The sequence below is a fragment of the Pseudomonas indica NBRC 103045 genome, from assembly GCF_002091635.1.
Taxonomy (GTDB): Bacteria; Pseudomonadota; Gammaproteobacteria; order Pseudomonadales; family Pseudomonadaceae; genus Pseudomonas_M; species Pseudomonas_M indica.
The window spans coordinates 168,639-222,467 of sequence record NZ_BDAC01000006.1; the positions used below are offsets into that span (position 1 = coordinate 168,639).

At 65.9% G+C, this 53,829-nt stretch carries 54 protein-coding genes, 1 pseudogene and 1 riboswitch (1 of these 56 cut by a window edge); of the genes and pseudogenes, 27 read left to right on the forward strand and 28 right to left on the reverse strand.

Translation table 11 applies throughout. The annotated features are described in order from the left end of the window. The first annotated feature begins 87 nt into the window (after nt 1-87). Complete coding sequence (locus PIN01S_RS09825; RefSeq protein ID WP_084335471.1) at nt 88-672, forward strand: YajG family lipoprotein; 585 nt, start codon at nt 88-90, stop codon at nt 670-672. A 64-nt stretch (nt 673-736) separates the two neighbouring features. Here PIN01S_RS09825 and PIN01S_RS09830 read toward each other — a convergent pair whose 3' ends face one another. After that, complete coding sequence (locus PIN01S_RS09830) at nt 737-943, reverse strand: hypothetical protein (protein ID WP_084335472.1); 207 nt, start codon at nt 941-943, stop codon at nt 737-739. Nucleotides 944-1,336: 393 nt separating this feature from the next. Here PIN01S_RS09830 and PIN01S_RS09835 point away from each other — a divergent pair, with 393 nt between their 5' ends. Beyond that, complete coding sequence (locus tag PIN01S_RS09835) at nt 1,337-1,624, forward strand: hypothetical protein (RefSeq protein WP_084335473.1); 288 nt, start codon at nt 1,337-1,339, stop codon at nt 1,622-1,624. 18 nt (nt 1,625-1,642) lie between these two features. Here PIN01S_RS09835 and PIN01S_RS09840 read toward each other — a convergent pair whose 3' ends face one another. After that, nucleotides 1,643-2,809 carry a 1-acyl-sn-glycerol-3-phosphate acyltransferase gene (locus tag PIN01S_RS09840; protein ID WP_169715813.1) on the reverse strand — a complete coding sequence of 389 codons (1,167 nt, stop codon included), beginning with the start codon at nt 2,807-2,809 and terminating at the stop codon, nt 1,643-1,645. A gap of 236 nt (nt 2,810-3,045) precedes the next feature. Here PIN01S_RS09840 and PIN01S_RS09845 point away from each other — a divergent pair, with 236 nt between their 5' ends. The 3 genes from PIN01S_RS09845 to PIN01S_RS09855 are packed head-to-tail and all read left to right on the forward strand — an operon-like array spanning nt 3,046 to nt 4,156. Beyond that, nucleotides 3,046-3,228, forward strand: coding sequence for a CPXCG motif-containing cysteine-rich protein (locus tag PIN01S_RS09845; RefSeq protein ID WP_084335475.1), 183 nt, complete (start codon nt 3,046-3,048; stop codon nt 3,226-3,228). Further along, entirely contained in the window at nt 3,228-3,488 is a 261-nt protein-coding gene (locus tag PIN01S_RS09850; protein WP_084335476.1) for a putative signal transducing protein, read from the forward strand. Before PIN01S_RS09845 ends, PIN01S_RS09850 begins: the two co-directional genes overlap by 1 nt. A gap of 50 nt (nt 3,489-3,538) precedes the next feature. Further along, nucleotides 3,539-4,156, forward strand: a complete 618-nt coding sequence (locus PIN01S_RS09855; protein ID WP_084335477.1) for an SOS response-associated peptidase — start codon at nt 3,539-3,541, stop codon at nt 4,154-4,156. A gap of 203 nt (nt 4,157-4,359) precedes the next feature. Here the strand turns inward: PIN01S_RS09855 and PIN01S_RS27575 are convergent, their stop codons facing one another. Together PIN01S_RS27575 and PIN01S_RS27580 are read right to left on the reverse strand one after the other, a co-directional pair. Then, nucleotides 4,360-5,202: a methyl-accepting chemotaxis protein gene (locus PIN01S_RS27575; protein ID WP_425287679.1), complete on the reverse strand. Its 843-nt coding sequence runs from the start codon at nt 5,200-5,202 to the stop codon at nt 4,360-4,362. Nucleotides 5,203-5,217: 15 nt separating this feature from the next. Continuing rightward, a pseudogene (locus tag PIN01S_RS27580) lies at nt 5,218-6,498 on the reverse strand (methyl-accepting chemotaxis protein); the annotation flags it as partial. A 247-nt stretch (nt 6,499-6,745) separates the two neighbouring features. Here PIN01S_RS27580 and PIN01S_RS09865 point away from each other — a divergent pair. After that, nucleotides 6,746-7,564 (forward strand): M48 family metallopeptidase, encoded by an 819-nt coding sequence (locus PIN01S_RS09865; RefSeq protein WP_084335479.1) that lies wholly within the window; start codon nt 6,746-6,748, stop codon nt 7,562-7,564. A 109-nt stretch (nt 7,565-7,673) separates the two neighbouring features. Next, nucleotides 7,674-8,657: an NAD-dependent epimerase/dehydratase family protein gene (locus PIN01S_RS09870; protein ID WP_084335480.1), complete on the forward strand. Its 984-nt coding sequence runs from the start codon at nt 7,674-7,676 to the stop codon at nt 8,655-8,657. A gap of 5 nt (nt 8,658-8,662) precedes the next feature. On the opposite strand, the gene PIN01S_RS09875 is transcribed toward PIN01S_RS09870, so the two are convergent. The 4 genes from PIN01S_RS09875 to PIN01S_RS09890 form a co-directional block, all read right to left on the reverse strand. Further along, on the reverse strand, nt 8,663-9,106 hold the full coding sequence (locus PIN01S_RS09875) for a ketosteroid isomerase-related protein (protein ID WP_084335481.1): 444 nt from the start codon (nt 9,104-9,106) through the stop codon (nt 8,663-8,665). Nucleotides 9,107-9,439: 333 nt separating this feature from the next. Continuing rightward, nucleotides 9,440-10,021 (reverse strand): TMEM165/GDT1 family protein, encoded by a 582-nt coding sequence (locus PIN01S_RS09880; RefSeq protein ID WP_169715814.1) that lies wholly within the window; start codon nt 10,019-10,021, stop codon nt 9,440-9,442. Nucleotides 10,022-10,097: 76 nt separating this feature from the next. Beyond that, nucleotides 10,098-10,242, reverse strand: a riboswitch (yybP-ykoY riboswitch). Nucleotides 10,243-10,298: 56 nt separating this feature from the next. Beyond that, nucleotides 10,299-11,297: a methyltransferase gene (locus PIN01S_RS09885; protein WP_084335482.1), complete on the reverse strand. Its 999-nt coding sequence runs from the start codon at nt 11,295-11,297 to the stop codon at nt 10,299-10,301. A 31-nt stretch (nt 11,298-11,328) separates the two neighbouring features. Continuing rightward, nucleotides 11,329-12,294, reverse strand: coding sequence for a 2-hydroxyacid dehydrogenase (locus PIN01S_RS09890; RefSeq protein ID WP_084335483.1), 966 nt, complete (start codon nt 12,292-12,294; stop codon nt 11,329-11,331). A 76-nt stretch (nt 12,295-12,370) separates the two neighbouring features. Between PIN01S_RS09890 and PIN01S_RS09895 the strand changes: the two genes are divergently transcribed. Next, nucleotides 12,371-13,000: a LysE family translocator gene (locus PIN01S_RS09895; protein ID WP_084335484.1), complete on the forward strand. Its 630-nt coding sequence runs from the start codon at nt 12,371-12,373 to the stop codon at nt 12,998-13,000. Nucleotides 13,001-13,020: 20 nt separating this feature from the next. Here the strand turns inward: PIN01S_RS09895 and PIN01S_RS09900 are convergent, their stop codons facing one another. The 3 genes from PIN01S_RS09900 to PIN01S_RS09910 form a co-directional block, all read right to left on the reverse strand. After that, nucleotides 13,021-13,473, reverse strand: coding sequence for a PAS domain-containing protein (locus PIN01S_RS09900; RefSeq protein WP_084335485.1), 453 nt, complete (start codon nt 13,471-13,473; stop codon nt 13,021-13,023). A 2-nt stretch (nt 13,474-13,475) separates the two neighbouring features. Then, nucleotides 13,476-14,444 carry a response regulator gene (locus PIN01S_RS09905; RefSeq protein ID WP_244505970.1) on the reverse strand — a complete coding sequence of 323 codons (969 nt, stop codon included), beginning with the start codon at nt 14,442-14,444 and terminating at the stop codon, nt 13,476-13,478. 329 nt (nt 14,445-14,773) lie between these two features. Then, complete coding sequence (locus tag PIN01S_RS09910; protein ID WP_084335486.1) at nt 14,774-16,006, reverse strand: TIGR03862 family flavoprotein; 1,233 nt, start codon at nt 16,004-16,006, stop codon at nt 14,774-14,776. 403 nt (nt 16,007-16,409) lie between these two features. On the opposite strand from PIN01S_RS09910, the gene PIN01S_RS09915 reads away from it, so the two are divergent. Both PIN01S_RS09915 and PIN01S_RS09920 read left to right on the forward strand, forming a co-directional pair. Continuing rightward, nucleotides 16,410-17,501 carry an SMP-30/gluconolactonase/LRE family protein gene (locus PIN01S_RS09915; protein WP_084335487.1) on the forward strand — a complete coding sequence of 364 codons (1,092 nt, stop codon included), beginning with the start codon at nt 16,410-16,412 and terminating at the stop codon, nt 17,499-17,501. A 332-nt stretch (nt 17,502-17,833) separates the two neighbouring features. Beyond that, nucleotides 17,834-18,952 carry a pectate lyase family protein gene (locus tag PIN01S_RS09920; RefSeq protein ID WP_244505973.1) on the forward strand — a complete coding sequence of 373 codons (1,119 nt, stop codon included), beginning with the start codon at nt 17,834-17,836 and terminating at the stop codon, nt 18,950-18,952. Nucleotides 18,953-19,000: 48 nt separating this feature from the next. Here PIN01S_RS09920 and PIN01S_RS27325 read toward each other — a convergent pair whose 3' ends face one another. Both PIN01S_RS27325 and PIN01S_RS09925 read right to left on the reverse strand, forming a co-directional pair. After that, the gene (locus PIN01S_RS27325) at nt 19,001-19,141 is read right to left on the reverse strand and encodes a PSPA7_2676 family Cys-rich small protein (protein ID WP_139198558.1); all 141 of its coding nucleotides are present in this window, start codon (nt 19,139-19,141) and stop codon (nt 19,001-19,003) included. A 212-nt stretch (nt 19,142-19,353) separates the two neighbouring features. Further along, nucleotides 19,354-20,271: a histone deacetylase family protein gene (locus tag PIN01S_RS09925; protein ID WP_084335489.1), complete on the reverse strand. Its 918-nt coding sequence runs from the start codon at nt 20,269-20,271 to the stop codon at nt 19,354-19,356. A gap of 65 nt (nt 20,272-20,336) precedes the next feature. On the opposite strand from PIN01S_RS09925, the gene PIN01S_RS09930 reads away from it, so the two are divergent. Genes PIN01S_RS09930 through PIN01S_RS09945 form a run of 4 tightly spaced genes read left to right on the forward strand, consistent with a single transcriptional unit; the run spans nt 20,337 to nt 23,986 of the window. Next, a complete protein-coding gene (locus PIN01S_RS09930) occupies nt 20,337-20,903 on the forward strand; it encodes a GNAT family N-acetyltransferase (protein ID WP_084335490.1) in 567 nt (188 codons plus the stop codon). Next, nucleotides 20,900-22,510: a SagB/ThcOx family dehydrogenase gene (locus tag PIN01S_RS09935; protein WP_084335491.1), complete on the forward strand. Its 1,611-nt coding sequence runs from the start codon at nt 20,900-20,902 to the stop codon at nt 22,508-22,510. The genes PIN01S_RS09930 and PIN01S_RS09935 overlap by 4 nt, the downstream gene beginning before the upstream one ends. 10 nt (nt 22,511-22,520) lie before the next feature. Further along, nucleotides 22,521-23,393: an acyl-CoA thioesterase II gene (gene tesB, locus PIN01S_RS09940; protein WP_084335492.1), complete on the forward strand. Its 873-nt coding sequence runs from the start codon at nt 22,521-22,523 to the stop codon at nt 23,391-23,393. Continuing rightward, nucleotides 23,390-23,986 carry an HAD family hydrolase gene (locus tag PIN01S_RS09945; RefSeq protein ID WP_084335493.1) on the forward strand — a complete coding sequence of 199 codons (597 nt, stop codon included), beginning with the start codon at nt 23,390-23,392 and terminating at the stop codon, nt 23,984-23,986. The genes tesB and PIN01S_RS09945 overlap by 4 nt, the downstream gene beginning before the upstream one ends. Before the next feature lie 295 nt (nt 23,987-24,281). Here PIN01S_RS09945 and PIN01S_RS09950 read toward each other — a convergent pair whose 3' ends face one another. The 4 genes from PIN01S_RS09950 to PIN01S_RS09965 all read right to left on the reverse strand — a co-directional run bounded on the left by PIN01S_RS09950 (nt 24,282) and on the right by PIN01S_RS09965 (nt 26,884). Beyond that, complete coding sequence (locus PIN01S_RS09950; RefSeq protein ID WP_084335494.1) at nt 24,282-24,623, reverse strand: endonuclease domain-containing protein; 342 nt, start codon at nt 24,621-24,623, stop codon at nt 24,282-24,284. A gap of 71 nt (nt 24,624-24,694) precedes the next feature. Next, nucleotides 24,695-25,555, reverse strand: coding sequence for a KPN_02809 family neutral zinc metallopeptidase (gene ypfJ / locus PIN01S_RS09955; protein ID WP_084335495.1), 861 nt, complete (start codon nt 25,553-25,555; stop codon nt 24,695-24,697). A 25-nt stretch (nt 25,556-25,580) separates the two neighbouring features. Continuing rightward, entirely contained in the window at nt 25,581-26,453 is an 873-nt protein-coding gene (locus PIN01S_RS09960; RefSeq protein ID WP_244505974.1) for a PhzF family phenazine biosynthesis protein, read from the reverse strand. Nucleotides 26,454-26,455: 2 nt separating this feature from the next. Beyond that, complete coding sequence (locus PIN01S_RS09965) at nt 26,456-26,884, reverse strand: DUF411 domain-containing protein (protein WP_084335497.1); 429 nt, start codon at nt 26,882-26,884, stop codon at nt 26,456-26,458. A 193-nt stretch (nt 26,885-27,077) separates the two neighbouring features. Here PIN01S_RS09965 and PIN01S_RS09970 point away from each other — a divergent pair, with 193 nt between their 5' ends. Further along, entirely contained in the window at nt 27,078-27,662 is a 585-nt protein-coding gene (locus PIN01S_RS09970; protein ID WP_084335498.1) for a DUF4345 domain-containing protein, read from the forward strand. Nucleotides 27,663-27,684: 22 nt separating this feature from the next. On the opposite strand, the gene trmA is transcribed toward PIN01S_RS09970, so the two are convergent. Both trmA and PIN01S_RS09980 read right to left on the reverse strand, forming a co-directional pair. Continuing rightward, nucleotides 27,685-28,779, reverse strand: coding sequence for a tRNA (uridine(54)-C5)-methyltransferase TrmA (trmA, locus tag PIN01S_RS09975; RefSeq protein ID WP_084335499.1), 1,095 nt, complete (start codon nt 28,777-28,779; stop codon nt 27,685-27,687). A 52-nt stretch (nt 28,780-28,831) separates the two neighbouring features. Continuing rightward, complete coding sequence (locus tag PIN01S_RS09980; protein WP_084335560.1) at nt 28,832-30,127, reverse strand: NCS2 family permease; 1,296 nt, start codon at nt 30,125-30,127, stop codon at nt 28,832-28,834. 168 nt (nt 30,128-30,295) lie between these two features. Between PIN01S_RS09980 and PIN01S_RS09985 the strand changes: the two genes are divergently transcribed. From PIN01S_RS09985 to PIN01S_RS10000, 4 genes are all read left to right on the forward strand, one after another. Then, on the forward strand, nt 30,296-30,847 hold the full coding sequence (locus PIN01S_RS09985) for a DJ-1 family glyoxalase III (RefSeq protein WP_084335500.1): 552 nt from the start codon (nt 30,296-30,298) through the stop codon (nt 30,845-30,847). A gap of 172 nt (nt 30,848-31,019) precedes the next feature. Further along, nucleotides 31,020-31,538, forward strand: coding sequence for a (2Fe-2S)-binding protein (locus tag PIN01S_RS09990; RefSeq protein ID WP_084335501.1), 519 nt, complete (start codon nt 31,020-31,022; stop codon nt 31,536-31,538). Further along, nucleotides 31,535-32,521 carry an FAD binding domain-containing protein gene (locus tag PIN01S_RS09995; protein ID WP_084335502.1) on the forward strand — a complete coding sequence of 329 codons (987 nt, stop codon included), beginning with the start codon at nt 31,535-31,537 and terminating at the stop codon, nt 32,519-32,521. The genes PIN01S_RS09990 and PIN01S_RS09995 overlap by 4 nt, the downstream gene beginning before the upstream one ends. After that, nucleotides 32,518-34,725: a xanthine dehydrogenase family protein molybdopterin-binding subunit gene (locus tag PIN01S_RS10000; RefSeq protein ID WP_084335503.1), complete on the forward strand. Its 2,208-nt coding sequence runs from the start codon at nt 32,518-32,520 to the stop codon at nt 34,723-34,725. Before PIN01S_RS09995 ends, PIN01S_RS10000 begins: the two co-directional genes overlap by 4 nt. 7 nt (nt 34,726-34,732) lie before the next feature. On the opposite strand, the gene PIN01S_RS10005 is transcribed toward PIN01S_RS10000, so the two are convergent. Beyond that, entirely contained in the window at nt 34,733-35,971 is a 1,239-nt protein-coding gene (locus PIN01S_RS10005; RefSeq protein ID WP_084335504.1) for an MFS transporter, read from the reverse strand. Between the two features lie 346 nt (nt 35,972-36,317). Here PIN01S_RS10005 and PIN01S_RS10010 point away from each other — a divergent pair, with 346 nt between their 5' ends. Beyond that, on the forward strand, nt 36,318-36,893 hold the full coding sequence (locus tag PIN01S_RS10010) for a nucleotidyltransferase family protein (protein ID WP_084335505.1): 576 nt from the start codon (nt 36,318-36,320) through the stop codon (nt 36,891-36,893). Here the strand turns inward: PIN01S_RS10010 and PIN01S_RS10015 are convergent, their stop codons facing one another. Then, nucleotides 36,894-38,024: a methyltransferase gene (locus tag PIN01S_RS10015; RefSeq protein WP_084335506.1), complete on the reverse strand. Its 1,131-nt coding sequence runs from the start codon at nt 38,022-38,024 to the stop codon at nt 36,894-36,896. 330 nt (nt 38,025-38,354) lie between these two features. On the opposite strand from PIN01S_RS10015, the gene PIN01S_RS10020 reads away from it, so the two are divergent. Together PIN01S_RS10020 and PIN01S_RS10025 are read left to right on the forward strand one after the other, a co-directional pair. Further along, entirely contained in the window at nt 38,355-39,344 is a 990-nt protein-coding gene (locus tag PIN01S_RS10020; protein WP_084335507.1) for a TRAP transporter substrate-binding protein, read from the forward strand. 120 nt (nt 39,345-39,464) lie between these two features. Beyond that, the gene (locus tag PIN01S_RS10025) at nt 39,465-40,241 is read left to right on the forward strand and encodes a ferredoxin--NADP reductase (protein WP_084335561.1); all 777 of its coding nucleotides are present in this window, start codon (nt 39,465-39,467) and stop codon (nt 40,239-40,241) included. Nucleotides 40,242-40,259: 18 nt separating this feature from the next. On the opposite strand, the gene mscL is transcribed toward PIN01S_RS10025, so the two are convergent. Further along, nucleotides 40,260-40,676, reverse strand: coding sequence for a large-conductance mechanosensitive channel protein MscL (gene mscL / locus PIN01S_RS10030; RefSeq protein ID WP_084335508.1), 417 nt, complete (start codon nt 40,674-40,676; stop codon nt 40,260-40,262). A gap of 323 nt (nt 40,677-40,999) precedes the next feature. Between mscL and PIN01S_RS10035 the strand changes: the two genes are divergently transcribed. The 3 genes from PIN01S_RS10035 to radA all read left to right on the forward strand — a co-directional run bounded on the left by PIN01S_RS10035 (nt 41,000) and on the right by radA (nt 43,012). Next, nucleotides 41,000-41,245, forward strand: a complete 246-nt coding sequence (locus PIN01S_RS10035; protein WP_084335509.1) for an HP1242/YdcH family protein — start codon at nt 41,000-41,002, stop codon at nt 41,243-41,245. Between the two features lie 78 nt (nt 41,246-41,323). Further along, nucleotides 41,324-41,596, forward strand: coding sequence for an HP1242/YdcH family protein (locus PIN01S_RS10040; RefSeq protein WP_084335510.1), 273 nt, complete (start codon nt 41,324-41,326; stop codon nt 41,594-41,596). Between the two features lie 57 nt (nt 41,597-41,653). Further along, nucleotides 41,654-43,012 carry a DNA repair protein RadA gene (radA, locus tag PIN01S_RS10045; protein WP_084335511.1) on the forward strand — a complete coding sequence of 453 codons (1,359 nt, stop codon included), beginning with the start codon at nt 41,654-41,656 and terminating at the stop codon, nt 43,010-43,012. A 112-nt stretch (nt 43,013-43,124) separates the two neighbouring features. Here radA and PIN01S_RS10050 read toward each other — a convergent pair whose 3' ends face one another. Both PIN01S_RS10050 and PIN01S_RS10055 read right to left on the reverse strand, forming a co-directional pair. Then, entirely contained in the window at nt 43,125-43,493 is a 369-nt protein-coding gene (locus PIN01S_RS10050) for a PilZ domain-containing protein (RefSeq protein ID WP_084335512.1), read from the reverse strand. 250 nt (nt 43,494-43,743) lie between these two features. After that, the gene (locus tag PIN01S_RS10055; protein ID WP_084335513.1) at nt 43,744-44,205 is read right to left on the reverse strand and encodes a methyltransferase family protein; all 462 of its coding nucleotides are present in this window, start codon (nt 44,203-44,205) and stop codon (nt 43,744-43,746) included. 283 nt (nt 44,206-44,488) lie between these two features. On the opposite strand from PIN01S_RS10055, the gene PIN01S_RS10060 reads away from it, so the two are divergent. Beyond that, nucleotides 44,489-44,995, forward strand: a complete 507-nt coding sequence (locus PIN01S_RS10060; RefSeq protein WP_084335514.1) for a DUF3015 domain-containing protein — start codon at nt 44,489-44,491, stop codon at nt 44,993-44,995. 68 nt (nt 44,996-45,063) lie between these two features. On the opposite strand, the gene glyA is transcribed toward PIN01S_RS10060, so the two are convergent. Beyond that, nucleotides 45,064-46,320 carry a serine hydroxymethyltransferase gene (gene glyA / locus PIN01S_RS10065; protein WP_084335515.1) on the reverse strand — a complete coding sequence of 419 codons (1,257 nt, stop codon included), beginning with the start codon at nt 46,318-46,320 and terminating at the stop codon, nt 45,064-45,066. Between the two features lie 149 nt (nt 46,321-46,469). Next, nucleotides 46,470-50,735 (reverse strand): bifunctional diguanylate cyclase/phosphodiesterase, encoded by a 4,266-nt coding sequence (locus tag PIN01S_RS10070; RefSeq protein WP_084335516.1) that lies wholly within the window; start codon nt 50,733-50,735, stop codon nt 46,470-46,472. A gap of 188 nt (nt 50,736-50,923) precedes the next feature. Here PIN01S_RS10070 and ettA point away from each other — a divergent pair, with 188 nt between their 5' ends. Further along, on the forward strand, nt 50,924-52,588 hold the full coding sequence (gene ettA / locus PIN01S_RS10075) for an energy-dependent translational throttle protein EttA (protein WP_084335517.1): 1,665 nt from the start codon (nt 50,924-50,926) through the stop codon (nt 52,586-52,588). Between the two features lie 56 nt (nt 52,589-52,644). On the opposite strand, the gene PIN01S_RS10080 is transcribed toward ettA, so the two are convergent. Beyond that, the gene (locus PIN01S_RS10080; protein WP_090257194.1) at nt 52,645-53,610 is read right to left on the reverse strand and encodes an SRPBCC family protein; all 966 of its coding nucleotides are present in this window, start codon (nt 53,608-53,610) and stop codon (nt 52,645-52,647) included. A gap of 139 nt (nt 53,611-53,749) precedes the next feature. Further along, nucleotides 53,750-53,829, reverse strand: the 3' end of a protein-coding gene (pbpG, locus tag PIN01S_RS10085; RefSeq protein WP_084335519.1) for a D-alanyl-D-alanine endopeptidase. The gene runs 847 nt beyond the window's last position; the window shows 80 of its 927 coding nt (coding positions 848-927); its start codon lies beyond the right edge, outside the window; it ends in the stop codon at nt 53,750-53,752.

Consider the following 53,829-nt stretch of genomic DNA (forward strand, 5'->3'; position numbering starts at 1 on the left):
AAAGGAGAAGCCAGCGCGGAGCGCTGTTAGCGCAGAGCGGCCGTCGCTATACTGCCGGCCATTCGTCCGAAAACTGGAGATTTGAGCATGCTGCATCGTCTGTTGCTCGGCCTGATCGCCGCTGCCAGCCTGGCCCTCGTCGGTTGTGCCCACAGCCCGCAACAACTCAACCCGCAACCGAAACTCACGTCCGCATTGACGCCGGTCGGCCAGGGCCAGCCGGTGGTGGTGCGGGTGGTGGACGGTCGCCCATCGCCGACTCTCGGCACCCGCGGCGGCCTGTATCCGGAAACCAGCGTCATCAACGTGCCCGCGCAGAACATCCTGCCCCAGTTGCAGGCCCAGGCCGAGGCGGCCGTCCGTCTGCTCGGCTTCACGCCGTCGCCGAACGCCTACAACGCGCCGCAACTGACCGTGACCCTGGCCGAGTTGAAGTACCAGTCGCCGAAAGAAGGCTTGTACGTCACCGAGGCGAAGATCGGCGCCACCTTCCGTGCCGATGTGCAGAACAGCACCCGTCGTTACAGCGGCCGTTACGGCGCCTCCCTGGACCAGCGCTTCGGCATGGCGCCGAACCAGGAGACCAACACTAAGCTGGTCAGCGATGTGCTCAGCGATGCGCTGACCCGTCTGTTCAAGGACCCGACCATCGGCCAGATCCTGGCGCAGTAACCGCCCGGAAATGGAAAAGCCCGGCAATGCCGGGCTTTTTTCTGCGCGTCATCCTTGCGCGTCGTTAGGCCGCTTCGGCGTAAAGCTCCGGCAGGCTGAAGCCGGTGTGCTGGTCGATGTCCGGCAGGTCGTAATGCTCATGACCGCCGAGTGCGCAATAGACCAGCCAATGATGGTCATGCACGTTGAAAGACAGGCCGTCGATCAGCTCTTCCACTTCATCCAGTGAGTCGATCAGGTAATCGCGGTCGAGGGGTTGTGCGTGCAACATGACGGTTCCTCCGTGGACAGTGTGAATACGCTCCCCGCAAGCCAGAAGCGGCGGTTGGCGTACGGGGGAGGATTCAAACCTTAGGCCAGGGATATGACGATTGTCAGACAGTTTCGAGATAGACGGCTGCGTTCGTCGGAAACGAAACGTATAAGGCCCCGGTTTCAGTACACTTCGCCGCTGTATTTCGGGCTGTCCGGGCTCTTTCCGATGGCATGAAAGGCGACGGACGGCCTTTTTCGAGGCGAAAAACCGCAGGGCTGGCCGGCCAATCCGGCGGCCGCGCCGCGATGAGCGGCCGATTTTCCGCAGCGCACGCCTGAGAGGACCGGATTTTTCCTCTTAATGGTGCGCAGGCCGGGCGCCTGCGCCAATCCGATGCGGAGCTTACCGATGTCGTTGCAGGCGTTGTGGTCGCTGGTCGTCGCCTATCCCCAACAATCGATCAATACCCTGGCATTGCTGTTCGGCCTGGCCGGCGGCTGGCTGCTGATCGCTACCCGGCTGCGCGAGCAGCGCGCAATGGCGCGGCTGGTGGCTGAAAGCGAACTGGAAACGGTGGAGGGGGACGCACCAGCGATGGATGAGCCGACCCGCCGGCTCAACCAGTTCTTCAATCGTTTCGGCTATGCCTGCCTGTCGCTGGCGTTGGCCGTGTCCTGGTTCAGCACCCGCGTCTGAACCAGGCGAGGCCGCTGCTCAGAGCGGCAGACCGGCCTTGACCCGATACTGATTGCGCACCGGATTGGCGTACTGCAGCACCAGATAGGGTTGCTGCACGCCGGGGCAGGCGGCGAGACGTTTTTCCCACTCGGCGCGGGCACGCTCCAGTTCGGCGGTGGGGAACAGCTCCGCGGCGGCCGGGACGTTCAGTGCCGGGTCGCGCTCGCTCCACATTTCATATGCCAGGTAGTGCACCGGGAACAGTCGGTACGAGCCGAGGATTTGCCGGTCCATCTCCGCCGCCAACAGCTTGGCGTCCTCGAAGCCGCCGCTCACCGGAGCGCCGAAGGCGACGTGGACGCGTCCCTTGTAGCCGGTGATGCCCAGGGCGATGCTGGCGTCGTCCTCGCCCGGTGCCTTCTCGTAGCGGCCGGTGGTGGCGCGGATGTACAGCTCGCGGGCCTTGGCCTGGTCGCAGGGGTCGTATTCGTAGCTGATCGAGACCGGTGTCAGCTTCAGCTCGCCGATGACCTGCCCGAAGGGCTCGTCCTTGCGGCTCATGTGGAACATCTTGAGGATTGCCGAATCGGTGCGGTCGTCCCCGTCCTTGGCGCGGCCTTCGGCCTGGGCGATCCAGATCGACTGGCCATCCACCCGGATCGAGTGATTGATGTAGGCGGAGAGCAACTGGTAGGCCGCGAGCTTCTCCCGTCGTCCGCTCAGCGAGCGGTGCACGATGAAGCTCTTGTTCAGGCGCATCAGGTCGCTGACGAAGGGGCGCTGCAGCAGGTTGTCGCCGATGGCGATGCGCGGGGTCGGCAGGCCGGCGTGGTAGACGGCGTAGTTGACGAAGGCCGGGTCCATCACGATGTCGCGGTGGTTGGCGAGGAACAGGTAGGCGTTGCCGGGCTGGAGCTGGTCGAGGCCGGAATAGGTGACTCCGTCGGTGGCGCGCTCGATGGTGCGGTCGACGTAGGGTTCGATCTTGTCCTGCAGGGCGCTGACCGAGTCGATGCCGGCGAACTCCTGGCGCAGCCGATGGGCTATAAGAGGTTTGAGGGCCCAGCCGAACGCACCGGCCATGCGCGGAAAGCGGAAGCGCATGAGTACGTCGAGAAAAGTCTTGTCGGCGAACAGGCGCGTCAGAACGGCGGGCACTTCGGCGTCGGCGTAGGGTCGGATGGCTTCGAATTCGCCCATCATGCTCTCTTGTTGTTGGAACGGCTGCGGAAGGTTAGCAGGTCGTTGAAAAACGTTGGCGAGGCAGCTGAGACAAGGCAAAAATGGCCGAAAAAGCGCAGTTTACATACGGTAAATGAGCATTTTGAGGCCGTTTTTAACGCAGTATCAGCAACGCAGGTAGTTTTTCAACGGCTTGCCAGGGGCGGAGGCCCACACATAGACCGGCAATTATACCTACAAGTCACATGGAGACCGCGATGCTGGAAACCCAGCAGTACCAGTGCCCTTATTGCGGAGAGCTGGCCGAGGTCGTGCTCGATCTGTCCGGTGGCGACCAGACGTATATCGAGGATTGCCCGGTCTGCTGCCGGCCCATCCTGTTCGACCTGCGCAGCGACGGCGTGGACTGGAGCCTGGACGTGCGGCGGGAGGACGACTGATGCAGCGCATCTACGAGCCGGCGGACCTGCTGGAAGCCGAATTGCTGCAAGGCATGCTCGCCAGCGAGGGCATCGAGGCGCACCTGGCGGGCCGCCACCTGCTCGGTGCGGTGGGCGAACTGCCGGTCAGCGGCCTGTTCGGGCTGCTGGTGGAAGACTCCGACGCCGAGCGCGCGCGCCAACTCATCGCCGCGTACAATGCGGCCCTGCCGTTGCCCGGCGAGGAGCCGGAGCACGTTCCGGGCGTGCTGCTCTGCTGAGAGCACCGCGTTGCGCTGCCTGCCTCAATCCCTTCGCGAGTCCGAATCCCATGTGTGGTCGTTATGCCCTGTTTCGCTGGTCGCCATCGTTGGCGGCGTTGCCCGGTTTCCCGTCGGATCAGCAGCCGCACTGGAATCTGGCACCGGGCGCCCAGGTGCTGATGCTGCGCGAGGTGGAGGGCGAGCGGCAGGCGGCCCTGGCGCGCTGGGGGCTGACGCCGGCCTGGTTGACCGACCTGTCGCGCACCCCGGCGCAGGCGCGGGCGGAGACCCTGGCCGACCAGCCGATGTTTCGCGAGCCGTTCCGTCAACGGCGCTGCCTGCTGCCGGCCAACGGTTTCTACGAATGGCGCGGTAGTGTCCGCAAGCGCCCGTACTGGTTGACGGGGGATGCATCGGTCCTGCATTTCGCCGCGATCTGGGAAATCTATCCGGTGGGGGGGCACAACTACCTGAGCGTCGCCCTGGTGACCCAGGCGGCGGCCAACCAGCGGCGCCCGTTGATCCTCGACGAGCAGGCGCAGCAGGACTGGCTGGCGGCAGACACGCCGCTGCCGCGTGCCTTGGAGCTGTTGGCTTCTCCCCAGCCGACTCTGCGTGAGCGGGTGCTGGCCAATCTGGTCAACGACCCGAAGCTCGATGCGCCGGAGTGCCTGACGCCGGCGTGAGGCGGGGTGGACGTTGGGCGCCCCTGCAAAGCCAGCCGATCCCTTGTAGGAGCGAGCTCTGCTCGCGAAATGCAGCCACGCCAAAAGCTTCGCCAGCAGAGCCGGCTCCTACGAAAAGCGGGTAGTACGCGGCCTTTCTGCGGGAGCTGAGGTTCGGAGCGAGTGCTCCTCACGAATCGCCCCTCACTCCTCACGCTTTCCCCTCACACCTTGAACTGATTGATCAACCGGCGCTGCTGCTCGGCCAGTTTGGTCAGTTCGGCGCTGGCCTGGCTGGATTCGTCGGCGCCGCCGGCGACTTCCTGGGCCACCTGGCCGATGGTGGTGACGTTGCGATTGATGTCCTCGGCGACCGCGCTTTGCTCTTCGGCGGCGCTGGCGATCTGGGTGTTCATGTCGTTGATCACCGAAACCGCCTCGGTGATCGATGCCAGTGCCTGCGCTGCCTCGGCGGCCTGTTGCACGCTGTCGTCGGTGCGCGCCTGGCTGTTCTCCATCACGCTGACCACGTCGCGGGTGCCGTTCTGCAACTGCTGGATCATGGTCTGGATTTCTTCGGTGGCCTGTTGGGTCTTCTGCGCCAGGTTGCGCACCTCGTCGGCGACCACGGCGAAGCCGCGTCCCTGTTCGCCGGCCCGCGCCGCCTCGATGGCGGCGTTGAGGGCGAGCAGGTTGGTCTGCTCGGCGATGCTGCGGATGGTCACCAGGATGGCGTTGATATTCTCGCTGTCCTTGGCCAGGCTCTGCACCACGCCGACGGCGCGGCCAATCTCGTTGGCCAGGGCGGTGATCGCCTCGGAGGTGCTCTGCACGATGCGCTTGCCCTCGTTGGCCGCCTGGTCGGCATGGTTGGCCGCTTCCGCCGCGTGAGTGGCGTTGCGCGCCACATCCTGGGCGGTGGCGGTCATTTCGTGCACGGCGGTGGCGACCAGTTCTATCTCGGCCAGTTGCTTCTGCACACCCTGGTTGGTGCGGATGGCGATGTCGGCGGTGTACTCCGAGGAGTCGCTGACTTTCTGCACCGAGGTGACGACCTGGCCGATCATCGTCTGCAGCTTGGCGAGGAAGGTATTGAAGCCTTTGGCGATCTGCCCGAGTTCGTCGGCGCGATCGACCTCCAGGCGACGGGTCAGGTCGCCTTCGCCCTGGGCGATGTCGTCCAGCATGACCACCATCTGCCGCAGTGGCCGGGCGATCCCGTAGCCGACGAACCAGATCGCCAGGAGGCCGATCACGGCGATCAGCAGGCCTACCAGGGCCATGCCCAGAACATTGGCGTCGTGCTGGGCGCTCAGCTCGCCCTGCAACTGGTTCAGCTCGCTCATCACCGCTTCCAGCGGCAGTTGCAGCATGAGGGTCCAGCGGGCGCCGGTGTCGGCGATCTCGAAGGGCAGGAACAGCTCGATGTGGCCGTGATCCTCGTCGATATCGTAGAGCGGCTGACCGGGGCTCAGGTGCTTCAGGTTGCCCAGTTCGTTGGCGTCGAGCACCTTGGAGACCGGTTCGCCGAGCAATTTGGTGTCGCGGGTGTAGGCGACCAGGCGGTCGTTGGACGCGATCAGCGCCATCTCGCCCGCTCCGTCATAGAGCTGGCGATCCGCCTGGTTGAGCAGGTCCTGGATGAAGTCGAGGGCGAGATCGGCACCGGCGATGCCGCGGAATTCGCCATCGACCAGGATCGGTGTGGTGAAGGAGGCCAGCATGACCATCTTGCCGCCAACCTCGTAGGGAGCCGGGTCGATCACGCAGGACTTCTTGCGCTCTTTCGGACACAGGTAGTACTCGCCTTCGCGCACGCCGGTGGGCAGCAGGGTCTGGCTTTCCATGTAGCCGATGGCATCCACCCCCAGGCTGCCGTCGGCGTTGCGGAACCACCAGGGCAGGAAACGGCCGCTGCCGTCGTAGCCGTTTTCCTTGACTCCCGCATGACTGGCGTCGTCGTTGTCGAAGGCATTGGGCTCCCAGCCAATGTAGCTGCCGAGCAGTTTGGGATTGCCCGCGGTGGTCTCCCTGACCAGGTTGGACAGCTCTTCCCGGCTCATGCTCAGCAGTGGGTTGCCGGTGGCGTCGCGCTTGCCGAGCATGGCATTGACCCGCGCCAGCCCGGCGGTGACCAGCAGCGGCATTTCCAGCTCGCGCTGGATCTGGCTGGCCTGTGCCTGGGTCAGGGTGACCAGTCGCTCGTTGATCAATTTCTCCAGCAGGCTGCGGGTCCGCTCTTCCACCAGCACCTGGGTCCGCGCCCCAGAGAGCAGCGAATACAGCACCAGCGCCGCCACGACAGCGAGGACGCTGACACCAGCCAGCGCCGCGATGGAAAACTGGATCGACTTGAATTTCATGGAAGCTCCAGGCAAAGAGGTCGCCCATCCTTGGGTATCGGCGGGTTATGGGGAAAACTTAGAACCGTTTCACATTTGCTGCCCGGGACGGACTGTCGCCTTTGCCTCTTCCACGATGGAAAAGCGCAACGGGAAGAGGGCGACGCTTGTCTCAATAACGCGGTCGGCCCGGTATTCCACAAGGCGCGTTGTTGCCCGCCGACAGGGCTCGGCCTAGCATACGGGCCTCATTTGATGGAGAACCGAAATGGCCAATTTGTTTCGTATCGCCGGCCTGACGACGGCCTTGCTGCTGGCAGGATGCCAAGCCGTGAACACCACCAGCGGCACCGCGGTAGGTGTCGAACGCAAGCAATACATGTTCAGCATGCTGTCGACCCAAGAGGTCAACCAGATGTACGCCCAGTCCTATCAGCAGACGCTGAGCGAAGCGTCGAGTAAGGGCGTACTGGACCAGAGCAGCGCCAATGCGAAGCGCCTGAACGGCATCGCCCAGCGGCTGATCGCCAAGGCGCCGCTGTTCCGCCCGGATGCCGCGCAGTGGCAGTGGCAAGTCGCGCTGATCAAGAGCCCCGAGCTGAACGCCAGTTGCGGCCCCGGCGGCAAGATCATCTTCTACAGCGGCCTGATCGAGAAACTGCAGCTGACCGACGACGAGATCGCTGCGGTCATGGGCCACGAGATCGCCCACGCCCTGCGCGAGCACAGCCGTGAAGCGATGTCCAAGGCCTACGGCATCGAGATGGCCAAGCAGGGCGCTGGTGCGCTGCTCGGCCTCGGCCAGGACAGCCTGGCGCTGGCCGACACCGTGGTGCAATACAGCCTGACCCTGCCGAACAGCCGCGGCAACGAGAACGAGGCGGACCTGATCGGCCTCGAGCTGGCCGCCCGCGCCGGCTACAACCCGAATGCCGCGATCAGCCTCTGGCAGAAGATGGCCAAGGCCAGCAACGGCGCGCCGCCGGAGTTCATGAGCACCCACCCGTCGTCCAGTTCGCGGATCGCCTCCCTGCAGGCGGCGATTCCCAAGGTGATGCCGCTCTACGAGCAGGCCAAGGGACGCTGATCGTGTGACGCCCGGTGTGCCGCTGTGGAATGGACAGCGGCACGCCAGGCTGCTTGACTGCCCCGTCGAACCCTCGACGCGGCCTTTTCATCTGGCGCAAGGAGCTCCTGTGAAAATCGCCGTTATCGGAGCCACCGGCCTGCTCGGCCACCATGTGTCGCGCGCGGTGCGCGATGCCGGCCACGAGCTGGTGGTGGTGCATCGTTCCGCCTCGCGCATCGAGCGCCTCGAATACCTCGAGCCGGAATGCCGGTCCGCCGAACTGCTCGATCACCCGGCCCTGAGCCGGGCCCTGGAAGGGCTCGACGGGGCGATCTTCTGTGCCGGCCAGTACCCGCGCCGGCCGCGTCGCTGGCAGGAGGAGGTGGCCAGCGCGCTCGACCAGACCAACCATTTCTACGCCGCCTGCCTCAGTGCGCAGGTGCCGCGCATTCTCTACGTCGGCGCCTCCATAGCCTTGCCGCGTCATCCCGAAGGACTACCCGGACATGAGGGGCTGTTCTACGAAGGCATGCCGCGCTGGCGCAACCCTTACCTGCTGTGCAAGTGGGCGCTCGACGAGCAGGCCCGTGAGCAGGCGCGCAACGGACTGCCGGTGGTGATCGGCATTCCCGGCATGACCCTCGGTGAGTTCGATATCGGCCCGAGTACCGGGCGCCTCATCACCGCCATCGGCGACGGCACCATGCGCTACTACGTACCGGGCCGGCGCAACCTGATCGATGCCGCCGATGCCGGTCGCGGCCTGCTGCTGGCGCTGGAAAAGGGACGGGTCGGCGAGCGCTACCTGCTCACGGGGCAAAACATCGAGGTGGGTGAGTTGACCGCGCGGATCGCGGCGAAGCTGGGCGTGCCGGCGCCGCAACCGATGCCCCTGGCCTTGGCCAAGGGCATCGCCGCGCTGGGGCGGCTGCGCTACCGGCTGACCGGGCGCGAGCCGCAGTTGAACGACACCACCATCGCGGTCATGGCCGGCGGGCAGTTTCTCGACGGCAGCAAGGCCCGCGAGGAGCTTGGTTTCGAAGCACGCATCCCGCTCGATGTGACCCTCGACCGGGCGATTGGTTGGTTTCGCGAGAACGGCTACCTCTGAGTCTTTTAGGGCAGGGCGATCTCGGCGAACCGCCTGTTCTCCAGGCCAAGCTGCGAGCGGAAGCTTTCCATGTCGAACATGGTGCAGATTTCCTGGATTTCGTTGGCCGGGGTCAGCGTCCAGAACGCCATGGCGGAAATGCTCAGCACCTTGTCGCTCGGCGGGTAGCCCAGGGCGGGCTTCTCGATGGTGCCGATCAGGGTGCTCCAGGTGACCACCTTGTAGCCCTCGGCGATGCATTCCTCGACCACGACTTCCAGGTCCGGCATGGCGCTGCGGATGTCCTGGATCATCTTCGCGTAGTCATTGCTGCCCAGTGGGTTGCCGATGAAGGCGCTCTTGTAGAGGAAGTCCTTGCTGTGCAACTGCTCGGCCAGGGCCAGGCGGCCCTTGTTCCAGGACAGATCGATATGGTGAAGGACGAGCTTCTTCCTGTCTTCCAGTGACATCGCCTACTACTCCTTTCTGGCGCGCAAAGTGCGCAACGTCTTGCGCACTTTAGCAGCCGGCCGGGGAGCGGCATTGGCCGAAATGCCAGTATGTCTGTCAGAGCTATTACGATCTCGCAAGCTAGAGCCATGCAAGGCCTCGGCGGCCCCACGAAAACAGGTCGGGCCGCGTAGGCGAGGAAGCGGCTGGGGTCGCATTCGACTTTACGAGCTGAGCAGTCCGACCGGGCTGGCGATCCAGCCTACGCGGCCCGACCTGCGCGGCCCGACCTACGCGGCCCGACCTGTTTTCAACGCAGCAGGGCCGACGCGTAGCAGATCGTAGACAGGCTCTCAGATCAGCCCGCCCAGCGAAAGCGCCTGATAGCCCGCATAGAGGGCCAGGGCGGCGAAGGCAGCGGCGGCCAGGCGACGGATCAGTGTCAGCGGCAGGCGCTCGGCGGCGAAGTTGCCGGCCAGCACCACCGGCACGTTGGCGATCAGCATGCCCAGCGTGGTGCCGAGGACCACCAGGATGAAATGCGGGTATTGGGCGGCCAGCATCACCGTGGCGACCTGGGTCTTGTCACCCATCTCGGCAAGGAAAAAGGCGATCAGGGTGGTGAGGAAGGGGCCGTAGCGTTTCAGGCTGGAGTCCTCGTCGTCGTCCAGCTTGTCCGGGATCAGCGTCCAGATCGCCACCGCGGCGAAGCAGCCGGCGAGAATCGCGCTGAGTACGGCGGCGGAGAAGAAGCTCGCGACCCAGGCGCCCACCGCGCCGGCGGCGAAATGATTGGCCAGGGTAGCGGCGACGATCCCCCAGATGATGGGCCAGGGACGGCGGAAACGCGCGGCGAGCAGGAGAGCGAGCAGTTGCGTCTTGTCGCCGATTTCGGCCAGGGCAACGATCAAGGTGGGGACGAACAGGGATTCCATCAGGCTTCCTAAGGGGCGGGTCGACTTTTCTCTATGACACGTACTACCTGCCCGCCCCGGGTCAGGTGAACGTGTCATAGGTCTTGTCAAACCGCCGGCCCGACTGCGCGGACCTTGGGTCGCAGCCGCCATGGTCTGTGGACCAAGTATGTTGACGGCTGCCGGGCGGGCGCATTCACGGTCGATGCGCCCGCGGGAGACTACTCCCCTAGGACGGGGCGCATTGTGCCGAAGCGCTGCCCGCCGGGCAAGCCGAAAATCGTCCGGATGGTCGGGTTCAGCGCCGCGCGGCCCGGTAGATACGGAAGCCGTCGCCTTCGGCGAGGGTTCGGCAGGGGCCCAGGTGCTGCTCGATCAGCGGCGGGTACTTGAGGAAGCTGTTCGCCACCAGGCGCAGCTCGCCACCGGGGGCAAGATGCCGGACCGCCTGGCGCAGCAGGTGTTCGGTGGCCTGGTAGTCGGTGTGCACGCCCTGGTGGAACGGCGGATTGCTGAGGATCGCGGCCAGGCCCGAAGGCGCGGCGTCGATGCCGTCGCCAGCGATCACTTCGGCATCCAGGCCATTGGCGGAGAGGGTCAGGCTGCTGCTGGCGACGGCGAAGGCATCCACATCCAGCAGGGTCACGGGGTTATCTGGATAATGCCGTTTCAGCACCGCCCCCAGCACGCCGGCGCCGCAGCCGAAGTCCAGCAGCGGGCCGCTCGGCAAGCCGTCCAGGTGTTCGAGCAGCAACGCGGTGCCGCGATCCAGGCGGCCGTGGCTGAACACGCCGGGCAGGCTGACCACGCTCAGCGGACCGTCGGCCAGGGACAGCTCGTAGCGTTGGGCGAGGCCATGCAGGTCGGGCGTGTCCGGTGCTCGCTCGACGGTGACTTGCCAGAGCTGGCAATGCCGCGCGCTGTCGAGTTTGCGAGGGGTGCCATAGTCCGCCAGCCGCTTGGACGCCCGCTCGATGCCACCGCGCTTTTCGCCGACCAGGAACAGCTCGCGACCGGCGAGGCGCGCGGCCAGGCTGTCCAGCAGGTAGTCGGCCAGTTCGCGGGACTTCGGCAGGAACAGCAGGGCGCGTTCGAACGCGCCTTCCGGTGGCGTCACGCCGAAGTGGCTGCGTCCGGCGAAACGTGCGGTCAGCGCCGCCTGTTCCCCGGCGTGCCAACTCCAGCCGTGGGCGGCGGGCAGGTGGCCGAGCAGGTCGTCGGCCGGCAGACCGGCCAGCAGCAGATCGCCGCCGAAATACTCGGGCTGGCGCAGCAGTACTTCGCTTCGCGGGTCCATGGGCTCTCCTGACCTGAAAAAACGCCGAAGCTTAGCCGACCAGGCGCCGTGGCGCACCGGCGAAATAGGCCGTGGCGTTCTCCGCCAGTTGGCCGACGATGCGCTGCCGCGCCTCGCGGCTGCCCCAGGCGCTGTGCGGGGTGACGATCAGCCGGGGGATATCCCCGGCGAGCAGGGGGTTGCCGTCCCTCGGTGGTTCCTGAGTCAGCACGTCGGTAGCGGCGCCGCCCAGGTGGCCGCGGCGCAGGGTGTCGGCCAGTGCCTGCTCGTCGACCAGACCGCCACGGGCGGTATTGATCAGAAATGCGTTGGGCTTCATCAGCGCCAGTTCGGCGGCGCCGATCAGGCCGCGGGTCTGCTCGGTCAGCGGGCAGTGCAGGGTCAGGGCATCGACTTGGGGCAGCAGTTCGTCCAGCGGTAGGCGGTCTTCCCGGGGCGGCCGGCCGGGCAACTGGCCGAGCAGCACGCGCATGCCGAAGGCTTCGGCCAGCCGGGCCACCGCGCCGCCGAGTTCGCCGTGACCGAGCAGACCGAGGGTCTTGCCCTCCAATTCGACGATGGGGAAGTCGAGCAGGCAGAACTGCGCGGCCTGCTGCCAGCGGCCGGCACGCACGGCTGCCTGGTAATCGGGCAGGCGGGTCGCCAGGGCGAGGAGCAGCATCAGCGTGTGCTGGGCAACCGAGGGCGTGCCATAGCCCTGGCAGTTGCTGACCGTAATGCCGCGCTCGCGGGCAGCGATGAGATCGATATTGTTGGTGCCGGTGGCGGCGACCAGGATCAGTTTCAGCTCCGGGCAGACGGCCAGGGTCTCGGCATTCAGCGGCACCTTGTTGCTGATGGCCACCTGGGCGCCTTGCAGGCGCTCGACGACTTCGTCGGGCGTGCTGCCCGAATGCAGCACCAGTTCGTCGAAGGCCAGGCGGAGCGGGGCGAGGTCGAGATCGCCGAGATCGAGGGAGGCGTGATCGAGGAAAACGGCGCGGCGGCTGTCGTTCATCAGCTGTACCTTTGTTCGCGGTAAAGGGAAGGCGTAAGGTAGCGAGCCTAACAGACCGCCTCTGGAGAACTCTTCTATGTACTGGACGGAATTTCTCACCGTCGCGTTGATCCATCTTCTCGCGGTGGCCAGCCCTGGGCCGGACTTCGCCATTGTCGTGCGCGAGAGCGTCGCCCATGGCCGCCGCGCCGGTGTCTGGACCGCCCTGGGTGTCGGTGCCGGCATCTTCGTCCATGTCGCCTATTCGCTGCTGGGGATCGGGCTGATCGTTTCCCAGTCCATCGTGCTGTTCAACGCCTTGAAATGGGTTGCCGCGGCCTATCTGCTGTACATTGGCATCAAGGCCTTGCGCGCCCGTCCGGCTGATCCCGCTGCCGCCGAGCTGCAAGCGGACGAGGCGACCCGTTCGTCCCGTGGCGCCTTCGTCACCGGTTTCGTGACCAACGGCTTGAATCCCAAGGCCACGCTGTTCTTCCTCTCGCTGTTCACCGTGGTGATCGATCCGCACACGCCGCTGGCGATCCAGGGTGGCTACGGCGTCTACCTGGCCGGCGCGACGGCGCTCTGGTTCTGCATGGTCGCCTGGCTGTTCAGCCAGCAGCGGGTGCGCGCCGGTTTCGCCCGCCTGGGGCACTGGTTCGACCGGATGATGGGCGCGGTACTGGTCGGCCTGGGAATCAAGCTGGCGTTCACCCAGCTTCGTTGAGTCACCGGCCCAAGCCGCGTTCACTGGCCGCCGCGTGCGGCCAGTTGCTTCTTCAGGATCGCCACGGCGGTGACGTCGTAGATCACCACGCACAGATGCTCGACTTCCCCCTTGGCACCTACCAGAGGGAGGAATGTGACGTTCTGGTACATGAAGTCTTCGTGGCCGGTGATCGGCTGGTAGTTCTTGAAATGCAGCAGGTAGGGGCGCTGTTCCCACAGGCTGAAGGCGCGGGTACCGAGTTGCAGCACGCTGTCCGCCTTGCGCCGGAACCAGGCCTCATCCACTTCGCCGAACAGCTCGAACAGCGTCTTGCCGTAGACCTGGCTCGGGCCCATGCCCGAGTGGTTCTCCATGAAGCTGTTCCACACTTCGACCCGGTACTGGCGATCCAGCACGATCACGCCGACGTCCAGGCACTGGACGATGTCGAGCAGCCAGTGGACTTCATCGATGTCGATCTGCGCAGCCATGGTCAGCCCATCAGGTAGTTGATCTTGTCGGTGAGGCGCGCCAGCGAATCCTCGGTGAACAGCAGCAGCAGGTCGAAGTGGACGTCATGGCCCTCCAGGCTGTAGCTGATTTCCACCGCCAGGGTCTTCTTCCAGCGCGTGCGGTTGAGGTGGATAAGCCGCTCGATGGAGGCGTGCTGGCCGAGTAGTTGCGGGTGGCCTTGGGAAAAGCGCACGTCGATCTGCTCGGCGATGCCGGTCAGGCAGGCGCCGATCAGCAGGCTTGCCAGGTCCAATAGCATTTCCGAGGTGTCGCGTTCGCCTTTCGGCTGCACGCCGATCAGGCGCGCCATGTCGGCCACTTCGGAGTCGTGGAAGAGCAGCAGCGCCTCGCCGGCGATGGCATCGCCGATGAAGCCCTGGCACACCGCGCTGAGCCGTTCGCCGCGCTGGGCATCGGTCAGGGCCATGTGCAGTTCGCTGACCTCGAAGATGTTCACGTTGGGGATCGGCAGTTGCACGAATACCCCGAGCACCCGTGCCAACAGGGCGGCGGCGCGGCCCATGGCGATGTTGCTGACCTCGCGCAGGGTATCGCGGAAATTTACCGTCAGTACCGGCTCCGCTCGGGGCGGTGTCTGCGGGCCTTTTGCGGTGGAGGGGACGAGCAGGCCGAGGCCGGCCAGGGTACGGCGCAGGTCATCCGGGTCGGCGGGTTTTTTCAGGAAGGCCAGGGCGCCGAGATCGCTTACCCGGCGAACGGCTTCTTCCTGTACGTCGCCGGAGACCACCACGACCTTGGCCTTCAGCCCTTCGTCGCGCAGGTGGGCGAGCACTTCGTAGCCGTCCATCACCGGCATGGTCAGGTCGAGCAGCACCACCTGGCCGAGTCCCTGGCGGATCGCCTGCAACGCTTCCTCGCCCTGGGTGGCCTGGGTGATGGACACCGGCCAGTCCGCCGGCAGGGCGCGGATCAGCTGCTTGCGCGCCATTGCGGAGTCATCGCAGACCAGGAGGGGAATCACGGTCGAAGGCATCCCATGGCTGGACAGAGGACGCCGGCGCGTGCCGGCTCTGTGCAAGCATAGACCGTCGGCCTGGAAGGGCCGTTCAAAGGGGGAGCTGTAGGGGCGAATTCATTCGCCCGGCGGAGCATTGTCGTACGCCTGTAGATCCTATGCTCCTGCACAAGCCTGAATGCTGTTCCGTAGGAGCCAGCTCTGCTGGCGAAGCTTTTGTGCGGCCCTCTATCGCGAGCAGAGCTCGCTCCTACAAAGGGCTGTGTCTGTAGGGGCGAATTCATTCGCCCCTACAGGCTTGTTCAGCGTCTTTCACGCAGCCAGTCGAGCATGCCCAGGCCGGCTGCGCGGCCGCTGGCGAAGCAGGCGGTGAGCAGGTAGCCGCCGGTAGGGGCTTCCCAGTCCAGCATTTCGCCTGCGCAGAACACGCCGGGCAGGGCTCTCAGCATCAAATTCGAGTCGAGTGCCTCGAAGGGCACGCCGCCGGCGCTGCTGATGGCTTCGTCCAGCGGGCGCGGGTGCTCCAGGCGCAAGGGCAGCGCCTTGATCGCGGCGGCGAGGCGGGTGTTGTCGGCGAAGGTCTCGGCGGGCGTCAGTTCGCGCAACAGACCGGCCTTCACGCCGTCGATGCCGAGCTGGCTGTGCAGGTGCTTGGCCATGGAGCGCGATCCGCGTGGTCGGGCGAGGGCGGCTGCGATCTTCTCCGGGCTGTGCCGGGGCAGCAGGTCGAGATAGAGGATGGCGCTGCCCGTCTCGGCGATTCGCTGGCGAGTCCGCGCCGACAGTGCATAGATCAGGCTGCCCTCGACGCCCGTGGCGGTGATTACGAACTCGCCTTGCCGGGGTTCCTCGTCATCCAGACGGATCGCCACGTGCTTGAGCGGTGCTCCGGCGAACTTGTCGCGGAACAGCGGGCTCCAGCCGGCCACCTCGAAGCCGCAGTTGGACGGTTGCAGCGGGGCGATGACGACGCCTCGCTCTTCCAGCAGCGGCACCCAGGCGCCATCCGAGCCCAGCCGTGCCCAGCTGCCGCCGCCGAGGGCGAGCAGCACGGCGTCGGCCCGCACGCGCCGTTCGCCGTTCGGCGTGGCCAGGCGCAGGTCGCCATTGTCATTCCAGCCGAGCCAGCGGTGGCGCGTGTGGAGGGCAACGCCTGCCTCGCGCAGGCGCTTGAGCCAGGCGCGCAGCAACGGCGCGGCCTTCATGTCGCGAGGAAAAACGCGCCCGGAACTGCCGACGAAGGTCTCGATGCCCAGCCCATGAATCCACTCGCGCAATGCGCCGGCATCGAAGTCGGCGAGCAGCGGGGCGATGGCGTCGCGACGTTCCCCATAGCGGGAGAGGAACGCCTCGGCGGCTTCCGAGTGGGTGATGTTCATGCCGCCGACGCCGGCGAGGAGGAACTTGCGGCCCACCGACGGCATGGCGTCGTAGAGGTCCACCGACAGGCCCGCCTGGCTGAGCACTTCCGCCGCCATCAGCCCGGCCGGGCCTCCACCGATGATGGCGATCTGCAGAGCGGAGGTGTCGGTCATTGGGCGCAGCCTGGTGTAGTGAACGGGACGCGCATTATAGGGGCTGCGGTCGCGATGGTCGCGGCACGGCGGTGCTTGGGCAGGGCGGCATGCCCTGTGAATTGACAAGCCTCGGAACTTGTCGATACTCATCAGTCGTCATATGACGTCAACAACAATAACAACAGGAATCCTCGCCATGCTGCTATGCGTTCATGCCCTTTTTCGAAGGGATGCTTGCCCTTCTTCCCATTTCTCTTCCATCAACGAAAATCCTGGTGGATAGCTGATCCGTCAAGGGTCAAGCCGATTTCTGACATCCCTGGAAACGCTCATCCGCCATGTGGCATTGGCGAAAGTCGCGAGAAGCTGCATGGCCGTGGCGAGCGTTCGCCCTCTCACTCGAAAAAAAAGGAGTCGTCCTATGACTCAGTTGGAAACGCTCGATGACAATCAACCGGAAACCAGCCGCAGGCGCTTCCTGCGCCGTTCCCTGCTCCTCGGCGCAGGCGCCGCGGTAGGGCTGCCGCGACTGGCCGATGCCGAGCCCCTGACCCAACGCTACCCGGACAGCCTGGTCGAAGTGCTCGACGACAGCTTCGCCCAGTACCGCCTGTTCAACGCCAGCGTGGAGCGCCTCGCCACCGGCATGCGCTGGGCCGAGGGGCCGGTCTGGGTCGGCGACGGGCGCTACCTGCTGGTGAGCGACATCCCGGAGAACCGCATCATGCGCTGGGACGAGATCAGCGGGACATTCGACGTCTATCGCGCGCCGGCGAATCATTCGAACGGTCTGGCCCGGGACCGCCAGGGGCGGCTGATCGTCTGCGAAGGCTCCACCACCAACGACCAGGGGCGGCGGGTTACGCGCACCGAGCATGACGGCAGCGTCACGGTGCTCGCCGACAACTTCGAGGGCAAACGCTTCAATTCGCCCAACGACCTGGCGGTGAAGCGCGACGGGTCGATCTGGTTCAGCGACCCGCCGTTCCAGACCGCCAACTTCTACGAAGGCCACAAGATCACGCCGGAAATGCCGGACGCGGTGTACCGGATCGACGGCGAGCGCGGCACGGTGACCCGCGTCATCGAGGGCATCTCCGGTCCGAACGGCCTGTGCTTTTCACCCGATGAGAAGGTGCTCTACGTGGTCGAGGGACGAGCTAAGCCGAACCGTCTGGTTTGGGCCTATGAGGTAAAGGACGACGGCACTCTGGGCGACCGACGCAAGCATATCGAGGCCGACGATCACGGGGCGCTGGACGGAATCAAGTGCGACGAGGACGGCAATCTCTGGTGCGGCTGGGGTACCGGCGACGCGAAGGTGGCCAAGCCGGACGGCCTCGATGGTGTGAAAGTGTTCGACCCGCAAGGCAAGGCGATCGGCCATATCCGTTTGCCCGAGCGTTGCGCCAACCTGTGTTTCGGCGGCCGCCAGGGCAATCGGCTGTTCATGGCGAGCAGTCACTCGCTCTATGCGCTGTACGTCAACACGCGCGGCGCCACGTTCGTCTGAGCGAGGGCGGGGCGGCCCGCTGGACCGCTCCGCTCTATCGGGGCCGTACTCTCGACGTCGTTGGCGTACGACAGATGCGGCTCCCTGTTTCCCCATGGTGATTTCGATCCGTGCCGGCAGCCGCTCTGGCGCCGGCCGGGCATTATCGGCGCTTCGGTAACGCTTCGCAGAGGAGATGAGTATTCGTACGAAGAGTCGATGTGCGATGTGCCGCAGAGTTGAACAAGGTTCCGTGCAGCCATTGAAAAACACCGCTCCCAGGGAGAAACCTCGCTCGGCCAGGCCGCCGGGCCTGATGTCATGAGTCGATCAGGGAGTAGTCAATGAACAGAATGCATGCGATTGCCACAGGGGTGATGCTGGCCTGCGGAACCATGGGGGTCCAGGCGGCGGATATCGCCCGCGAGGTCGCCAAGACCGGTTGGGCCACACAGAACGGTGGTACCCAGGGTGGCTCCGCTGCCGCGACGGCGGATGTCTACACCGTCAGCACCGCTGCGCAATTGCGCACGGCCTTGAAGGCCTCGGCGGGTAGCGGCGGCCGCATCATCCGGATTTCCGGGGTCATCGATGTCAGCGAAGGCAAGCCCTACACGACCACCGCCGAGATGAAGACCCGCGCCCGCCTGGATGTTCCGGCCAAGACGACCATCGTTGGCGTGGGCACCAATGCGGAGATCCGCGACGGTTTCTTCATGATCCGCGCCAACAACGTGATCATGCGCAACCTGACCATCGAGAACCCCTGGGACCCGGTTCCCGTGTGGGACCCGAACGACGGTTCGTCCGGCAAATGGAACTCGGAAATCGATGGCGTCACCATCAGCGGCGCCAGCAACGTCTGGCTCGATCACATGACCTTCACCGACGGTCGCCGCACCGACGATCAGGCGGGCTCCGCCAATGGCCAACTGATCCAGCATCATGATGGTGCGCTGGATATCAACAAGGGTGCGAATTACGTCACGGTTTCCTACTCGGTGTTCAAGCAGCACGAGAAGAACATCCTGATCGGCTCCAGCGACAGCGCCTCGAGTACCGACGCCGGCAAGCTGAAGGTCACCATCCACAACACCTTGTTCCAGGACTACAGCGAGCGCGGTCCGCGCGTGCGTTTCGGCCAGGTTCACACCTACAACAACTACCACACGGCCAGCCGCAGCTATCAGTACTACCGCTTCAGCTATGCGCAGGGCGTGGGTTACGAGTCGAAGATTCTGTCCGAGGCGAACGTCTTCGATATCCAGGGCGTGAAGAGCTGCATCGATATCGCCAAGGATTTCAAGGGTAAGGTCTTCCGCGACAACGGTTCCCTGCTGAACGGCGCGCCGCTGAGCTGCAGCTGGAATACCGCCATCGGCTGGACGCCGCCCTACACGGTCAACAAGCTGCAGGCGTCGGCGGTGATTTCCGATGTGCTGGCGAATGCCGGGGCCGGCAAGATCCAGTGATCGCCGCGCGTGCCTCTTCGACGAAGAGGCACGCGTACTGCGCGAATGTCAGGCCAGGGGGCAGGCCAGTTGTATGTAACGCAAGGCCCCGCAGCGCAGACAGTGCTGCTCGAGAACATCTTCATTGCCCAGCCTGCATGGTGTTCCGTCACTCCACAGGCAGTCGGAAACAAGACAGCGGAATGTCATCTCTTCCTCCCACCGCAGCCATGCTGCTCAGTCAGGTTAAGGGCGTGTCGGCCAGGCCGACCATTCGAGCGCCTTCTCTGATTCTGACTCGGGGGTGCTTCGGGCGGTTCCTGTTTCGCCGATAAGGGGTAGGTGGCAACCCATTCGGCGATGTTGGCGGTTTTTGACTTCCGTTCGCTTCCAGTGTCGTTCTCTGGCCGACGCACGGCAGGCTAGAGTCCCCGGGCCCGCCAGACCTGATCGGCGCAGTGATGGAGAATGCCGTGGCGTCGGGCCAAGGCGGCACGGTCGGTGTCGTAGCCGCCGCCGATCACTCCCACCACCGGGATGTCCCGTCCGAGGCAGTGATCGAGCACGGCGCGATCGCGTGCGGCAAGGCCGGCGTCGGTGAGGGCGAGGTAGCCCAGGGCATCGTCCCGGTGCACGTCGACGCCGGCGTCATAGAGCACGATATCCGGCTGGTAGAGCGGCAGCAGGTAGTTCAGCGCCTCGTCGACCACCTTCAGGTAATCCGCATCGCCCATGCCGCGCGGCAGGCCGATATCCCAGTCGCTGTCGGCCTTGCGCGCCGGGAAGTTCTGCTCGCAGTGCAGCGATACGGTGATGGCATCCGGTGTGTCGGCAAGGATGCGGGCGGTGCCGTCGCCCTGGTGCACGTCGCAATCGAAGATCAACACGCGTCCGGCCTGGCCGCTTTCCAGCAGGTAGCGGGCGATCACTGCCAAGTCGTTGAAAATGCAGAAGCCGGCCGGGTGATCGTAATGGGCATGGTGGGTGCCGCCGGCCAGATGGCAGGCCAGCCCGTGTTGCAGGGCCTGTTCGGCCGCCAGCAGCGAACCGCCCACTGCGCGCACGGTGCGCCGCGCCAGTTCCGGTGACCACGGCAGGCCGAGGCGGCGCAGTTCCTCGCGGCCGAGGGCGCCGCTGCAATAGCGCTCGATGTAGACCGGGTCGTGGGCCAGGGCGAGGATCTCCACCGGGCAGAGTTCCGGACGCAACAGCGCCTCGTCGCGGGTCAAAGCCGTATCCACCAGGTGGTCGCGCAGCAGGCGGAACTTCTCCATCGGAAAACGGTGCCCGGCCGGGAACGGCGGGCTGTAGTCGTCGTGATAGACGAGGGGTAGCGGCATAATGCGATCCGGCTGGGGACGATGCGCAGGCAAGAGTAACCCAGGCCCCTGTTCATGAGGCATCCATGGCTGACATCCTGACTTTGGAAACACCGCGCTTGCGGCTTCGTACCTGGTGCGATGAGGACCTCGCCGTGTTGGCGGCGATCAGCGCCGACCCGGAGGTGATGCGCCATTTCCCGGCACCTCTCGACCGTGACGAGGCGGCGGCCATGCTGCGGCGTATCCGCGATCACTTTGCGGCCCATGGCTTCGGGCTCTGGGCGCTGGAGCGCAAGGACGAGGGCCAGCTGATCGGATTCACCGGACTCGGCTGGACCGGTTTCGACGCGCACTTCACCCCGGCTGTCGAGATCGGTTGGCGGCTGGCCCGCGACCAGTGGGGCCAGGGTTTCGCCCGTGAAGCGGCGCTCGCCGCGTTGGCGGCGGGGTTCGAGCGGCTCGGGTTCGCCGAAATCGCTTCCTTCACCGCGTTGAGCAATCGGCGTTCGCAGCGGGTTATGCAGGCCATCGGCATGCACCGCGATCCGGCCGATGACTTCGATCACCCGAAACTGGCGGAGGGCCATCCGTTGCGTCGCCACCTGCTGTACCGCCTGCGCCTGGACGAATGGCGGGAGCGCTGCCCATGACCGACCTCGATGCCGTGCGCGCCTACCATGCGCTCAGCAAGCACCACCCCGAGCGTTTCGCACCGGGGCCGGGCCGTCTCGATTGGGCGACCCAGCCGGCGCCGTTTCGCCGTTATGCCGGGGCGCGCCTGATCGAGCTGTGGCAGCGTCCGCTGGAGGAGTCACCGGCCTACGACGCGGTGTTCGCCGGCCCTTTGGGCAATCCGGCGCCGTTGAACCGCGCCAGCCTGTCCCAACTGCTCTACGACAGCCTGGCGCTGTCGGCCTGGAAGGAGGCGGGTGGCAGTCGCTGGGCGCTGCGGGTCAATCCCTCGTCCGGCAACCTGCATCCCACCGAGGCCTATCTCATGCTGCCACCGGGTGCGTTGGAGGAGCGGGGCCTGCTGGTGCACTACACCGCCGATGCACATGTCCTGGAAGTGCGTGCCGAACTACCTTCCGCCCTGGGCAACAGTCTGCACACGGTGCTTTCGGCCGACGGCTGCCTGTTGGCGCTGGCCAGCATCCCCTGGCGCGAAGCCTGGAAATACGGCGAGCGCGCCTATCGCTACTGCCAGCACGACCTCGGGCATGCCCTGGCGGCCTTGGCCATCGCCGCCAGCGCGCTGGGTTGGCAGGTGCGCCTGTTGCGCGGTGTGGCCGAGGCCGGGCTGGATGCGCCGTTCGGCCTCGACCGCGAGGGCTTCGCCGAAGCTGAGCACATCGATTGCCTGCTCTGGGTCGGCCCGGCTCAGGCGAACGAGCCCGTCTTGCCCCAGGCATTGCTGGATGGGCTGGCGGCGCTGGAGCTGGACGGCCGTCCGAACCGGCTGTCCCGTCAGTATCGCGAATGGCCCGAATTGGCGCGCGTCCACCCGCTGTGCCGCGCGCCGGCCCTGTCGCCGCTGAGTTGGGAGATGGCGCCCGGTTGCGCTTCGGCGGACAATCCCGGTCTGCCGTTGCGTCCCTTGCTGCATCGGCGCCGCAGCGCGCAAGCTATGGATGGGCGCGGCGGAATCGACGTCTCGCTGCTGCGCGCCTGGCTGGCCCGGCTATTGCCGGACCATTCGCCGGTGCCGTTCGCTGTGACCGGCGAACCCGCTCAGGTCGACCTGTTGCTGTTCGTCCACCGCGTTCAGGGCCTGGCGCCTGGCCTCTATTGGTTGAGCCGCAGCGGCCTGGACCCGGAGGCACTGGCCGAGGGGCTGCGCGAGGACTTCCTCTGGGAGCGGGCAGACGACGTGCTGCCGCTCTACCGCCTGCTGGAAGGCGATGCCCGTGGGCTGGCCGAATTTCTTTCCTGCGGCCAGGACATCGCCAGCGACGGCTGTCTCGCCGTGGCCATGCTGGCGCGTTTCGACGAGGCGCTGGAGGCTGGTGCCTGGCGTTATCCGCGGCTGTATTGGGAGTGCGGGCAGATTGGTCAGCTTTTGTATCTGGAGGCCGAGGCGGCGGGGCTTTCCGGTACCGGCATCGGCTGCTTTTTCGACGAAGCGGTGCACGAACTGCTCGGGCTTGCCGACAGCCGCTGGCAAAGCCTTTACCATTTCACAGTAGGCCGCGCGGTATGGGATGAGCGCTTGAGCACCTCGCCGGCCTATCCCGAACCACGCCTGCCGCCCGTCTGAGGAGAAATCAATGAGTCAAGTTCTGGACGATCTGGTCGCCCTGTTGAGCCTGGAACCCATCGAGGAAAACCTGTTCCGCGGGGTCAGCCAGGACCTGGGCTTCCGCCAGCTCTTCGGCGGCCAGGTGCTCGGCCAGTGTGTTTCCGCCGCCAGCCAGACGGTGGAGGAAGCACGCCACGTACACTCCCTGCACGGCTACTTCCTGCGCCCCGGCGACGCGACCCTGCCGGTGGTCTACCAGGTCGACCGGGTGCGCGACGGCGGCAGCTTCAGCACCCGCAGGGTTACGGCCATCCAGAAAGGCAAGCCGATCTTCACTTGCAGCGCCTCCTTCCAGTACGACGAGGAAGGCTTCCATCACCAGCAGGCCGCCATGCCCGACGTTCCGGGGCCGGAGAACCTGAAATCGGAGACCGAGCTGGCGCGCTTGATCGCCGATCAGTTGCCGGAGCGCATGCGTGAGCGGGCGATCAGCGACAAGCCCATCGAGATCCGCCCGGTGACCGTCGCCAATCCCTTCGCCCCGGAGCCGGGCGAGCCGGTGAAGTACGTCTGGTTCCGTGCCGACGGTATGCTGCCGGACGAGCCGCAGTTGCATAAGTACCTGCTCGCCTATGCCTCCGACTTCAACCTGCTGACCACCTCGATGCTGCCCCACGGCGTGTCCGTGTGGCAGAAGTTCATGCAGGTCGCCAGTCTCGACCACGCGCTGTGGTTCCACGCCAACCTGCGCATGGACGACTGGCTGCTCTACGCCATGGACAGTCCCTGGGCCGGCAATGCCCGGGGCTTCTCCCGCGGCAGCATTTACAACCGCGCCGGGCAGCTGGTCGCTTCGGTGGCCCAGGAAGGGCTGGTCCGTCTGCGCGAGGACTGGAAATGAGGCTGAGCGAGGCCCGCCACTGGGTCTTCGACATGGATGGCACCCTGACCATCGCCGTGCACGATTTCCCGGCCATCCGCCGGGCGCTGGACATCCCGCCGGAGGACGACATCCTCCACCACCTCGCCGGCCTGCCGGCCACGGAGGCAGCGGCGAAACGCGCCTGGTTGCTGGAGCACGAACGCGAGCTGGCCTACGCCGCCCAGCCGGCTCCGGGCGCCGTTGAGCTGGTGCGCGCCCTGTGCGAACGGGGCTGCCGCCTCGGCGTGCTGACCCGCAATGCCCATGAGCTGGCGCTGGTGACGCTGGAGGCCATCGGTCTCGGCGACTGCTTCGCCAGCGCCGACATCCTCGGCCGCGACGAGGCTCCGCCGAAGCCGCATCCGGGCGGCCTGCTGCACCTGGCCGAATGCTGGGGCGTGGTGCCTGGCGAGCTGGTGATGGTCGGCGACTACCGCTTCGACCTCGAATGCGCCCGCGCGGCTGGGGCCTTTAGTGTGCTGGTGAATCTGCCGGAAAATCCCTGGCCGGAATTGAGTGATGGGTTTGCGCGGGATTGTGGGGTGTTGAGGGGGATGCTGGGTGGGCTTTGAGCCTTGAGTTGGTGCTTGGCCACTTGGCCCTCTCCCATAAATGGGAGAGGGGTGGTCCGATGTTCCGATCGTAAGTATCAGACTCACCAGCAGGGCGATCTGCCGTTGCGACGACTGATTCGATATGAACCATTCGAGTTCGATACCAAGGCAGTGCAGTCGTATCTAGTGGCTATTGAACTTGGCTATTTCGATGCATCAGGCAATCCGTAGCTCAGATGGGCATGTAACCACCAAGCAGCGCTGGCCAAGCTCCCTCTCCCATTTATGGGAGAGGGCTGGGGAGAGGGGCTATTCAGGGTTGCCAACCACCCTCCACGCTCAGGCGAATCCGCTCTAGCACCGCCTCGGTATCGCCCAACACCTCATGATTCCAAAAGCGCAGTACGTGAAAGCCGCGTTCCTGGAAATAGCGATCCCGAACCGCATCCGCGTTCGCCTGCAGTTGGTGCTGCCCACCATCCAGTTCGATGATGAGAAACCGCTCCAGGCAAACGAAGTCGACGATGTAGTGGCCCATCGGTTTCTGCCGCCTGAATTTGAGCCCGAGGAAACGGTGGGCGCGCAAGTGATGCCAGAGGCATTGCTCCGCATCGGTCATTCGACTGCGGAGGTCTTTGGCGTGGGAGAGTGTCATCGAGCGATCCCTGCTTCGTGAAAGAGCAGGGATTGTCGCTGCCTGGCCGAAAGATCGCTGTGACGTCGGCCTTAAAGCCGCGCCGCCTTGAAGGTATCGCACCGCCCCGGCGAGCCGCTGTCGAAGCCGGTCCGGAACCAGCGCACGCGCTGTTCCGAGGTGCCGTGGGTGAAGGAGTCGGGTACCACGCGGCCGCGCGCCTGTTGTTGCAGGCGGTCGTCGCCGATGGCGGTGGCGGCGTTGAGGGCTTCCTCCAGGTCGCCGGGCTCCATCCAGTCCAGGCGCCGCTGGGCGTGGTGGGCCCAGACGCCGGCCAGGCAGTCGGCCTGGAGTTCCTGGCGGACCAGCAGGCCGTTGGCGCCCTCGATGTTCTCGCCGCGCTGGCGGGCTGCGTTGACCTTGGCGGAGACGCCGAGCAGCGTCTGCACGTGATGCCCTACTTCATGGGCGATCACGTAGGCCTGGGCGAAATCGCCGGCGGCGGCGAAGCGTTGTTCCAGTTCGCGGAAGAACCCCAGGTCCAGGTAGACCTGGCGGTCGCCGGGACAATAGAACGGACCGACCGCCGACGAGGCGAAGCCGCAGGCCGATTGCACGCCGCCGTCGAACAGCACCAGGCGGGGCTGCTGGTATTGGCCGCCGTTGGTGGCGAACAGTTGGCCCCAGGTGTCTTCGGTGTCGCCGAGAATGGCGCGGACGAAATCCACCTGTGGGTCGTCGCCGACCGGGCGGGTGGTCTGGCTGCTGACGGTCGCACCCTGCTGGTCGGCCAGTTGGCCAAGAATCTCCAGCGGGTTTTCGCCCAACAGCAGGCTGATTACCACCACCGCGGCGATGCCGCCGAGGCTCAGACCTCCGCCGACGCGCATGCCGCGGCCGCTGCCGCGGGCATCCACCAGATTGTCGCTGCGACGTGCTCTCTGCCAGCGCATGGGTTTTCCCTCGAAAAGTGATGGGTCAGGCGAGCAGGCTGGGGTTCACCAGCAGCTCGGCCCGGGAAAGCAGTTGCACGGCGCCACCGACGCGGACGCGATTGTCCGTACCGACACGCAGATCGATCCGGCTCGGCCGCCCGACGAACCGGCCCTGGTTGAGCACGAAAGGCTCGTCGCGCACACAGCGGCCGTGTTCCACCAGGTAGGCGGCCACCGGCCCGGCGGCGCTGCCGGTGGCGACGTCCTCGACCACGCCGAGCGGGTCCCAGGTCCGGCCTTCGAGGGCGTCGACATCGAGCAGGTAGACGAAGACGGCGCCAATGCCGGCGAGCAAACGGTCGAGGTCAGCGCGGTTCTGCCGGGCGCGGGCCAGCGCGGCGCTGCTTACCGGCAGTAGCAGGTAGGGCAACCCGGTGCTGACCACACAGGCGGGGTAGCGGACGTCGAGATCGTCGGCCGCAAGGGAAAAGGCTTCGGCATAGATGCGCGCGTCTTCCCCACTCAGGCGCACGCCCCACTCGGCTTCGCCCTGGTCCATTTCGGCGTAGAAGCCCTGGCCCTGGCGGCGAGTCCGCAACTCGACGGTCTTCATGCTGAGGCGCAGGCGCCAGTGGCCGCTGTCGCCGGGCTCGTACAAGTGGTGCAGCAGGGCAGCGGCGCCGAGGATCGGATGGCCGGCGAAGGGCAATTCCTCCTCGACGGTGAAGATGCGTGCCGCGTACTCGCCGGCCACTTCGCCGGGCAACAGGAACAGCGATTCGAACTGGCGCAGCTCCTGGGTCAGCGCCTGCATGGTCGCGGTGGAGAGGCCACGGGCATCGTCGAATACGGCGAGGCCGTTGCCGGTCAGCGGGCGTTCGGCGAAAACATCCATTTGCCAGTAGTGCATGACGATCCCTAAGGGTATTCGGCCAGAACCGGTTCGCTGCCATCCTGGGCGACGCCGATCACTTGGTAGGCATCCTGGCGGCCGTCCATTTCCATGCCTGGAGAGCCGGTGGGCATGCCCGGCACGGCGGCGCCGAGCAGGTCGGGACGCTGGCGCAGCTTGAGGATATCGGCGGCCGGTACGTGGCCTTCGACGAACTTGCCGTCGATCACCGCGGTGTGGCACGACGCCAGGCGATGCGGCACGCCGAGGCGGGATTTCACCGCGTTCATGTCCTGGTCGGGATGGTCGGTGACGCTGAAGCCATTGGCCTCCAGATGGTCGATCCACTTCTCGCAGCAGCTGCAGCCAGCGGCACGGTAGACCTCGATGGCGATGGGCTCGGCGGCCTGGGCGGTGCCGGCGAAGAGGGCGGCGAGCAGAACGAGACGGCGCATGGAAATTCCTCCGGTCAAACGAGGGCCCAGCATAGCGTCATGCGAGCGGCCACCCAAGGCCGCATCGTCGCACCCCGGCGAGCGAACGAAATGGCACTTTGGCGGTCACTGCTAGATCGTCCCCGCCGCGTCGCGGGGCTCGCGCTCTTGGCCTGCCCTCGAGCGAAGCCTGTTCGCATGGAGAGTATGGAAAATGTTCTTTGCCCGCATCGTCCTGGCCATCCAGGCACTGGTCATGGGCGGTTTCGGTTTGGCCTACTGGCTCTGGCCCTACGAAATGGCCAATCTGAACGGCATGTTGCTGATGGAAACCGTCTCGGTGAGCAACATGCGTGTGTATTACGGCGGCCTGCAACTGGGCCTGGCGATCTTCCTGCTGTGGAGCATGCGCCGGCCGGAGCGGGCCAGCCCGGCGCTGGTGCTGCTGGTGCTGATCCAGCTCTCGCTGTCGCTGGCACGCCTCGGGGCGTTGTGGCTGGATGGCGGCGCCCTGCAGAGCTTCGACCTGACTTCGCTGGTCTACAAGCTGGCCGCGGCCGGCCTGGCGCTGCTGGCGCTCTACCTGCTCGCCCGCCAGCGGCGCACGGAGGCCGAGCGGGAGGCGGCCGACACGCTGGATGGCGCGGCCTTCGATAGCGATTTCGACGAGCCGCCTGCGCCGCAGTTCAACGTGCGCGAACTGCCCTTGGAACGGGTGACGCGGACGGACCTGGCCGAGACCTCGGAAGTCGAAGTCAGGCCCGGTCTGACGGATAACTGGAGCGAGCCGCGCAGCTAGTGCGGCGAAGAAAGCGCTCCGTTCAGCGGCGCTCCAGCAGGACGCCGCTTTCCATGTGGTGGGTGTAGGGGAACTGGTCGAACAGCGCGCAGCGCACGACGCGGTGGGTGTCGTGCAGTTGGGCGATGTTCTGCGCCAGGGTTTCCGGGTTGCAGGATATGTACAGGATGCGCTCGAAGCGGCGGGTCAGCTCGCAGGTGTCCGGGTCCATGCCGGCGCGGGGCGGGTCGACGAAGACACTGCCGAAGGCGTAGCTCTTCAGATCGATGCCGGCGAGGCGGCGGAACGGACGCACCTCGTTCAGGGCCTCGGTGAGTTCCTCGGCGGAGAGGCGCACCAGGGTCACGTTCTCCACCCCGTTGTCGGCCAGGTTGGCCAGGGCCGCGTTCACCGAGGTCTTGCTGATCTCGGTGGCCAGTACCTTGCGTACCCGGGTCGCCAGCGGCAGGGTGAAGTTGCCGTTGCCGCAGTAGAGCTCCAGCAGATCGTCGCTACGCTCGCCCAGCACCTCGTAGGCCCAGCCGAGCATCTTCTGGCACACCGCGCCGTTGGGTTGGGTGAAGGCGCCCTCCGGCTGGCGATAGCGGAAGCGACGCCCGGCCACTTCCAGCTCCTCTTCCACGTAATCCCGTCCGATCACGATGCGCTGGCCACGCGAGCGACCGACCAGGCTGACGTCCAGTTCGGCCGCCAGCCGTTCGGCATCGGCCTGCCAGGCGGCGTCCAGCGGGCGGTGATAGGCGAGGGTGATCAGCGCGTCGCCGGCCAGGGTGGTGAGGAATTCCACCTGGAACAGCTTGAACGACAGCGCGGCGCTGGCCTGCCAGCCGGCCTTCAGGCGCGGCATCAGCTCGTTGATGCGGCGGCTGGCGATGGGGAAATTGTCGATGAGTACCGGGGTGAACTTGTCGCCCGGCTCGAACATGGCGTAGTCGCGCTTCTCGCTGCCGCTCTCGCGCCACAGGCGGAATTCGGCGCGCAGGCGGTAATGCTCGCGCGGCGAGTCGAAGACCTCGGGCTCGGGGGCGTCGAAGGGCGCCAGCAGGTCGCGCAGGCGGGCGGTCTTGTCGGCGAGCTGGGCGGGGTAGGCGGCGGGGTCGAAATGCGGACGGCTCATGGAACACTCATCGAAACGGCGCGCGGGCAACGTGACCCGCGCGCGGAGGGGATCAGGCGCTGAAGAAACCCAGCTTGATCACGAACAGGATGGACAGGATCACCAGCGCCGGGTTCAGGTCTTTCCAGCGCCCGGCGAGCAGCTTGATACCGGTCCAGGCGATGAAGCCGAAGGCGATGCCGTTGGCGATGGAGAAGGTCAGCGGCATGGCCAGGGCGGCGACCACCACGGGCGCGGCCACGGTGAGGTCGTCCCAGTCGATCTGCGCCAGGCTGCTCGTCATCAGCACGGCGACGAACAGCAGCGCCGGCGCGGTGGCATAGGCCGGTACGGCGCCGGCCAGCGGCGAGAAGAACAGGCTGAGGAGGAACAGCAGGGCCACCACGCAGGCGGTCAGGCCGGTGCGGCCCCCGGCGCTGATGCCGGCGGCGGATTCGATGTAGCTGGTGGTGGTCGAGGTGCCCAGGGCGGCGCCGGCCATGGTGGCGGTGCTGTCGGCGAGCAGGGCGCGGCCGAGCTTGGGCATCTTGCCGTCCTTGTCCAGCAGGTCGGCTTTCTGCGCCACGCCCACCAGGGTGCCGGAGGTGTCGAACAGGTCGACGAAGAGGAAGGCGAAGATCACGCTGACCAGGCCGATGTCCAGCGCGCCTTTCAGGTCCAGTTGGAGCAGGGTCGGCATCAGCGATGGCGGCATCGACACCACGCCGTCGAGGCCGGAGAGACCGAGCACGATGGACAGTCCGGTGACCACCAGGATGCCGATCATCACTGCGCCGGTCACGCGGCGGTAGGCCAGCGCGGCGATCAGGAAGAAGCCCAGGCAGGCCAGCAACGGGCCGCCGGCGGAGAGGTTGCCGAGGCTGACCAGGGTGGCGGGGTGGTCGACCACGATGTCGGCGTTCTTCAGCGCGATGATCGCCAGGAACAGGCCGATGCCGGCGGCGATGCCGGAGCGCAGGGCCAATGGGATGCTGTTGATGATCCATTCGCGGATCTTGAAGATCGACAGCAGGAAGAAGATCGCGCCGGAGAAGAACACCGCGCCCAGGGCGGTCTGCCAGCTGTAGCCCATGGTCATGACCACGGTGTAGGTGAAGAAGGCGTTGAGGCCCATGCCCGGTGCCAGGGCGATCGGGTAGTTGGCCAGCAGGCCCATGATCGCCGAACCGATGGCCGCCGCCAGGCAGGTGGCAACGAATACCGCGCCCTTGTCCATGCCGGTTTCGGCGAGCATGTTGGGGTTGACGAAGAGGATGTAGGCCATGGTCAGGAAGGTGGTGATACCGGCCAGGACCTCGGTACGCACGGTGGTGTGGTGCGCCTTGAGTTGGAACAGCTTTTCCAGCATGGTGACTCCCCCGTGGCGCAGTGCGCCGTAAATGGACAGCATTAGCAAAGCACAGCGAGTGCCAATCTTCTTCTGGGCTGCGAAAAGCGGCGCATGATACCAGCTCACCCGGTGGCGGAGAATTTCTGACCGGACGAGCAGCAAACGTTTACCGATGGAGGAATTGCCATGACCGCCCGAGCCCTGCTCGCCGTCGCCGACGGCGTGGAAGATATCGAAACCGTGACCATCCTCGACGTGCTGCGCCGCGCCGAGATCGAGGTGCTGGTGGCCAGCATCGAGGACCGGCGCATGATCACCTGCGCCCGGGGTACGCGGCTGACCGCCGATGCCATGCTGCTCGACGTGCTGGCCCAGGACTTCGACCTGATCGTCCTGCCCGGCGGCGGAACCGGCGCCGAACGCCTCGGCGGCCATCAGCCACTGGCCGAGCGGGTGCGCCAGCAGGCCGCCGCCGGCAAGGATTACGCCGCTCTCTGTGCGGCACCGGTGCTGGCCCTGCAGACCTATGGCGTGCTCAAGGGGCGGCGGATGACCTGCTACCCGTCGTTCAGCGACCGCCTGTCCGGCTGCGTATTCGTCGACGAGCCGGTGGTGGTGGACGGCAACTGCATCACCAGCCAGGGCCCGGCAACCGCCATGGCCTTCGCCCTCGCCCTGGTCGAGCGGCTGGCCGGCAAGGCCAAGCGCAACGAGGTCGCCAAGGGGCTGTTGGCGTAGTACCTGTACTGTCGTTCCATTCCGTTTTATCCGCAGCCCCTCTATCTCGGGGGTTGCCGTCTTGTTATCCCCTGGGCTGAACGTTTGTTTTCCTCGGGCAGTCGTACCTTAGGGGCGATTGCCGGCGCTTGGTTGGCTTGTCGCCGTACCGATGCCCTATGCCGAGGTGCCTATGAACGCGACCGCCACGGACGAGGACGAAGGCCGCTTCGCCGCTCACGCCGTCACCTTGACCGTCAACGGCCAGCGCCGGCAGGTCGAGATCCAGCCCTGGGTCACGCTGCTCGACCTGTTGCGCGAGCGGCTCGGGCTGACCGGCAGCAAGAAGGGCTGCGACCACGGCCAGTGCGGCGCCTGCACGGTGCTGGTGAACGGCCACCGGATCAATGCCTGCCTGACCCTGGCGGTGATGCACGAAGGCGCCGAGGTGATTACCGTCGAAGGGCTGGCCGAGGGCGATGCCCTGCACCCGTTGCAGGCAGCGTTCATCGAGCACGATGCGTTTCAGTGCGGCTACTGCACGCCGGGGCAGATCTGCTCGGCGCTCGGCCTGATCGTCGAAGGTGAGGCGCGTAGCGCGGATGAGATCCGCGAGGCCATGAGCGGTAACCTGTGCCGCTGCGGTGCCTATCCCAATATCCTCGCCGCCATCGAGCAGGTGCTGGCCGACGACGAGCGGAGGCCGGAATGAGCCCGTTCGCCTACCGCAAACCCGCCGCGCTGGACGAAGCGTTGGCCCTGGCCGGGCCCGGCGCGCGTTTCATCGCCGGCGGCACCAACCTGCTCGACCTGATGAAACAGGACGTGCTGCGTCCGAAGCTGCTGATCGACATTACCGGCCTGCCGTTGCGCGGCATCGCCCCCACCGGCGACGGCGGCCTGCTGATCGGCGCGCTGGTGAGCAACGCCGAACTGGCCCGGCACCCCGAAGTGCTGCGGCGTTATCCGCTGCTGTCCCGGGCGATCCTGGCCGGTGCTTCGCCGCAACTGCGCAACATGGCCAGCACCGGCGGCAACCTGCTGCAACGCACCCGCTGCTACTACTTCTACGACACCGCCACGCCCTGCAACAAACGCGAGCCCGGCAGCGGCTGTGCGGCGCGCGACGGGCTCAACCGCATCCATGCGATCCTCGGTGCCAGCGAGCACTGCGTGGCCACCCATCCCTCGGACATGTGCGTGGCCTTGGCGGCACTGGAAGCGAAGGTGGTAGTGGCGGGGCCGGAGGGTGAGCGGCGCATCCCGTTCGCCGATTTCCACCGCTTGCCCGGCGATACGCCGCACCAGGACAACAACCTGGAGGACGGGGAACTGATCACCGCGGTCGAGCTGCCCCCGACCGGCTTCGCCTCGCATTGCGCCTACCTCAAGGTGCGTGACCGGGCTTCCTATGCCTTCGCCCTGGTCTCGGTGGCGGCGTTGCTGGAGCTGGACGGCGGGCTCATTCGCGAGGCGCGGATCGCCGTCGGCGGGGTGGCCCATAAGCCCTGGCGTGACAGCGAGGCGGAAGTCGCGCTGATCGGCCAGCCGCCGGTCGAGGCGAGTTTCCATGCCGCCGCCGACATCCTGTTGCGCGACGCGCAGCCGCTGGCGCACAACGGCTTCAAGATCGAACTGGCGCGGCGCTGCATCGTCCGCGCCCTGAGCGATGCCATTGGAGGTGGCCGCCCATGACTGTCGTCCGTTCGCCCCTGGGGCAGCCCCTCGATCGTGTCGATGGAGTGAGCAAGGTGACCGGCCAGGCGCGCTATGCCGCCGAGTTCACGGAGCCCGGCCTGCTGCACGGCTGTGTGCTGGGCAGTCGCATCGCCCGGGGGCGCATCCTCGCCATCGACGCCGAGGACGCCATGGACGTCGCCGGGGTGCACCTGGTGCTCAGCCACCGCAACCGCCCACGGATGGCCGCTGACGATGAAAGCTACGAGGACGCCGATGCCGCTGAGGGCTCGCCGTTCCGCCCGCTGTATGACGAACGCATCCTCTACAGCGGGCAACCGGTCGCGCTGGTGGTGGCGGATACCCCGGAGCTGGCGCGCTACGCCGCTTCCCTGGTGCATGTGGAATACGAAGAAGAGGCCCACGAGACCGACCTGTGCGGCCTGCTCGAGCATGCCCACGCCGCACCGGCCAAGCTGCCGCCGGCTCGTGGCGACGCGGACGCCGCGCTGGCCGGCTCGGCGCTGTGCATCGAGGTGGAGTACCTGTCGCCGGTGGAGCACCACAACCCGCTCGAACCCCATGCCTCGACGGTGCTGGTGCAGCCCGACGGCAGCCTGCTGATCCACGACAAGACCCAGGGCACGCAGAACAGCCAGAGCTACATCTGCCAGGTGTTCGGCCTGGACCCGAAGCGCGTCCGGGTCTGTGCCGCTTTCGTTGGCGGCGCGTTCGGCTCCGGGCTGCGGCCGCAGTATCAGTTGACGCTGGCGGTGATGGCTGCGCTCAAGCTCGGCCGCTCGGTGCGGGTGGCGCTCAGCCGGCCGCAGATGTTTACCTTCGGCTACCGGCCGCGCACCGTCCAGCGCCTGCGCCTGGGGGCGGCTGCCAATGGGCGGTTGCAGGGGCTCAGCCATCTGGCGATCGGTCAGACTTCGCGCTTCGAGGATTTCACCGAGCATGTGGTGGAGTGGTCCGGCATGCTCTACCAGTGCGACAACGTCCACCTCGACTACCGCCTGGTGCCGCTGGACGTTCACACCCCGCTGGACATGCGCGCCCCCGGTGCCGCGCTGGGCCTGTATGCCCTCGAATGCGCGATGGATGAACTGGCCTGCGCGGTGGCCATCGACCCGCTGCAACTGCGCCTGTTGAATTACGCCGACGCCAACCAGAACGAGGGCAAGCCGTTTTCCAGCAAGGCCCTGCGCGACTGCTACCGGCAGGGCGCCGAGCGCTTCGGTTGGAGCCGGCGCCCGCTGGAGCCACGCAGCCTGCGTGATGGCCATGAGTTGATCGGCTGGGGCATGGCCGGTGGCGTCTGGGAGGCGTTGCAGATGCCGGCCAGTGCCAAGGCCAGCCTGGGTGGCGACGGCATCCTGCGGGTGAGCAGCGCGACCACCGATATCGGCACTGGCACCTACACGGCGATGACCCAGGTTGCCGCCGCCGAATTCGGCCTGCCGGTGGAGCGCGTGGCGTTCCGCCTGGGCGACTCCAGCCTGCCCACCGCGCCGCTGCAAGGCGGCTCCGCCACGGTGTCGTCGGTGGGTACGGCGGTGCAGCAGGCATGCGTGGCGCTGAAGAGCAAGCTGTTCGACATCGCCCGCCAGCGACCCGGTTCGGCCTTCGCCGGGCTGACACTGGAGCAGGTGTGTTTCGCCGAAGGCCGGTTGAGCCGCCGCGACGATCCGGACCAGGCCATCGAACTGAGCGACCTGATCGGTAGCGGCGCCCCGCTGGAGGCGCGCGTGGACGCCAAGCCCGATCCCCGCCGCGAGGCATTCTCCAGCGCCACCCACTCGGCGGTGTTCGTCGAGGTGCGGGTGGACGAGGCGCTCGGCCGGGTGCGGGTCAGCCGGGTGGTCAGCGCGGTCGCCGCCGGCCGCGTGGTGAACCCGAAGACCACGCGCAGCCAGATCCTCGGTGGCGTGGTCTGGGGCATCGGCATGGCGCTGCAGGAGGAAACCCTGATCGACCACCGGCTCGGTCGCTACATGAACCACGACCTCGCCGAGTATCACGTGCCGGTGCATGCCGACATCGGCGAAATCGAGGTGCTCTTCGTCGAGGAAGAGGACTTGGTGGTCAACGCCCTGGGCTCCAAGGGCGTCGGCGAGATCGGCATCGTCGGCGTTGCCGCGGCGGTGGCCAATGCCGTCTATCACGCCACCGGGCGAAGGGTGCGGGAGCTGCCGATCACCCTGGATAAGTTGTTGTAGCGAAGGCTCAGTCCGTCCGCTCCGCCTCGGGGCGGTGCATGTGATCCCGCTGTGCCAGGGTCGGGAACAACTTCATCCACAGGCCGGTTACCAGCAGTGTACCGGCCCCGCCCAGCACTACCGCCGGTACGGTGCCGAACCAGGCGGCGGTGACCCCCGACTCGAACTCGCCGAGCTGGTTGGATGCGCCGATGAACAGGCCGTTCACCGCGCTGACCCGGCCGCGCATCTCGTCAGGTGTTTCCAACTGCACGAAGGCGCCGCGGATGACCATGCTGATCATGTCCGCCGCGCCGAGGATGGCCAGCACCAGCAGGCTGAACCAGAAACTGGTGGACAGGCCGAAGGCGATGGTCGCGACACCGAAGACGCCCACCGAAATGAACATGGTCCGCCCGACCTGGCGCTCGATGGGGAAGCGCGCCAGCCAGAAGGACATCAGCAACGCACCCACCGCCGGCGCCGAACGCAGCAGGCCGAGGCCCCAGGGACCGGTGAGCAGGATGTCCTTGGCGAACACCGGCAGCAGCGCGGTGGCGCCGCCGAGCAGAACGGCGAACATGTCCAGGGAGATGGCGCCGAAGATGTCCGGCCGGCTGCGGATGAAGCGGATGCCGCCGAGCAGGTTGTGCAGCGTGGCGGGTTCGGCCTTGCGCGGCACGTGATGGTTCGGCAACCCGAGCATCAGGGCGCAGGCGAGGATGTAAAGCAGCGCCGTCGGCACATAGACCCAGAAGGCGCCGAAGGCGTAGAGCAGACCGCCCAGGGCGGGAGCGACGATGGTCGCCGCCTGCATCGCCGAGGCCGATGCGGCCACGGCGGCGGGAAACAGGGCCGCCGGCACCAGGCTCGGCAGCAGCGCCTGGGTGGTCGGCATCTCGAAGGCACGGGCCGCGCCGAGGAGAAAGGCCAGGATGAAAATCATCTCGCGGGTCACCGCGTCGCTGGCGCTGCCCAGCACCAGCGCAATGGCGATCAGCGCCTGGGCGCCCTGGCAGAGCGCGGCGATCCGGCGCCGGTCGTAGCGATCCGCCACGTGACCGGTGTGCAGCATGAACAGCACGCGCGGCACGAACTCCACCAGCCCGACCAGGCCGAGGTCGAGCACGCTGCCGGTCAATGCGTACAGGTGCCAGCCGATGGCCACGGTGAGCATCTGGAAACCGCTCGCCGTGCAGACGCGGGCGAGCCAGAACGCGAGGAACGGACGGTGATGACGCAGCAGCAGTTTGCCGTGGGTGGACATGGTGGATTCGGGGCCGGGAAGGAGAGCCGGCGAGGTTAGCACGCCCGGATGAGGGTTGAGGTTGCATACCCGCAACAGAGCGTTCGCTGATCGAACGGTCAATCTTTTTGGGGGCGACCCGGCCTCCTTGTAGGAGCGAGCTTTGCTCGCGAATTGGGCTGCGCAAACGCTTCGCCAGCAGAGCTGGCTCCTACGAAAAAGCCAGTGGGCGCCGTGGCGAATTCATCCGTCCGGCGATGATGGGTTCGGTCGAATGAATTCGACCCAAGCCATTCCACACAGCGAGACATCGACATCTCGCGTTCGGCTAGGCTTTAGTAGCGTTTTCACGTTCCGGAGATCCGATATGCATGCCTCGCCGCAGGTCATCGCCTTGGTCCTGGCCGCCGGGCGTTCGCGTCGTTTTGGCAGCGACAAGCGCGCCGCCCGGCTACCGGACGGCCAGTCGCTGCTGGCCGCGACCCTGGTGCTTGCCCGGCGCAATTTTCCCGAGGTGGCCGTGGTGCTGCGCTCCGACGATGAGGCCGAGGCGCTGGGTGTGCCGTCCGGCGTGCGGGTGATCCGCTGTACCGATGCCGATCTCGGCATGGGCCACAGTCTGGCGGCGGGTGTCGCAGTGTTGGCGGCAGAGCGCTTCCGCGCCATGGCGGTGATGCTCGGCGACATGCCCTGGATCGCCGACGCCAGCCTGCGCCATCTGGCCGAGTCGGCCGACGTCGACCGTATTGTCTTCCCCCTGCACGACGGCCAGCGCGGCCATCCGGTGCTGTTCGGTCGTCGCTACTGGCAGGAAATGATGACCCTCACCGGCGACCAGGGCGCGCGCCGGGTGCTGGAAGACCATGAGGAAGCCTGGTTCGGCCTCGAGGTGGATGATCCCGGCGTGTTGCGCGATGCGGACACGCCAGCGGCGCTCGTCTGATCAGTTGCGCTTGCGGGCGCCGAGAATGACGAACTTGGGTGTCGCGGCGACCTGTTCGACGTTGCCGAACAGGCGCTTGAGCTTGATGTGATAACCCAGGTGGCGGTTGCCGACGATACGCAGCTCGCCGCCTTTCGCCAGCGCCGCCTTGGCCTGCTGGAACATGCGCCAGGCCAGGAAGTCTCCCACCACCTGCTGTTGATGGAACGGCGGATTGCACAACACCAGATCCAACGAGTCCGTCGGTTGGCTGGCCAGCCCGTCGTCGGCACGGATATCCGCCGGACGGTCGCCCAGCGCGGCCTGCCAGTTTTCCCTGGCCGACTGCACCGCCATGTAGGACTCGTCCACCAGGGTCAGGCGCGCGTTCGGATTGGCCAACGCACAGACGATGCCGATCACCCCGTTGCCGCAGCCGAGGTCGGCCACCCGGGTGTCCCCCAGATCGGTCGGCAGATGCGGCAGGAAGGCTCGGGTGCCGATGTCCAGGCCTTCGCGGCAGAACAGGTTGGCGTGGTTGAGCAGTTCGAGGCGCGGCTGTTCCAGGCGGTAGCGGCTGGGGTAGGGCGAGACCGGTGCCGGCCTTGCCTCTGGCGTGACCTGCAACAGGCGCGCTTTCTTCACTGCCAGCGAGGCCTGGACCGGGCCGACGTACTTTTCCAGCAGATCGCCCGCCGCGCGCGGCAGGTGTTTGATCATGGCACCGGCTACCACCTGCGCATCGGGTGCCAACTGGCCGTGCAGGCGGATCAGTTGCTCCTCCAGCAGCGCCAGGGTCTTCGGTACCCGGATCAGCACTCGGTCGAAGGGGCCGGCGGGGATTTCGCTGGCCGGCACGAAACGCACCGCATCGACGGGCAGGCCGTTACGCGCGAGGTTCTTGGCCAAGGCCAGATGCGCCAGGTGCGAATCGCCGTTGCTGGTCACCTGCATCTGCGCGGCGAGGGATGCGGCCAGGGCGCCGAAGCTGTCGTTCAACACCAGGACGCGCGTGTCGGCGGGTAGCGCCTGGGCATGGAGCTGGCTCAGCAGGTATTCGTCGGCGGCGTCGAAGGCTTGCAGCGGATCGTTCGGTTGCTCGGGTTGGCGGATCAGGTCGAGCTGGGCGAACGGTGAGGTGAGTAGGGGCATCGAGGGCTCTGTGGCGTCTGGATCGGGGTTTTCCGACGAAAGGTTAGAACTGGCATGACCAATGTTCCGAACTGAGAAACACTTCAAGCCTGCACGCTTGTGCATCGATGAGGCATGCCGAAGAATCCGACCGATCGTTCAGGTGCCGGGTGGCGCCCGGACGGTCCTGCCGGATCAAGACACCAATAATAAACAAGGACGGAAACACCGTGCCGGTTTGATGAGTCCCGGGCCGGCAGCGTAACGCTCCGCCGCGGGTCATTTTCGTTTTTCTTCCGACCCGGGGGCCACAAGCCTGTGGTGTCGGCCTTGCGAAAAAGGGGATACCCAATGCTGAAGCTTATCGCCACGGCGGCTATCGCTGCCGTGCTGGCCGCTGGACCGGCGCTGGCCGACGATGGCCCGATCGTGATCAAGTTTTCCCATGTGGTGGCGGACGACACGCCCAAGGGCAAGGGCGCGCTGCTGTTCAAGAAGCTGGTGGACGAGCGCCTGGCCGGCAAGGTCAAGGTGGAGGTCTACCCGAACTCCACGCTCTATGGCGATGCCGACGAAATGAAGGCCCTGCTGGAGAACAAGGTCCAGCTGCTGGCGCCGTCGCTGTCGAAGTTCGAGCCCTACACCAAGCAGTTGCAGGTGTTCGACCTGCCGTTCCTGTTCGATGACCTGGAAGCGGTGAAGCGCTTCATGAAGCGCGACAAGAGTCGCGAGCTGCTGCGCTCCATGGGCAAGCACGGCATCCAGGGGCTGGCGTTCTGGAACAACGGCATGAAGCAGCTTTCGGCCAATCGGCCGTTGCACCTGCCGGCCGATGCCCGTGGCCTGAACTTCCGTATCCAGCCGTCCAGTGTGCTGGAAGCGCAGTTCGCCGCGGTCGGTGCCAAGTCGCAGAAGATGGCCTTCGCCGAAACCTTCAAGGCCTTGCAGACGGGAGTGGTGCAGGGCACCGAGAACCCCTGGTCGAACATCAGCAGCCAGAAGTTCGATACCGTGCAGCCGTTCATCACCGAAAGCGACCACGGCACGCTCAACTACATGCTGATCAGCAACTCCAAGTTCTGGGCCAGCATTCCCTACCAGACCCGCGTGGAGCTGGACGCGATCATCGACGAAGTGACCTTCGCGGTGAACAAGGAAGCCGAGGCGCTGAACCGGAAGAGCCGTGAGCAGGTGATCGCCGCTGGCCACGCCAAGGTCATCCCGCTTACCGAGCAGGAGCGCACCGCCTGGCGCCAGGTCATGGAGCCGATCTGGCAGAAGTACGAGGCGGATATCGGCCCCGACGTGCTGCGCGCGGCCCGGATCGTCAACCGCCGCTGATAAGGCCCTGCTGTCCGAGGGTGTTTGCTGCGCGTGCTTTGGGGGACACTGGATGGGCGCGGCATGGCCGGCAGCGTTGCCGGTCGTGCCACCGTCGAGTCGAATCCCCTGGGGGCGGACATGACAGCCAGCGAAGACAAGTACACCGGCGAGACGCTACTGGACGTCCATAGCTGGTCGCCGAACCTGTTCAGCCTGCGTTGTACGCGGGCCTCCGGGTTCCGCTTCCGTGCCGGCCAGTTCGCCCGCCTGGGTGTGCGCAAGGCCGACGGCAACGTGGTCTGGCGTGCTTATTCGATGGTCTCGGCACCCCATGACGACTACCTCGAGTTCTTTTCCATCGTGGTCCCGGGCGGTGAGTTCACCAGCGAACTGAGCCGCCTGCGCGTTGGCGATCCGCTGCTGGTGGACAAGCAGGCCTTCGGCTTCCTCACCCTGGACCGCTTCCCTGACGGACGCGACCTCTGGCTGCTGGCCACCGGCACCGGGCTGGCGCCGTTCCTCTCGATCCTGCAGGACATGGAAGTCTGGCAGCGCTTCGAGCGCATCCTGCTGGTCTACAGCGCCCGTACCGCCAGCGAGCTGGCCTATCAGGCGCTGATCCGGGAGATACCCACGCGCGACTACCTGGAGGGCGCGGGCCGCAAGCTGGCCTACCTGCCGGTGGTCACCCGGGAAGAAGTGTCCGGTGCGCTGCACGGGCGGATCACTACGCTGATCGAGAGCGGCGAACTGGAGCGCGCCGCTGGCCTGGCGCTGGACCCGCAGCATTCGCGCCTGATGCTGTGCGGCAATCCGCAGATGATCGAGGATTGCCGCGCGTTGCTGAAAACCCGCGGCATGCAACTCAGCCTGACCCGGCGGCCCGGGCAGGTGGCGGTGGAGAACTACTGGTAGGCGCGTGGAGTACGGCCGTCAACCCTGGCGGTCGTTCTGCGCCTTCAGCAGGTCGCGGATTTCCGTCAGCAGAAGTTCTTCCTTGCTCGGCGCCGGCGGGGCGCTGGGGGCTTCGGCTTCCTTGCGCTTGAGGTGGTTGATCGCCTTCACGCCCAGGAAGATGGCGAAGGCGATGATGATGAAGTCCACCACTGTCTGGATGAACTTGCCATAGGAGAGGGTCACGGCGGGGACGTCGCCTTCGGCGGCCTTGAGCACGATGGCCAGGTCGGAGAAATCCACGCCGCCGATGAGGATGCCCAGTGGCGGCATGATCACGTCGCCGACGAAGGACGACACGATCTTGCCGAAGGCTGCGCCGATGATGATACCGACCGCCATGTCGACCACGTTGCCGCGCACGGCGAAGGCCTTGAATTCACTGAGCAGACTCATGCGGGTACTCCCTGTTTTTGACTGAAGATGCCGGGCAGTTTAATCCAGCCGGACGCGGTCTGCCGGCTCGCTGCCAGCACGTCGGCCCGAGTTAATGACCCGGACGCCCCGGCGTGGTTCCCGAAACGGCCGCGTCTCGCCGTGTCGTACCTCCCGTTTCCCCATGGAATCTCGCACGGCTTCATGCGCGGGGCTGCAAAGGTCTCCGGGACCGCGCACCTGAAGCCACACGGCGGAAAAGCGGAGGGCCAAACCGATAGCCGCAGGCCATCCCGCCGTCGCTGCGCTAGGCTGAGTACTGCAATGGACCGGAGGGACAGCCAATGCCACTCGAGCATCATCCTTTGTCGCGCGAATTCCCGGAATACCACAGCGAAATGCGGCAGTTGCTGCAGACATCGGTCAACTTCTCCCGCCTGGCGGAGGAGTACCAGGCGCTGGACCGCCGCATCTACCTGATCGAGGACGGTCGCGAGACCCTGGACGACCTGTCGCTGCAGGGGCTGAAGCTGCAGCGGGTGATCCTCAAGGACGAGATCGCCGCCTGTCTCAAGCAGGCCGGTGGGTGAGGGGCGCTTGATCGGCGTCAATGGGGGCGGCGGAAGGCGCGGCTAGGCTGGAGGCTCTTTCGCTTGAGGAGCTTTTCCATGCACGTCGAACACCATCCGCTGATCAAGGATTTCCCCGAGCTGCGCGAGCAACTGCACAGCCTGCGTGAAACCGACAGCCACTTCGCCCAGCAGGCCGACGAATACGAAGCGCTGGACAAGCGCATCTGCCGCATCGAGGAGGGCACCGAAACGCTCGACGATGCCGGCTTGTCCGCGCTCAAGCAGCAGCGCGTGCTGCTCAAGGACGAACTGGCGCGCAAACTGAAGAAAAAGGCCGGTGGCGCCTGCTGCGGCTGCTGCGGAGGCTGATCCCCGCGCCGCCTGCGGCTATCATGCGAGCTTTCGTTTTTCCGACAGGAGTTCGCGATGGCCAAGGCCAAGCGCATGTACGGCTGCACCGAGTGCGGCGCCACTTTCCCCAAATGGGCCGGCCAGTGCGGCGAGTGCGGTGCGTGGAACACCCTGGTGGAAACCGTGGTGGAGGGGGCGACGCCCTCCGGGCGCACCGGCTGGGCCGGCGACCAGGCGCAGATCAAGACCCTGGCGGAAGTCAGCGTCGAAGAGGTGCCGCGTTTTTCCACCGCGTCCGGTGAGCTGGACCGCGTACTCGGCGGCGGCCTGGTCGATGGCTCGGTGGTGCTGATCGGCGGCGACCCCGGTATCGGCAAGTCCACCATCCTCCTGCAGACCCTCTGCAACATCGCCCAGCGCTTCCCGGCGCTGTATGTCACCGGCGAGGAATCCCAGCAGCAGGTGGCGATGCGCGCCCGCCGCCTGGACCTGCCGCAAGATCGGTTGAAGGTCATGACCGAGACTTGCATCGAAACCATCATCGCCACCGCCCGGCGCGAGCAGCCCAAGGTGATGGTGATCGACTCGATCCAGACCATCTTCACCGAGCAGCTCCAGTCCGCTCCCGGCGGCGTCGCCCAGGTGCGTGAGAGCGCGGCGTTGCTGGTGCGTTTCGCCAAGCAGAGCGGCACGGCGGTGTTCCTGGTCGGCCACGTGACCAAGGAGGGCGCCCTGGCCGGGCCGCGCGTGCTGGAGCACATGGTGGACACGGTGCTGTATTTCGAAGGCGAGTCCGATGGCCGCCTGCGCCTGCTGCGGGCGGTGAAGAACCGCTTCGGCGCGGTCAACGAACTGGGCGTGTTCGGCATGACCGACAAGGGCCTGAAGGAGGTTTCCAACCCGTCGGCGATCTTCCTCACCCGCGCCCAGGAGTCGGTGCCCGGCAGCGTGGTCATGGCCACTTGGGAAGGTTCGCGGCCGATGCTGGTGGAAGTACAGGCGCTGGTGGACACCAGTCACTTGGCCAACCCGCGCCGGGTGACCCTGGGCCTGGACCAGAACCGCCTGGCCATGCTCCTGGCCGTGCTGCACCGGCATGGCGGTATCCCCACCTACGATCAGGACGTGTTCCTCAATGTCGTCGGCGGGGTGAAGGTGCTGGAAACCGCATCGGACCTGGCGCTGATGGCCGCGGTGATCTCCAGTCTGCGCAACCGGCCGTTGCCGCACGACCTGCTGGTATTCGGCGAGATCGGCCTGTCCGGCGAAATCCGCCCGGTGCCGAGCGGCCAGGAGCGTCTCAAGGAAGCCGCCAAACATGGCTTCAAGCGCGCCATCGTGCCCAAGGGCAACGCCCCCAAGGAAGCTCCGGCCGGTTTGCAGGTGATTGCGGTGACACGCCTGGAACAGGCGTTGGATGCGCTTTTTGAATAAAAACAGCGGCAAGCTGCAAGCTTCAAGCGGCAAGAAAGCCGAGTGGTGCCTGACGTTGGGGTAAGGTCTTCACCGTGCTGCTTTTTCTGCAGCTTGAAGCTTGCCGCTGCTTTCAAGTCTCCCCAAGAGCGGCGAGGTCGCGTTCCAACAGGTCTTCGTCGCCCAGGTTGAGTTCGATCAGCCGGCGCAGATGGCTGATGGAGTCGAGATCGATGTGGCGGCAGACGAAGCCGAGCTGCTCGTTCTGGGTCCGGGTCAGGACCACTTCCATCCGTACGTGGATATCGGAACTCAGGCGGATGTCCGCCAGGAAGGGTTGGTTCGGGTCGCCGTTCCAGCCCTGCGGGCGTTCCACCAGCAGGCCTTTCAGCGACAGGTCGTGCAGGACGACCTTCCAGCGCCGGTCGCCCTGGCTCAGTTCGGTATCGGCGTCGAACTCGACGCGGTGGAAGCGTCGACGCTCATTGGCAGGCTCGTTCATCACGGGGTTCCTCTGCGGGTTCTATCCACTATAGCCAAGCTGGTCGAGACCCACCCGGCGCTCGCTCCGCAAAACATGGGACCTTTACCCGGCAGCAAGGTTTGGCCGTGCGAGCCAATTCACGATCTCGCGAGCTAGAGCCCTGCAAGGCGAAAACAGGCGAGGAAGCGGAGTTTACAGCTGTAAATGAGCATTCCGAGCCTGTTTTCAACGCAGTAGGGCCGACGCGCAGCAGATCGTGAATAGGCTCTCACAGCCAGCGGCGAACGCGGGCTTGATAAGCCCGGTAGGTATCGCCGAACAGCCGGGTCAGCAGGCTTTCCTCGTAGCGGATGACCCCGCGGTTCATGCAAACGATCAACAAAGGCAGCAACAGCCAGGGCCAGAGGTTGGCGAGCAGCAGGCCGATGCCGCAATAGATCAGCGTATCGCCCAGGTAGATGGGATTGCGCGAGAAGCGGAAAGGGCCTTTTTCCAGCAGTTGCTGCGGCTTGCGGAACGGGTTGATGGTGGTCTTGTGGCGGGCCATCAGCAAGGCGGCCCAGATCATCAGCAACAGCCCCGCATCGATCAGTCCCCAGCCGGCGTAACGGGTCCAATCGTTGTCCGGCAGCGGGATCGGCAACTGACGGCTCAGGGCCCAGGCGAAGAGGACGAAAATCAGGTAGATCAGCGGCGGAGCGAGGGTGACTCCAGCGGAGCGGACAGCCATGGGGGGCCTCCTGGCGATGACATGAGGCGCAGTGTAGGGCCTTCCGGCTTCGGTTTGACAGGGAGGGGAGTGTCGCCAAAGCTCCTTACCAGGCCGTTGAAAAACTACCTACGTTGCCGATACTGCGTTAAAAACGACCTCGGATGCGAGCCCAGTCAAAATGCTCATTTACAGCATGTAAACTCCGCTTTTTCGGCCGTTTTTGCCTTGTCTCGGCTGCCTCGCCTACGTTTTTCAACGGCCTGTTAGGCGGTTTTGTTTCCTAAAAATGACGGAGCGCAATATGGACAAGCGACTGTTAGGCAAGGGCCTGATCTTCGGTTTGATGAGCATGGCCAGCGTGGCGGCCCACGCGGATGCGGCCGGCGGCAACGGCTGCGGCTGGGGCAACATGCTGTTCGAGGGCCAGCGCGGCCTGATCCCCCACTTGCTGGCCACCACCACCAACGGCACTTCGGGCAACGCCACCTTCGGCATGACCTCCGGCACCAATGGCTGCGACACCAACGTCAAGCTGGGCTACGGCGGACGTTCGATCCTGGCCATGAACGGCATGCTCGACAACATTGCCGAAGACATGGCGTTGGGGCAGGGCGAGGCGCTGGATGCCTATGCCACGCTGCTGGGGATCGAGCAGGCCGACCGGGCTCACTTCGCCAAGGTGACCCAGGAGAATTTCGACCGGATTTTCTCGTCCCCCGATGTCACCGGTGAGCAGGTGCTGGCCGCTACGCTGGATGTGATGAGCCGCGACAAGCAGTTGGCGCGTTACGCCAGGCAGCCTGCCTGATGGTATCCACCGATCGCGAATGAAAAAGCCCGGCACTCATGGCCGGGCTTTTTTCTTCAACGCTTCGCTTACTTGCCGTACACCGGGAACTTGGCGCAGACGGCGCGAACCTGCTCGCGTACGCGGTCGACCACGGACTCATCGCCCATGTGGTCGAGGATGTCGCAGATCCAGTTGGCCAGTTCGCGGCACTCGACTTCCTTGAAGCCACGGGTGGTCACGGCCGGGGTGCCGATGCGCAGGCCCGAGGTGACGAACGGCGAGCGCGGGTCGTTCGGTACGGCGTTCTTGTTCACGGTGATGAAGGCGCGGCCGAGGGCGGCGTCCGCATCCTTGCCGGTGATGTCCTGCTTGATCAGGCTGAGCAGGAACAGGTGGTTCTGGGTGCCACCGGAGACCACGTCGAAGCCGCGGTCGACGAACACCTGGGCCATGGCCTGGGCGTTCTTCACCACTTGCTCTTGGTAGGCCTTGAACTCGGAGGACAGGGCTTCCTTGAAGCACACGGCCTTGGCCGCGATCACGTGCATCAGCGGGCCGCCCTGGCCGCCGGGGAACACGGCGGAGTTCAGCTTCTTCTCGATCTCTTCGTTGGCCTTGGCCAGGATCAGGCCGCCGCGCGGGCCGCGCAGGGTCTTGTGGGTGGTGGTGGTGACCACGTCGGCGAGCGGTACCGGGTTCGGGTACACGCCGGCGGCGACCAGGCCGGCCACGTGGGCCATGTCGACGAACAGGTAGGCGCCGACTTTATCGGCGATCTCGCGGAAGCGCGGGAAATCCAGGACCTGGGAGTAGGCGGAGAAGCCGGCGATGATCATCTTCGGCTTGTGCTCGACGGCCAGGCGCTCCACTTCGTCGTAGTCGATCAGGCCGGTTTCCGGATTCAGGCCGTACTGCACGGCGTTGTAGATCTTGCCGGAGAAGTTGACGCTGGCGCCGTGGGTCAGGTGGCCGCCGTGGGCCAGGCTCATGCCGAGGACGGTCTCGCCCGGCTTGACCAGCGCCTGGAACACCGCGCTGTTGGCCTGGGAGCCAGAGTGCGGCTGGACGTTGGCGTAGTCGGCGCCGAACAGCTCCTTGGCGCGGTCGATGGCCAGTTGCTCGACGATGTCGACGTACTCGCAGCCGCCGTAGTAGCGCTTGTGCGGGTAGCCTTCGGCGTACTTGTTGGTCAGGACGGAACCCTGGGCTTCCATCACCGCCGGGCTGGTGTAGTTCTCGGAGGCGATCAGCTCGATGTGCTCTTCCTGGCGCTGGGCTTCTTGCTCCATCGCGGCGAACAGGTCGGCATCGTAGCGGGCGAGGGTCAAATCACGGCTGAACATGGCAATCCCCTGAGAATCAGCTGGGCGGTAGTGAGAGGGCGCAGATTCTACCCCATCCGTCGCTGGCAGGCATATGAAGGTCGGTCATGTGACAGACAAGCGGGGTTCATCAGAAAAGCAGCGGCAAGCGGCAAGCGAGCGGAGAGCGGTCAGCTGAGGACGAACAGGGCGGCGCCGCCGAAGTGGTTCTGGAATTGTTCGGCGAGCATCGGCCGGCCGAACAGGTAGCCCTGTACCTCGTCGCAACCGTGTTCGCGGAGGAAGTCGAGCTGTTCCTGGGTTTCCACGCCTTCGGCGATCACCGCCAGGTTCAGGCTGTGGGACATGGCGATGATGGCCCGGGCGATCTGTGCGTCCTGTTCGCCGTAGGGCAGGCCATCGACGAAGCTGCGGTCGATTTTCAGCACGTCGATGGGGAACTGCTTGAGGTAGTTCAGCGACGAGTAGCCGGTGCCGAAGTCGTCCACCGCGATGCACAGGCCCAGGCGCTTGAGGCCGGCGAGGATCTGCATGGCTTCGCCGACGTCGCGCATCAGGATGCTCTCGGTCAGTTCCAGCTCCAGGCAGGCCGGCGGGATGCCGCTTTCCTGGAGAATGTGGGCGATACGGGTGCCCAACTGGCCGTCGGCGAACTGGCGCGCGGAGATGTTCACCGAAATCTTCGGCACCCGTACCCGCGCCGCGTGCCAGCGCTTGAGCTGGCGGCAGGCTTCGGAAAGCACCCAGTCGCCCACCTGGACCACCAGGCCGAGCTCTTCCAGCACCGGGATGAAGTCGGTTGGAGGCACATGGCCGCGGCGCGGGTGGTACCAGCGCAGCAACGCCTCGACACCGGTGAGGCGCTTGCCGTCGCCGGAAAACTGCGGCTGGTAATAGAGCTGGAATTCGCCCAGGTCGAGGGCGTGGCGCAGGTCGCTTTCCAGCTCCAGGCGCTCCAGCGCGCTGGCGTTCATCTCCGCCTGGTAGAACTGGAAGTTGTTCTTGCCGCGCTCCTTGGCGTGGTACATCGCGGTGTCGGCGTTTTTCATCAGATGGCTGAGTTCCTGGCCGTCCTGCGGGCCCAGGGCGATGCCGATGCTGGCGGTGACGAAGAATTCGCGGCCCTCGAGGATGAATGGCCGCGCCAGGCTGGCGAGGATCTGCTCGGCGACGTGGATGGCCCGGTTCAGTGCGCCTTCGCGGGTGGCGCGCGGTTGCAGCAGCAGGGTGAACTCGTCGCCACCCATGCGTGCCACGGTGTCGTCCTCGTCGACGCAGGCGGCCAGGCGCAGCGCCACGTCCTTGAGCATGCGGTCGCCGGCGGCGTGGCCGAGGGAGTCGTTGATCGGCTTGAAGCGGTCGAGGTCGAGGAACATCAGCACCACCCATTCGTCATGCCGCTCGGCATGTTGCAGGGCGGTGTGCAGGCGATCCTGGAACAGCGTGCGGTTGGGCAGGTGGGTGAGGGCGTCGTAGTAGGCCAGGCGATGGATGCGCTGCTCGCTGGCCTTGCGCTCGCTGATGTCGCTGAAGAAGCACACGTAGCTGACCAGGTCGCCTTCGCCATCCTGCACGGCGGTGATGCCGACCCAGGCCGGATAGCTTTCGCCGGTGCGCCGCTTGAGCCAGATCTCGCCCTCCCAGCTGCCGCGCTGGTCGAGCTGCTTGACGATATAGCGCAGGTGGTTGGCCTGCTGACGGTCGGCGGTGAGCAGGTTCGGCAACTGGTCGAGGACTTCGGCGCTGTCGTAGCCGGTGATCCGGCAGAACGCCTCGTTGACCTGCACGATGTAGCCCGCCGGATCGGTGATCAGGATCGCCGCCGTGGAATGGGCGAACACGGTGGCCGCCATGCGCAGTTCCTTTTCCGCGCGGCGCTGCTGGCTGACGTCGCGGCCGACACCGAGCATGCCCTCGAAGCGGCCGTGCTCGTCCCACATCGGGACCAGGCGCAGCTCCACCGGAACCTTGCGGCCGTCGGCGCGCAGGCAATCGAACAGGTGCGGCTCGGTCGGCAACTGGTTGCGCAGTTCGGCCATCCGCTGCGGGTCGCCCAGGGCGCCGCGCACGCGGTTGAGCATGGCGTAGAGTTCCGCCAACTGGCGCGGATTGGCGGCCAGCCGCTGGAAGCTGTTGGCCAGCACCCAGTCGGCGCTGTAGCCGAGGACCGGTTGCACCGAGGGGCTGACGTAGTTCAGCTCCAGTTCGCTGTCGGTGGAGAAGATCACGTCGCTGATGCTCTCCGCCAGCATGCGGTAGCGGCGCTCGCTGTCGCGCAGCGAGTCGCTGGCCTCGATCTGCTCGGTGATGTCCTTGGCCACGCCGATCAGGCGGCTGACCCGGCCTTCCTCGTCGCGCGACAGCGCCTGTTCGCGGATGCTGAACCAGTGCCAACTGCCGTCCTTGTGGCGCCAGCGCAGGATGGATTCGAGCAGCACGTTCTGGCCGACCACCTGCTGCAGGTTGCGGATGCGCCGGTAGTACTCGAAATCGTCCGGGTGCAGGATGCGCTCCCAGAAGTGCTCGCCCATCTCCTTCAGCTCGTCCTTGTCGTAGCCGAGGCGCAGGCCCAGGTGATGGTTGCTGAACATCACCCGCTTGCTGCTCATGTCGTGCACGTAGAGGGTGTCCGGAACGGCGCGGACGACTTCCGACCAGAAGCGCTCGCGCTCGATCAGCGACAGTTCGATGCGCTTGCGGCTGGTGATATCGCTGATGCTCAGGGTGACCGCGTGGTAGTCCTGGATCATTTCCGGCAGGCGCAGGACCAGCCAGAGGTGGCGTTCCACACCCTGCGGCGTGACGATCCGGGTTTCCATTTCCAGATGGTTCTGTTCGCCGAGCACGGCGGCGATCAACTGGAAACGGATGCCGCCGGGGTGCAGCGGGCCGCTGTCCACCAGGTGATGCCAGACCTGCTCGGTGGTGGAGACGCCGAGCAGGCGCAGTGCCACTTGGTTGGCCTCGGTGAAACGCAGGTGCTGGAGCAATTCCTGATGGCGCTGCGGATGGGCGGCCAGCCAATTGGCTAGCGCTTCGCTGCCGCGCAGGTCCTGTTGCAGCAGGAAGCGCCGCAAGCCGGCCAGGTCGAGCACGCAGAGGGCGATGCCGGTCCCTTCGAAGATGTCCTGGTAGCGGCGGCGGGTTTCGTGCAGCACGCGCATGGCCTGCTGTTTTTCCGTGACGTCGCGCAGCACCCAGACGTAGCCCGAGCGGGCATGGTCGTCGCCGAGATCGCTGCGGGTCACGGCGAACAGCCGGCGCATACCGTGCTGGGTCACTTCCACCAGGTCCGGGTCGAGGTTGCTGTGGAAGGTGGCACCGTGCAAGAGCAGCGGGTCGAGGTCGGGCAGCAGGTCGAGCAGGTGGTGCCCCTGGATCTCGCCGCCGCTCAGGCCGAACAACTGCTCGGCCTGCGGATTGAGGTAGATGAGCAGGCCATCGACACGGGTGACCAGGACCCGTTCCTCGATGGCGCGCAGGGCACTGGCGGCATAGCGCAACGAGCGTCGCGAGGCGGCATTCAGTTCATGCAGGATGCGCTGTTCGCGCTGCAGGCCGAACAGGGCGACGCAGGCGAGGGCGCTGCAGAACAGGAACAGCAGCAGCTTGCCGGCCAGGCCCGGCAGTACCTCGCTACCGAGCTTGCGTTCGTCGAACAGCGCGCGCAGTTGCCAGTCGCTGCCGTCCAGCGGCGATACCAAGATGCTTTGCGCCTGCTCTTCGGCGGTGACCGTGGCGAGCGTCGGTTGGCCCGGCGTCTGCGGAAGGCGGGCGATGACACGCTGGCTCAGGCGGTCTTCGATCAGCCAGCGGTGTGCCTGGCTGTGCAGGTCGCGCAGCCAATCGGCCATCGAGCGTGCCGGCAGGCGCAGCACCCAGTAGTCGCTGGCGCCGTTCTTCGAGGACTGGCGCAGGAGCAGGTAGAACTGCCCGTCGCGGCGGTTATCGAAGGCGAAGTGGTAGGGGTGATCCCGGTTGCGCTCGACCAGTGCGGCGAGGAACGCGACGTCGTCGTCCCCGGTGGCGCTATCGACGAACGGCCGGCCTTGGGCATCCAGCCAGGCCAGGCTGCGCAGCCCCGGGAACAGGTGGCGGAGGCTGCGGATCAGTGCTTCGCGGTTCTCGCCCTGGGGGGGCGGCAGCAAGGCGCTCTGGCGCAGCAGGGCGAGGGCGGCATGGGCTTTCAGTTCCAGGGTGAGGGACAGGTGGCCGGCCAGTTGGCTGCTGTATTCCAGGCTGCGCTGGCGCCGGCTTTCGCGCTGCTGGCCGAATTCCTGCTGCAGTTGCCAAAGCAACAGGCCCAGCATGAGCAGCAGCAGGACCACCAACACACCCTTGACCGATCCGCGCGCAGGGAACGGAGTCTCGTCGGGGGTTCGCGGTAGTGTGGACGGAGACTTCGGCACGGAAAACGGAGTCCTGCGTAACGGCATGACGCACGTGCCTGAATCACGCGCGGGGAAGTTAGCATGCCTAGAAAACTGGCAAAGTGCCAGCTCTGCCGACGAGCGTCGTTTGCCCTCCGGGGCGCATTCCGGTAGCTTTGCCGCACGCGCGCGGGAGCGCCGCCAGCGTCCCCGCCATCCGTTTTCATGTTTTCGTCACAGAACCAAGGTCATCCATGGCTCAATACGTCTACACCATGCATCGGGTCAGCAAGGTCGTGCCCCCGAAGCGTGAAATCCTCAAGGACATTTCCCTCTCCTTCTTCCCCGGCGCCAAGATCGGCGTGCTCGGCCTGAACGGCGCGGGCAAGTCCACCCTGCTGCGCATCATGGCCGGCGTCGACACCGAGATCGACGGCGAAGCCCGGGCGATGCCCGGCATCAAGGTCGGCTACCTGCCGCAGGAGCCGCAGCTCGATCCGAGCAAGACGGTGCGCGACATCGTCGAAGAGGCGGTGGGCGAGATCAAGCAGGCCCAGGCCCGCCTGGACGAGGTCTACGCGGCCTACGCCGAGCCGGACGCCGACTTCGACGCCCTGGCCGCCGAGCAGGCCAAGCTGGAAGCCATCCTCCAGGCCGCTGACGGCCATAACCTGGAACGTCAGTTGGAAGTCGCCGCCGACGCCCTGCGCCTGCCGCCGTGGGAAGCGAAGATCGAACACCTCTCCGGTGGCGAGAAGCGCCGCGTGGCGCTGTGCCGCCTGCTGCTGTCGGCACCGGACATGCTCCTGCTGGACGAACCGACCAACCACTTGGACGCCGACTCGGTCGCCTGGCTGGAACACTTCCTCCACGACTTCCCCGGCACCGTGGTGGCGATCACCCACGACCGCTACTTCCTCGACAACGTCGCCGGCTGGATTCTCGAACTCGACCGTGGCCACGGCATTCCCTACGAGGGCAATTACTCCGGCTGGCTGGAATCCAAGTCCGCCCGCCTGGCCCAGGAAGCCAAGCAGGAAGCCTCCCACGCCAAGGCCATGAAGGCCGAACTGGAGTGGGTGCGCCAGGGTGCCAAGGGTCGCCAGGCCAAGTCCAAGGCCCGCCTGCAGCGCTTCGAGGAACTGCAATCGCAGGAATTCCAGAAGCGCAGCGAGACCAACGAAATCTACATTCCGGCTGGTCCGCGCCTGGGCGACAAGGTGATCGAGTTCCACAACGTCACCAAGGGCTACGGCGATCGCGTGCTGATCGACAACCTCAGCTTCAGCGTGCCGAAGGGCGCCATCATCGGCGTGATCGGCGGCAACGGCGCGGGTAAGTCGACCCTGTTCCGCATGATCACCGGCAAGGAGCAGCCGGACTCCGGCACCATCGAGATTGGCGAGACCGTGCAGGTCGCCAGCGTCGACCAGAGCCGCGACAGCCTGGACGGCAACAAGACCGTGTGGGAGCAGATTTCCGACGGCTTCGACATGATCAAGGTGGGCAACTACGAGGTGCCGTCGCGTGGCTACGTCGGCCGCTTCAACTTCAAGGGAGCCGACCAGCAGAAGTTCGTCAAGGACCTCTCCGGCGGTGAACGTGGCCGCCTGCACCTGGCCCTGACCCTGAAGCAGGGCGCCAACGTGCTGCTGCTCGACGAACCGTCCAACGACCTCGACGTGGAAACCCTGCGCGCGCTGGAAGAAGCGCTGCTGGACTTCCCCGGTTCGGCCATCGTGATCTCCCACGACCGCTGGTTCCTCGACCGTATCGCCACCCACATCCTCTCCTACGAGGACGACTCCAAGGTGTACTTCTTCGAAGGCAACTACACCGAGTTCGAGGCGGACCGGAAGAAGCGCCTGGGCGACGCCGCCGCGCAACCGCACCGGGTGCGCTACAAGAAGCTGGCGTAACCGCCGCTCCGAACAGCCCCTTTCCCTGGCGGGAAAGGGGCGTGTCTATCCGTGACTCACTTCGTTTCCAGGCGCCCTTTGTAGAAGCCCAGCAGGGTTTCCGCGGTGTCGCCGATCATCAGCTTGGCCACCGGTATCGCGTACCAATTGAATTTGGTGCTGGTACGGAAGCTGACTTCGATATCCAGCCGGGTGCCGCCTTTCTCCGGGGTGAGCCGGTAGGTCGTGTCCAGCAGGTCGAAATACTGGCCGCCGATCACCACGTGATCGTCCATGGTTCCGGGCGGGAAGGAGTCCGGGTGGAACGCGTAGCGCCAGGCGATCTGCCGTCCGGGCTGCCAGTCGGTGATGACTTCGTCGAAATACACGCCGCGCGCCCAGGTCGAACGGCGGATGCCACCTATCCGCTCATCCAGGGTTCGGGCCTGCACCGGGACGGGAACACCGATGCGATAGGCCAGGCCGCTTCGTACTTCTTCCGGGCGGATGTCGCTGGGGTTGAGCAGCAGTTTCCAGACCGCATCAGGCGATGCGTCGATATGCACGCTGCGCTCGATACGGTCGAGGCCATTGCCGCCGGGAATCAACCCTTCGCCCAGCACCAGCAGCAGCGGTAGCAGGGTCAGCCCTTGCACGGAGCGCAGCGGGCGATTGAGCTGGCGGCACAGCAGGCCCGTCACCAGACCGCCAACCGAGCCGATCATGACGAACAGCGGCAGGGCCATGGCGATGCAGATCAGCCCCTCGATCAGCGTCAGGCCGGCACCGGCGACGCACAGGGTCACCGACAGCCAGGGGGCGAAGAAGTAATACAGCCAGCCGCGACGGCTTTGTCGCTCCGCCAGGTAGACGGTGACGGCCCCCACGGCTAACGGCATGCCATAGACGAAGGCGCCGGCCATCGCCTCAGGCATCGGGCCGAGGCCGGAAAACAGCAGTCGTAGCAGCAAGCCATAGGCTCCGCCAACCAGGAACGGCAGCCAGGCGGAAAAGGGCAGGTTTTTTTCGCGTCGGATATCCATATGCACGCTCGGGGCAGGGAGGCCGCGAGCATAGCGGCTGGAGGGCTCGGACGCAGCGTTCAGCCCGCCGGCGGGAGATATCTTTCTGAGCGCCGCTTCACAAAATCGCCTTTCCGTGGCGAGCGCTGAAAGGGCGCCCTTATTCGGGCGCCTGGGCCGTCTGCTGCCGGATCAACAGGTCGCGCTGCTGCCGATAGTTCCTGGCCGCCGCCGGTACCG

What these genes read in the sequence shown, in the direction of transcription:
- PIN01S_RS09965 (WP_084335497.1), bottom strand. Translation starts at nt 26,884, where the DNA reads ATGCGCCGTCTCGTTCTGCTCGCCGCCCTCTTCGCCGGCACCGCCCAG.
- PIN01S_RS09885 (WP_084335482.1), bottom strand. Translation starts at nt 11,297, where the DNA reads ATGGACCCGCGAAGCGAAGTACTGCTGCGCCAGCCCGAGTATTTCGGC.
- PIN01S_RS09840 (WP_169715813.1), bottom strand. Translation starts at nt 2,809, where the DNA reads ATGATGGGCGAATTCGAAGCCATCCGACCCTACGCCGACGCCGAAGTG.
- PIN01S_RS10070 (WP_084335516.1), bottom strand. Translation starts at nt 50,735, where the DNA reads ATGCCGTTACGCAGGACTCCGTTTTCCGTGCCGAAGTCTCCGTCCACA.
- PIN01S_RS09905 (WP_244505970.1), bottom strand. Translation starts at nt 14,444, where the DNA reads ATGGCGCGCAAGCAGCTGATCCGCGCCCTGCCGGCGGACTGGCCGGTG.
- PIN01S_RS10080 (WP_090257194.1), bottom strand. Translation starts at nt 53,610, where the DNA reads ATGGATATCCGACGCGAAAAAAACCTGCCCTTTTCCGCCTGGCTGCCG.
- PIN01S_RS09895 (WP_084335484.1), top strand. Translation starts at nt 12,371, where the DNA reads ATGTACTGGACGGAATTTCTCACCGTCGCGTTGATCCATCTTCTCGCG.
- ettA (WP_084335517.1), top strand. Translation starts at nt 50,924, where the DNA reads ATGGCTCAATACGTCTACACCATGCATCGGGTCAGCAAGGTCGTGCCC.
- PIN01S_RS10015 (WP_084335506.1), bottom strand. Translation starts at nt 38,024, where the DNA reads ATGCCCCTACTCACCTCACCGTTCGCCCAGCTCGACCTGATCCGCCAA.
- PIN01S_RS09910 (WP_084335486.1), bottom strand. Translation starts at nt 16,006, where the DNA reads ATGACCGACACCTCCGCTCTGCAGATCGCCATCATCGGTGGAGGCCCG.
- PIN01S_RS09930 (WP_084335490.1), top strand. Translation starts at nt 20,337, where the DNA reads ATGGCTGACATCCTGACTTTGGAAACACCGCGCTTGCGGCTTCGTACC.
- PIN01S_RS09920 (WP_244505973.1), top strand. Translation starts at nt 17,834, where the DNA reads ATGCATGCGATTGCCACAGGGGTGATGCTGGCCTGCGGAACCATGGGG.
- PIN01S_RS09925 (WP_084335489.1), bottom strand. Translation starts at nt 20,271, where the DNA reads ATGCCGCTACCCCTCGTCTATCACGACGACTACAGCCCGCCGTTCCCG.
- PIN01S_RS09945 (WP_084335493.1), top strand. Translation starts at nt 23,390, where the DNA reads ATGAGGCTGAGCGAGGCCCGCCACTGGGTCTTCGACATGGATGGCACC.
- PIN01S_RS10010 (WP_084335505.1), top strand. Translation starts at nt 36,318, where the DNA reads ATGCATGCCTCGCCGCAGGTCATCGCCTTGGTCCTGGCCGCCGGGCGT.
- PIN01S_RS10060 (WP_084335514.1), top strand. Translation starts at nt 44,489, where the DNA reads ATGGACAAGCGACTGTTAGGCAAGGGCCTGATCTTCGGTTTGATGAGC.
- PIN01S_RS27325 (WP_139198558.1), bottom strand. Translation starts at nt 19,141, where the DNA reads ATGACATTCCGCTGTCTTGTTTCCGACTGCCTGTGGAGTGACGGAACA.
- PIN01S_RS10055 (WP_084335513.1), bottom strand. Translation starts at nt 44,205, where the DNA reads ATGGCTGTCCGCTCCGCTGGAGTCACCCTCGCTCCGCCGCTGATCTAC.
- PIN01S_RS10005 (WP_084335504.1), bottom strand. Translation starts at nt 35,971, where the DNA reads ATGTCCACCCACGGCAAACTGCTGCTGCGTCATCACCGTCCGTTCCTC.
- PIN01S_RS10000 (WP_084335503.1), top strand. Translation starts at nt 32,518, where the DNA reads ATGACTGTCGTCCGTTCGCCCCTGGGGCAGCCCCTCGATCGTGTCGAT.
- PIN01S_RS09970 (WP_084335498.1), top strand. Translation starts at nt 27,078, where the DNA reads ATGTTCTTTGCCCGCATCGTCCTGGCCATCCAGGCACTGGTCATGGGC.
- tesB (WP_084335492.1), top strand. Translation starts at nt 22,521, where the DNA reads ATGAGTCAAGTTCTGGACGATCTGGTCGCCCTGTTGAGCCTGGAACCC.
- PIN01S_RS09980 (WP_084335560.1), bottom strand. Translation starts at nt 30,127, where the DNA reads ATGCTGGAAAAGCTGTTCCAACTCAAGGCGCACCACACCACCGTGCGT.
- PIN01S_RS10035 (WP_084335509.1), top strand. Translation starts at nt 41,000, where the DNA reads ATGCCACTCGAGCATCATCCTTTGTCGCGCGAATTCCCGGAATACCAC.
- PIN01S_RS10040 (WP_084335510.1), top strand. Translation starts at nt 41,324, where the DNA reads ATGCACGTCGAACACCATCCGCTGATCAAGGATTTCCCCGAGCTGCGC.
- PIN01S_RS09985 (WP_084335500.1), top strand. Translation starts at nt 30,296, where the DNA reads ATGACCGCCCGAGCCCTGCTCGCCGTCGCCGACGGCGTGGAAGATATC.
- radA (WP_084335511.1), top strand. Translation starts at nt 41,654, where the DNA reads ATGGCCAAGGCCAAGCGCATGTACGGCTGCACCGAGTGCGGCGCCACT.
- PIN01S_RS09825 (WP_084335471.1), top strand. Translation starts at nt 88, where the DNA reads ATGCTGCATCGTCTGTTGCTCGGCCTGATCGCCGCTGCCAGCCTGGCC.
- PIN01S_RS09845 (WP_084335475.1), top strand. Translation starts at nt 3,046, where the DNA reads ATGCTGGAAACCCAGCAGTACCAGTGCCCTTATTGCGGAGAGCTGGCC.
- PIN01S_RS09900 (WP_084335485.1), bottom strand. Translation starts at nt 13,473, where the DNA reads ATGGCTGCGCAGATCGACATCGATGAAGTCCACTGGCTGCTCGACATC.
- PIN01S_RS09835 (WP_084335473.1), top strand. Translation starts at nt 1,337, where the DNA reads ATGTCGTTGCAGGCGTTGTGGTCGCTGGTCGTCGCCTATCCCCAACAA.
- PIN01S_RS10025 (WP_084335561.1), top strand. Translation starts at nt 39,465, where the DNA reads ATGACAGCCAGCGAAGACAAGTACACCGGCGAGACGCTACTGGACGTC.
- PIN01S_RS09915 (WP_084335487.1), top strand. Translation starts at nt 16,410, where the DNA reads ATGACTCAGTTGGAAACGCTCGATGACAATCAACCGGAAACCAGCCGC.
- ypfJ (WP_084335495.1), bottom strand. Translation starts at nt 25,555, where the DNA reads ATGCGCTGGCAGAGAGCACGTCGCAGCGACAATCTGGTGGATGCCCGC.
- PIN01S_RS09880 (WP_169715814.1), bottom strand. Translation starts at nt 10,021, where the DNA reads ATGGAATCCCTGTTCGTCCCCACCTTGATCGTTGCCCTGGCCGAAATC.
- PIN01S_RS09995 (WP_084335502.1), top strand. Translation starts at nt 31,535, where the DNA reads ATGAGCCCGTTCGCCTACCGCAAACCCGCCGCGCTGGACGAAGCGTTG.
- PIN01S_RS10020 (WP_084335507.1), top strand. Translation starts at nt 38,355, where the DNA reads ATGCTGAAGCTTATCGCCACGGCGGCTATCGCTGCCGTGCTGGCCGCT.
- PIN01S_RS09990 (WP_084335501.1), top strand. Translation starts at nt 31,020, where the DNA reads ATGAACGCGACCGCCACGGACGAGGACGAAGGCCGCTTCGCCGCTCAC.
- PIN01S_RS09950 (WP_084335494.1), bottom strand. Translation starts at nt 24,623, where the DNA reads ATGACACTCTCCCACGCCAAAGACCTCCGCAGTCGAATGACCGATGCG.
- PIN01S_RS09855 (WP_084335477.1), top strand. Translation starts at nt 3,539, where the DNA reads ATGTGTGGTCGTTATGCCCTGTTTCGCTGGTCGCCATCGTTGGCGGCG.
- PIN01S_RS09850 (WP_084335476.1), top strand. Translation starts at nt 3,228, where the DNA reads ATGCAGCGCATCTACGAGCCGGCGGACCTGCTGGAAGCCGAATTGCTG.
- PIN01S_RS09865 (WP_084335479.1), top strand. Translation starts at nt 6,746, where the DNA reads ATGGCCAATTTGTTTCGTATCGCCGGCCTGACGACGGCCTTGCTGCTG.
- PIN01S_RS10050 (WP_084335512.1), bottom strand. Translation starts at nt 43,493, where the DNA reads ATGAACGAGCCTGCCAATGAGCGTCGACGCTTCCACCGCGTCGAGTTC.
- PIN01S_RS09890 (WP_084335483.1), bottom strand. Translation starts at nt 12,294, where the DNA reads ATGAACGACAGCCGCCGCGCCGTTTTCCTCGATCACGCCTCCCTCGAT.
- PIN01S_RS09875 (WP_084335481.1), bottom strand. Translation starts at nt 9,106, where the DNA reads ATGTCACTGGAAGACAGGAAGAAGCTCGTCCTTCACCATATCGATCTG.
- PIN01S_RS09830 (WP_084335472.1), bottom strand. Translation starts at nt 943, where the DNA reads ATGTTGCACGCACAACCCCTCGACCGCGATTACCTGATCGACTCACTG.
- PIN01S_RS09935 (WP_084335491.1), top strand. Translation starts at nt 20,900, where the DNA reads ATGACCGACCTCGATGCCGTGCGCGCCTACCATGCGCTCAGCAAGCAC.
- trmA (WP_084335499.1), bottom strand. Translation starts at nt 28,779, where the DNA reads ATGAGCCGTCCGCATTTCGACCCCGCCGCCTACCCCGCCCAGCTCGCC.
- glyA (WP_084335515.1), bottom strand. Translation starts at nt 46,320, where the DNA reads ATGTTCAGCCGTGATTTGACCCTCGCCCGCTACGATGCCGACCTGTTC.
- PIN01S_RS27575 (WP_425287679.1), bottom strand. Translation starts at nt 5,202, where the DNA reads ATGATCGGCCAGGTCGTCACCTCGGTGCAGAAAGTCAGCGACTCCTCG.
- mscL (WP_084335508.1), bottom strand. Translation starts at nt 40,676, where the DNA reads ATGAGTCTGCTCAGTGAATTCAAGGCCTTCGCCGTGCGCGGCAACGTG.